Origin of the sequence: Paenibacillus sp. FSL P2-0173 (assembly GCF_038008045.1) — a bacterium.
GTDB classification, from domain to species: Bacteria; Bacillota; Bacilli; order Paenibacillales; family Paenibacillaceae; genus Paenibacillus; species Paenibacillus polymyxa_B.
This window is the reverse complement of record NZ_JBBOYK010000008.1, coordinates 1-57,671: the sequence shown is the minus strand read 5'-3', so window position 1 is coordinate 57,671 and position 57,671 is coordinate 1. Positions and strand designations below refer to the sequence as shown.

Here is a 57,671-nt window from a genome sequence, read left to right as displayed (position 1 = left end):
CGATTCTTTTGAATTCAGGGGACAAATCACAGGTACAGGCAGATGAAGCCAATAACCGGGCTATACGAATCCACATCGAGGTTGAAGGCCGACAAATGTACTCCTTTGATTTTGCATGTACTTATGTAGACTCCCGGGAAGTACAGGTTAGCTTAGTCGATGTAGAGCGGGACGGACAGTCTGTGGATGAACGAACAGATATCATTCAGCAGTTAGTGTCCGATTATACTCGGCATATTCACCAATGTGCCCAAACATTACAGTCGTTGACGCATTCGTAGGTCATGAAGGAATGAGGAGGAAGGCTACATGACAAAAGCCAAAAACGGACTGGATAAAAACCTGTCTAACATTGTTGATGATTTGGAGCAACGTCCAGTTAATAGTCATCAGGCACAGCAAGTGCAGCAGGATCGTAATGATCGCCGTCATCAGGATTCACTAAATCACGATAAAACGGAAGATCTACACCATCTATAGTCCTATTTTTAATGGTAATAAACGGATTCGTTGATGTACCAAAAATATAGACTGAGAATGGAGGATGCATAAATGAGCAAGCCTAAAGCCATTCCTGTTCCCGAAGCACAGGATTCTGGTGGAAGTAACGAAAAGCGTGAGCGTAGTCATCAGCAGGAGCCGTTATCCGGTTCCAAGAAGGTGAAACAGCGGAATCACGTAGATCACCATAATAGAGAAGGCTCATAAGCAGGCAGACCTTTCTCCTAAAATATATTGCATAGTGTAAGACACCCTGGTTAGAGAGCCAGGGTGTCTTTGTGCTTATTGTAAGAAAATTTTCCAATAAGTGTTTCGCCGTTTGAGAATATGAGTTAAAATAGAAGGTGTGTATTTTTTTTGTTAGCATAAAAAAGGGGTTAATTACGAGAGGAGAGAATCTACACAATGAGTAAAAAGTTATCCGTCTTGGTACTCACTATGGTGTTGCTTTTGACGGTAGCCCTGGTAGGTTGTAGCAAGAAGTTAGAACCGAAGGAAGCTGTTACGACCGGTACAGCTAATGCAATGAAGTTGAACTCTTATGAATCCAAAAGTCAATTCACGATTAAGGAACTGACCATTACATCCGCTTCTGTTCCAAGTGAGCAAAGTGCAATGGTAACTAGCATGCTGAAAAATGCTGATATTACGCTGGATGGTGTATACCAAAAAGAACCTTTCCAATCTGAAATGACGCTCGGCATTCATTTGAAAGGTGATCTTTCCACCAGCTTCACGATTCCAATGGTAATGACTAAAGATAAACTGTACGTTAAAATTCCTAATATTCCATTTTACCCGCTTCCACAGGATGTTGTAGGTAAATTCCTGATCATTGATCCACAAGAACTGGCTAAACAATCAGGACAAGAATTTAACCCTGCAGCCATGGATCAGGAAAAATCGCAGAAATTTGCGAATGAAGTGATTGCTGCGATTATGAACGAGTATGATCAAGCTACGTACTTCTTTGATATTGATCCTAAAGACGCTAAATTGCCACAAGGCGTTGAAGCTAAACAAGTAGTTCAGTTCAAAATAACGAACGACAATGTGAAGCAAGCGACCAATACATTTATCACTAAGGCGCTTCCTAAAGTCCTTGATGTGATGTCTAAAGATGAATATGCTGGCATGCTTCAAGTGAAGAAGGAAGAGTTGGCTGAAGCGAAGAAAGAACTGCAATCCAACACCAGCGAAGTTAGCAAAAAGCTGGACGAGTTGAAAAACTATTTGACGGTGAAACAATTTGACATTAACACAGCTTTGAACAAGGATAACATTCCTGTGTATCAAGACCTGAATGCGAATGTAGAGATGAATGATCCGGCTACAAAAGACAATGTGAAATTGTCCGTAACAGGCTACACGCAATACAGCAAAATCAATGCTAAAGCAGCATTTAAAGTGGGTATTCCAACAGGTGATCAAGTCCTGACTATGGAACAACTGCAACAAAAAATGCAAACTGTTGCTCCTTAATTATGGGATGACATGATTGCAAAACATCATTTTTTTCGTATATGATGTAAGAAAACCGCTCGGCATAAGCCGGGCGGTTTTTTGTTTACTGTTAATGTTGTCCCTGTGCAGTCATTTAGCTCTGCCACACGTCATCCTCAGCCAAAAGTCCAAACATCTGGTGATCCTGCCATGCGCCCTGAATCTGTATAAGCTTGCGAGCAATGCCTTCTGGCTGGAAGCCGCATTTTTTTAATACACGTTGTGAGGGATCATTATGCAAAAGGGTACCCGCTTGGAGACGATGTAGAGATAAGGCACGAAAGGCATATTGTATGATCAACTTTAAGGCAGCGGTCATATGCCCTTTACCCTGTTCATGATGATCCATCATGTAGCCGATATCAGCGAATTGTCCAACTCCACGTACTAGATTGGAAATAGAGATATAACCGATGAGCCGTTCTTCCTTTAAGAGAAAGATACCGAACACGTAACCTCGATCCTCTTCGGCCTGATGCAATTTCTGACGGATATAATCCTGCTGTTTCTCTAATGTGAAAAATGAATCCTCGTAAAGCGGCTCATAAGGCGCATGGGAATCCCTATTTCGGTGCCTAAGGGCGAGAAGGGCTTCGCTATCCGCTAAGCTAAATGGCCGTAAAAAGATACCTTGAGGCGTATTATACAAGCTCATAGGCATGAGGTGATCTCCTTCCATGGGGAATTAGCAATGAGATGAAGTGTTTTGGAATTTTCCCCCTCAGGATGAAGATAGGGGAGGAGACAATTTGGCGGCCGCTCTTTTTTGCCGGAGATGCCGAAAAAAGCTCGTTAGCAACGAGGCACATTCCTCCTGAAGTACACCACTGGTTACCTCTGTGCAATGATTGAACCGAGGCTCCTGTAATAAATTCATCAGCGTGCCTGCACAGCCTGCTTTGGGATCTGTGGTGCCGTATATCAGATGAGGGACTCGTGATTGAACAATGGCTCCGGCGCACATCGGGCACGGCTCCAGGGTGACATACAGCCTGCAATCCAGCAGGCGCCAAGCACCCAAATGCTCACTGGCCTGACGAATGGCAACCATCTCTGCATGTGCAGTTGGGTCAGCATCCGTCTCGCGCAAATTGTAACCGCGGCCGATGATTTCATTATCTTTTACGATGACAGCTCCGATGGGGACTTCACCTAACGTTTCTGCCTTATACGCTTCCTGAATGGCTTCTTTCATCCAATAGGCGTGATCCATAGTGGTCACTGGGAAAATGCTCCTTTCAAACGCGGAATTATCCAACGAACAAATATTCCGTTGTTAACATGATGTGAATAAAATTGTGGATAACACGGCACTTGTCCACAGGTTTATCCACAGTTTATAATAAAATCTGTGTATTTGTGGACTACCTGTGGATGATTATCTTCTTATATTGTAGGCAAACGCCCGTCTATTGACAATACTGTACACAAGGTGTGTATTTATGTATATCCGGTAAATGTAAATGCTGGTATCAGAGGCGCTATTACGGTATCATTGAGTTAGCAATTGCCAGTAATCGCCAGCATACGGCAAGAGGTGAGAAATCAGTGTGTCGATAAAAATCAGAATAACGATCATTTTGTCGGGGTCCGTCCTGTTCATCCTGTTGTTAAACATCGCACTCAATTATTACACGACCCACGAAAATCTAAGAAGTGACAGTGAAACTAAAATGGTTCTGACCGCTAAAATTATCGGAGGAGCTATCGAACAAACCCAACATAGCTGGGAGGCCGTTGACAAACAGCTCGGATATAATCTGTGGCTTTCTGCCACGTTGGCTGCCAATCAGCTCGATCCTGACATCCGAAATATTCAGCAGGAACAGCTTCAACAGATAGCCACACTCCACAGGGATATTAATATTTCTTTGATGATTCGAGACGGGCAGGGGTATAAGGTTGTCAAATCCTCCGATCCTAAAGAAGTAACGCCATCCGATCCATTGACCGGGCATTGGAAAAATGCAGTTGACCAATTATATGAGCATGGACAGGCTGCAATGGCGCAAGGTCAGAAACTGGATCATTTTTGGACCGGATCATTTGACTACACGGGTTCAGACTCCTCACATATTAATAAATGGGGATTTTATTATGACCAAAAACGTAACTACTTAATTCGAATTTCCTTTCAGGATACTTCAGTACAAAATTTCATAACCATCCTGAGTCCCGATGAGATCGTAAAGCAAACCCAACAAGTGGATTATCGCATCATGGAGATTACAGGAATTAACCCTGCAACCTTTGGTGGCGCTACGATGGACAAGAACGGGAACGACTGGAAATACTATTACATGTACAACAAACCGATCCAATTCGGCACGTATCAACTAACGAGAGTGCAGGAGGATCGTTTGGCCGTGTCCAGGGCTATCATCTCGGGGGAGAGTATTGTACAAGACTGCTATATTAAAGGCGAACGGGTTCTCGTCAGTTACATACCTTTTTATCCGGCTAACCGTGATGCCTATGTTATCCGTATTGTTATGAATTATGATACGATCACTTCTGTTATTTCCAAGCAATTGATTAGTTTAATTGCCATTTCTATTGTCCTTTTAGAGGTTGTGATCATTGGAAGCTATGTGCTTGCCAGTCTGTTTGTCCGTCCAATTCAGTCGATTCTGGGCAAAGTGAACGAGATGGCTGATGGTCATTTTGATACACGGCTAGAAATCAAGGGTGGTCATGAGCTTGCACAGTTGGGTGAGCGCATCAATGCGATGGCCTACAATTTGGGGGTGTATACGAGAAGACTCGAACAAATGTATGAAGAGAACCGTTCTGTAAAGGAGCATCTGGAATCGGTTATTAATCAGACAGCAGATGCGATTCATGTGACTGATGAGGAGGATCGTGTCGTTCGGGTCAATCATGCCTTCGAAGCTTTGTACGGCTGGACCAAGAAAGAGTTGGTTGGTCGTAAGCTGGAGTTTGTACCTCCGCAGCAACAGGAGGAGTATGAATTTCAGAAGAAGAGTCTGCTTCAGGGAGAGAGCATCGTATCAAGTGAGTCCCTTAGAATGCGTAAGGATGGAAGTACGGTAGAGATTAGTATGAGCACGTCTCCTATTCTGGATGAAGAAGGCCAGATTTTGGGGTTTATCTGCGTGTCCCGTGATATCACGGGTCGCAACCGGATGGAGGAGCTGTTGCGCAGATCAGAGAAACTGACAACCGTCGGACAACTAGCGGCAGGTGTAGCGCATGAGATTCGTAATCCGCTAACCACGCTACGTGGCTTTCTCCAACTACAGCAGCAAAATCAAGTGTTGAATATGAAACACAACGATATTATGATGTCTGAGCTGGATCGCATTAATTTGATCGTAAGCGAGTTTTTAATTCTGGCGAAGCCACAGGCGGTGCATTTTCAGAAAAAAGATGTTCGCTATATTGTGAGCGATGTGATTTCTTTACTAGATAGTCAGGCGCATCTGCTGGGCATTGTATTCAATCTTCAGGTCACGGACGAGCCTGCCCTGGTATACGCCGAAGAAAATCAGTTAAAACAGGTATTCATTAATTTACTTAAAAATAGCATGGAGGCTATGAGTAAAGGTGGTATCATCACGATTCATTTGTTCTTGGAGGGAGAAAGCGTTAAAATCTTCATACGGGACCAGGGAACGGGTATTCCTGCAGAAATGCTGTCCAAGCTAGGAGAACCTTTTTTCACAAACAAAGAAACAGGGACAGGACTAGGACTTATGGTCAGCCAGCGTATTATACAGAGTCATAAAGGCACACTGGATATTGAAAGCACAGAGGGAGAGGGAACGACAGCCCTGGTGCAGCTTCCGATTGCCAAGCCGGAGTAACGGGCAGGGGCGCAGGAGGAAGTGTGTTAGTAGAAATGGAGGGTACACAGGTTGCGCATTAACAAGTTTATCAGCGAAACCGGTTTTTGCTCGCGCCGGGAGGCGGACAAGCTGGTAGAGAGCGGCAGCGTGACGATTAACGGCGAAGTGGCCGTGCTGGGTAGTCAAGCGGAGGAAGGCGATGATGTTCGCGTGAACGGCAAGCCGCTGCGCGAGAAGTCCGATCACGTCTATATTGCATTGAACAAGCCGGTGGGCATTACAAGTACAACGGAGAGCCACATTAGAGGCAATGTTGTTGATTTTGTGGGGCACCCGCAGCGGATATTCCCGATTGGACGCCTGGATAAGGATTCGGAAGGTCTCATTTTACTTACCAATGATGGAGACATTGTGAATAAGATTTTACGGGCAGAAGGCAAGCATGAGAAAGAATATATCGTAACAGTGGATCGCCCTGTCATACCATCTTTTGTGCAGGGCATGTCCAGTGGTGTGAAAATACTCGGTCAGCGGACGCTACCTTGTGAGGTGACGCGTGTATCTGAGTATGTATTCCGTATTATCCTGACTGAAGGGAAAAATCGTCAGATCCGGCGTATGTGTGCTGCCTTCGGTTATGAAGTAAAAAAACTGCAACGGCTGCGAATCATGAATATTCGGTTGGGGTCCCTTCAGAAAGGTGCCTGGCGTGATCTGACAGAGGCTGAGAAGCAGGAGCTTGGCCAGATGCTCGATTATACGCTTAGCTAATGCCAGAGGGGCTTTGTATAGCCTACAGCGTATGATCCTCTTATCAGATAAGGCCAGAGTACAGGAAGCATAAACAAAGAGGCACCAGCTGCATAAAAATGCGGCGGTGCCTTTGTTCATATAACATATGCATAATCAACCTTCACTCGAGCTTGAGGTAGGACTGATGACTTGTGTCCCGTTCTGATATTTGCGGAGAACAGATATTTCAACACGACGGTTTTTGGAGCGTCCTTGACCATCTTGATTGCTTGCCAATGGACGATACTCGCCATAACCGATGGATACAAACTTGGTTGGATCGAGATCTGGATTGAGCAACAAGATACGCAAGAAATTCAGAGAGCGCTTGGCGCTCAAATCAAAGTTGGACGGGAACTGGCTGTTGGAGATCGGTACATTATCCGTGTGACCCGATACGATAACATCATAGCCAGGGAACTGCTGAAGCATACTAGAAATAGACTTGGCCAGCTTTCTTGCTTCCGGCTTTACTTCGGCCTGCCCGGATGAAAACAAGGCATTATCACTAATGGTGATCATCAGCTGTGATTGGTTCAGCTTGGTATTCAGCAACGGGGTCAGGCCGTTATTTTGAATGTATTGATCCATTTGTTTTTTAAGTTTTTTTAAATCTTCTTCTTCCCGCTGGGCCAACTGTTTTTGCAGTTCAGAGGTAGAAGTAGCCTTCGATTTTAAGGGTTGTGATACTTGTTCTTTATTTTTGCCCATATCCATGGATTGTGACGACGGATTCGCGGCCGAGTGATCCAGCACGCCAGTGCCGCCACTAAAAGCTGCACTCAGGGATTGAGCCATAGTTTCAAATTTTTTGGCGTCGAGCGAGCTCATACCGAATAAGACAATGAAAAGAGCCAACAGAAGGGTCATTAAGTCGGAATATGGCAACAGCCAGCTTTCGTCAGCATGCTCTTCATGCGGTTCATGTCTCTTTTTACTCACTGGAATCGCCATCCTTCTGGGTCAACGTAGCCCGTTCGGTCGGAGTCAGGAAGATCGTCAGTTTCTGACTGATGGCAATCGTCGATATCCCCGATTGAATGGAAAGCAGACCTTCGACCATCATTAATTTAAGCTCCACTTCTTTTTTGGATAACCGTTTGAGCTTGTTGGACATCGGATGCCACAGGACATAACCTGTAAAAATACCGAGCAACGTCGCAATGAAGGCTGCTGCAATGGCATGAGAGAGCTTTTCCATGTCACTAAGGTCGGCCAGAGCGGCGATCAGACCTACAACCGCACCGAGTACCCCGAGCGTTGGAGCGTACATACCAGCTTGAGAGAAGATCAGCGCGCCAGAGCGATGTCGGTCCTCGGTAGCATTGATATCCTCCATCAGAACGTCCCGTACGAATTCCTGATCATTTCCGTCAATAATCATTCGCATGCCGCCACGCATAAAGGGATCGTCGATTTCCTCTACCTTAGATTCCAAGGCGAGCAGACCTTCACGACGGGTAATGGATGCCCACTCGGTAAACGTACCGATGAGCTCTTTGCGGTCTAACAGTTTTTGTTCGGTGAAAATAACCTTGAACAGCTTCGGAATCCGTTTGATTTCTGCCATCGGGAAGGCCATAAATATACTCGCTGCCGTTCCGACGAAAATAATCATGTAAGCAGCGGGATTATTGACCAGATTGACGACCGGAGCGCCTTTTAAGATCATCCCGACGACCAGTGACATAATCCCGAGCACAAGTCCGATAATGGTTGAAATTTGCATGATACACCTCATCCATGAGAATAGATTTTGAATCCTTTCATGCCGCCGGGGTCGTCCTTGCCCCAAGCGCGTCATTACAAGACGGATTATAGTATTTATCGACAAAACTCTCTTTTTTGTTAAGTGCGAATTTCCGGTATAATAAGGTGATTATGTATTGAATGGCGGAACCATTGGAGGAAATGGCATGGGAGTAAAGCATGGGCGTGAGTATGAACAAATTTTGAACGATTTGACAGAGGCTGTGGGACGCATCCCAGACAGCTACGAATTTTTCGAGATGGAAGCAGAAGATTGGGACAGGCTGGACCCGGCGGGACGCCAGGAAGTCAATGAAGCTTTGGCAGAAGACTTATTTTATGCACTGGGTACAGAGCCCATAATCACTGTAGGCAGTGGCGTTGTGATCTATGAGCCGGAGCAGCATCGTATCTATGTACTCATTGGAGACGAGGAGCTGACGTCAGTCCCATTGATTTGAGGTCCGTCTTATGGATTTATCAACGGGGCCGTGGTAATATGTACACCAATATATCGTAGTTTTGGCCGTATTTAAGCGGTCGAAAGGCTTCCGTATAAACGGGGAGGAGTTCGTAACATGCCTTTTACACAAGAAGAGATTGAAGCACATCTGGAGAAACTGGAGGGCTGGGAACTGGAGGAAGGACGTTGGATCGTTCGGAAATATAATTTTTCCAGTTTTATGAAAGGGATTGCATTCGTGGATGAAGTTGCCGCTATATCTGAAGCATTCAATCATCATCCATTTATTACGATTGATTACAAGACCGTGACTCTGCGTTTGACCTCTTGGGACGACGGCGGTATTATGGCCGTGGATATTAAGGAAGCCCAACAATATAATGAAGCTTTTGAAAAAATGCGCAGCAGTCATTGAGCTTGTAATGATCTGTCGTATGATGATAAAAGCGCCTTCGCTATACAACATCGCGGTTGTATGCCGAAGGCGCTTTTATCATAGAACCTGGGTTTGGTGTTCGGGACGATATACCATACAAAAAAACGGTTTTTTGCCATCGGGAGTCTGGCGTTCATAGGTATCTGTAAGCTCAAATCCAGCCGCCTTGTAAGCCCGGATAGCGCGCCCATTCCAAGTGAGTACCTCTAGATCAATTTCATTCTTCGGGTTGCGTCGTTGTGCTTCCTCTGCAATGGCACGGACAAAATCAGCGCCTTTGCCATGTCCGCATCTTTCAGGATGCATTCCAAGACCTAGCCGGGTCACACCGATCATAGGAAAATATTGAGCAAATCCCGTCAGCTTATTCTCTTCATCCAGTACGGCAACATATTGCTCTTGGCGAAGCGTGGGACTTCCAAATTCGACTTCAAGCGCCTTCATTTGTTCCCAGGGGAGCCAACCGTATATATTATAAGGTGGATCATAGCGCCACTCACAGATTGCAGCCGCTTGATGCTCGTCCATCGGTACGATCCGATAGTTGGATATTGAGGCCGGCATGTGTTCCATCCTCCTTTTACAGGTACTTCAATCATTAACAACAGATTGTAGACAAGTTGCAGGGGAATGGCAAGCGTGTTTATTTCATACTCAAGTCGGGTATACATTCAATAAGAAGGATTTACTGCTCATATGCTCCCCCAGCGCTGACGGTAAAACCGACGATGTTCGCTAAAATTGAAACCTTTTGAGGCTTCAGTTCGTCAGTAATGATAATAATTGCTGATGTTGTGGACATAAAAAACCGCAATTCGATTCCGGCCAGAATCAAATTGCGGCTAGGGTTAGCTTGCTGTGCGTTAGTTATTCTACGTTGTCGTCATCAGGAATTTCTGAAGCTACAGAATGGTAAGCGTCTGTGCTCATAATTCTTTTTGCACCGACATAGCGGTTAGCGTAATAATTTTCGTTCAGTGAGCTAACTACTACACCACGTGAAGTCGAGGAGTGGGCAAATTTCCCTTCACCTACGAAGATACCTACATGGGAAATGCCTCTTCCTGTGGTGTTGAAGAACACCAGGTCTCCAGGTCTCATTTCGTCGCGGGATACAGAAGATCCCATTTTGAATTGTGATCCGGATTGATGCGGAAGTTTAATTCCCAGTTTGTTGAATACATACATTGTGAAGCCGGAGCAATCGAATCCCTCGAGTGTAGTGCCTCCGCTTCTGTAGCTCGTTCCTTTGGCATCTTGAATGACCTGGTCCATCTTAGAGTCTGCATATGCACTGCCGCCACCGAATGTAAAAGATGTAAAGGCAATGGCAAGACCCATAGCTGCGATCGTTAGCTTCTTCTTCAAAAAAAATATACCCCTTCCAATGCCTGCGAGGTTAGCTTAAGGATTCGGTAGAAGGTTCCCCTATGACCACTCTGTTGCGAGATCAATTCACCCAAACTGGTTCCCCCGCTTCCTAGGTGCCAGGAATTAGGCTTAACTTAAGATGTGCACCTTGGAGAGCAGTATTCACAATAACGTTATTTTTGAGATAAAGGTTACAATAAAGATTACAAAGTTGTTACTATCAGTTCACTGCGATTATTGTAACAAAGACGGCTGGCTTTGGCAAATGTTTCATTGCAAAAAGTTACAAAAAAAATCTGCTCCTAATGTCCAAGGAACAGATGTTGTTAACAGTATTCAGTTATGTGTCGTTTGCGCGGATATGAATCAAGATTTTTCGACAGACGGAAATGAAGTAAAAAACATAAAGGCAGGGCTTAACTTCTACTGGAGATATCGGTATGCCATAGTCTGTACTGCGAACTGATATGCCACAGCCTGACCAGACTAGTAACAAAATGATACGATTGCTGGAGAATGAGCGCCAGCATACCAGTCCAAATCATCGCCACGGTGCCAAATAGACCGAAGACCAGCAGCACACAAGCACCGAGCAAAAGAGATATACCGACAGCTGGGAGGAGCTGGCGAAAGAAGGCGAGCAGGGACGATAGTATGGCGTGACCACCGACAGTCCCCAGTTGCATATACAGGATGCACTGCCGAATGAACCATCCGTATGCCATCCACCCCATGGCATAGGGCAACAAATGAAGCAGGTAAGAGGGAGATTGAAGTGCTCCTGCTACAATAGGGTAGAGTCTCGGTACTACCCAAAAGGCGGGAAGCAGCAGCAGTCCCAACTCGATGGTGTAATACAACAGCGACGACATGCCATGGCGTTTCATACCCTTGAAAAAGGACAGGCTTTGCGGTTCAGTAGCATCGGTATGCAGGCTTTGATATATTCCGGCTCTAATGAAGGGAGTGATCAGTATGCGTAGTACAGTCGCCCCTAGTAGTATCCACAAATAAACATGTACTTCCCGGCTGTCCATCAGAGCAATCTGGCTCTCCATCCAAAACAAGGTCTGTCCCAGCTCGTTTTGACCCTGATCAGGATAACGGAGCAGTAGCGGGATAACGGCAGACTGCACCAGCCGATAGAGAAACACCCCCCACAGTAGTCGATACAGAAATAAAATGATAACGATATAGAATCGTATGCGCACCAGCGCCCAGCCCTCTTTTATAACAGTCCGCATCTATAGACACCTCACCATGACAGACTTCCAAGCAGTGTTTCTAACAGCTTGGTTACACTTACATTCCAACGGGTTTGTTGCTTTTCGTCCAATTCGGCTTTTAGGCTATTGTTAATGTGCTTGTTCTCCAGTGCAATGGTATATAGAGGATCAAGGGTTACATAGGAAACGGGAGAAGTACTTTTGATCCGAAAAGTTGTGCTTTTGCCCGCGCCGTCCCAAGCCTTGAATATCGTGGTACCATCCTTGAAGGTAAATTGGACAGGGATCTTGGGATAATCCGCCCCTTTTTTGCTGACCGTCACGACTGCTTCATATCCATTCTCCAGCTTGTGGTTCGTGATATGATCCACCGAAAAGTCCGCCATCTGGCCGTCATATACATACTGTTCAAAATAGTGGCTCCATGAGCGTCCGGTGGCTCTCTCCACGATACGTTGAAAATCCTGGGAGGATGGATGCTTGAATCGGTACGTCTGGACGTAGGTCCGCATAATCCGATCCATTTTTTTCATACCCACCTGACGTTCAATGCCCCGTAGTACCAGCTTGCCTCGAGAGTAGGCGTTTTGCGCGTACTCAGCAGCCGAGCCGTACTTCCATGACTCGCGGTTTAGCGGCTGTGGGGAGGCTATCTGTCCCGATTGTAATGGCAAGTTGGGGGTAAGCCCATATTCTTGCTCCATAAGCCGCTCCTCTGCATAGGAGGTGAAGCCTTCATCCAGCCACGGCTCCTCAAATTCGTTATTGGCTACCATTCCGTAGAAATATTGATGTCCAATCTCATGAACTAATGTTCGTTCCAGACTATAGCCAGGATTTAGATTACCCGCAGCAGCGGCTGTGATGAGTGTCGGATACTCCATACCGCCGGCTCCATTGCCTGATTTGGGTGGAACCACGATGGATAGGGTGGAATATGGATAAGGCCCGTACCATTTGCTGTAGTACGAAAGAGCGGCCTTCGCTGCGCTCATATAGCGCCCTTTGAGCTCCTTGTGCGACGGGTCAAGGTAGAGCTTGATTTTGACACCAGGGACTTCAGCAGAAGAAAAGGGTTCTTCTACGGTTACAAAGTTGGGTGAAGCGGACCAGGCAAAATCGTGTACATCATCGGCATAAAATTGATATATTTTTTGGCCGTTCTGTCGGACGGCACCACGGGTGGGAAATCCGGTCGCTGCTACGATATGAGTTTCAGGCACCCGAATCCGTACGCTGTAAATTCCAAAATCGGCATAAAACTCGGAGTTACCATGATACTGGTGGAGGTTCCAGCCCTCCTCGGCGCGTCCACGTTGTCCTGCAGTCTCGTAGACGCTGAGCTTCGGGAACCACTGTCCTGCCATTACAAAATCATCTGTCGCACCCATACGAGCGAAGATGGCGGGCAGTTTTACCTCAAACTTCATATATAATGTGATTTCTTCGCCACCTCGTACCGGCTTGGGTAGACGCACCTTCATGAGCGAACGGTCGCCTGCGTTACCGTCATCTGGCTGCACATATTGGATGCGGTGCATGAGAGATAAACCGTCTTCTGTTTTTAGTTCAGTCAGCGTCATGGAGCCAAAGCCGTCTTTGGGCATGGTGTCTCCGCGCAGCTTTCCACCGGATTCCTTCATAAAGGTGGTTTCCATGGAAGAGAAGGCATTCGGGTATAGATGAAGATACAGATCATTCACGGTTTTCTTGCCCGGATGCCTCCAGGTCAGTGTCTCAGTGCCTCGCAAAACCTGTCCTTTTTCCAGAGACACATCAATGTGGTACTCTACCACCCGTTTGCTGAGGATTTCTGTAGCGGGCTGTGGAGGGTTCTTGGGCAGGTCAGGCAGGATGTTTGCCCCTAGAGGCTTGCCCATATTTGGGGCAAGCGCAGACTCAGACAGGGAGCCGTATAGTGGTTGGCCTATGGACTGCGGGTCTGATTGCGATTGGGGCTGCCAGGCAAACCATAACGTCCCTGCGAGGAGACCGAGGGCTAGTGTAGACAATAAAACGATTTTAGTGCGTGCTGGGGTCATACAATGGATACCTCCCGTTGACAAGCATCTACAGCATGTATATGTTTGCTTTCAGGAGATTATTAGTTAAAATATTTATAGTGTAGAATGAGTGTGAAGACGGAAAATGGAGGTCTAGTGACGCATGAGTGAAAATCAGCCGGACGGCAAAAAACAGATTGCACTGAACATTGTCAGTGGCAAGAGTAAACATAAGGGTTTCGGCGCAGGCTCAATCGACCTGAACAGCATGTCCCCGGTCATCATTGACCGAGGAGAAGCGAAAATTGATATCGGTGCCATGCATGCCAAAAGTAAAGTAGAACGTGGTATCAAGTTCTCTACGAATAAAGAGGATGTACCGAATGGACGGCAGGTATGGCTCGTATGGGTAGCCGTGGATCGTACGCCCGAAGGACGTATGTACGGCGGCGCCACCGCCTGCGAGATGCTGATTGACGACGAAGCCAAACGCGGCTGGAAAATCCTCGCCGATCACGTCAACCGTATGGATTACGCGCTCAAGCGTCGTTTCATGCTGGATGATCTCGGCAGCGAAGATAGAGCAGCGCTTAAAAGCCTGCTAATTTCGCATAACGAGGAATGGTGGGACGCTTCGCCTGAGGAATTGAAGCAGGCGCTGGAAGGATAGGCCCAGCGTTAACGCAGTAAAAAAAGCAGCCACTTCTGTGGGCTGCTTTTTTTATTTATCTGAGTTGACACTAACCTTTTAGTAAGTAGTTGTCCTGAAAGTGCATACTTACATATTTGTAGCGCTCACTTTATACTCAAAAATAAATAATACTTAAGGAGGACAATTCTTTGAAAACTCTTGTTATCGTTACACATCCAAGCATCGAGGCATCTGTCATAAATAGGCGATGGGTAGAAGAACTCAAAAAATATCCAGAAAAGTATACTATCCACGAATTGCATAAGGTTTACCCTGACGGGAACATTGATGTGGAAAAAGAGCAGCACTTCATTGAATCACATAGCAATCTCATTTTACAGTTCCCAGTTTATTGGTTTAACAGTCCGCCTCTCCTTAAAAAATGGCTTGACGATGTTTTTGTTTATGGCTGGGCTCATGGTTCAAATGGAGGTGACAAATTAAAGAATCGTAAGGTTGCTTTAGCAGTATCTGCCGGAAGTAAAAAAGAAGATTATAGTGAAGAAGGAAGATATCGCCATACACTTGAGCAGCTATTATCTCCTTTTGAAACAACCTTCCTATATTGCGATGCAGATTATCGTTCGTTCTTTGCGTTTTATGGTACAGAAAAAGAGTCTGGCGAAAATGAGATTGGTACGTCCGAAAGCGAATTGGAGAAAAGCGCACGAGATTATTTGAATTTTATTGACAGCCTGTAATAGGAATGTCTATTGCTGTCCGTCCTCCAGAGCTGGCAAACCATTTTCCTCTCCCCACTCGCACATCATATTTAATAATGGAATGAGAGAAAGGCCACGTTTAGATAGTGAATATTCAACTTTTGGAGGGATCTGGGGAAATTCCTTGCGTATGATAAGGCCATCTGCCTCTAGCTCTTTTAACATGATGCTTAGTGTTTTGAAGGAAATGGTACCGATACTTCGCTTCAGCTCGTTATGTCGCATAACCTTATTTTCAAAAAGCCAATATATAATGATCATTTTATATTTACCGCTTATTAAGGACAACGTATATCCAAAGCCAGTGTCTTTTAGGACCACGCCAGACGGAACACAGGGTTCACTCATAAATTACACTCTCCTTTAGGTAAGTATATAATATGAATGTGCATACTTTACAACTGATCATTATGCAATTTTAGTGAAAGGATGTAAAGTATGCTCGCTATAAAATGTTTCTGTATCTTTAAATGGAGTGATTCTAGAAACGGAGAGGAGCATCTTGACATCCTGGAAAGGCATTCACTATAATTCAGATAGAAATCGCTTCCACTCCTCTTTTTATTCATTTTGTGGAACCGGTTCCTTGAAAGATGTAGTTAAGTCCTATTCACTGTTTATGAATGTAATCTCTAAATAAGGTGGCATCGTTATGTTTAAATGGTTGAAAAAGAAGGCGGCTCCTCGTATTGAAGAATTCGACATGGTAGCACCAATCAAAGGAAAAGTGGTTTCCCTTGAAGAGGTTCCAGATCCTGCGTTCTCTACGAAGGCTATGGGGGAAGGCATCGCTATTCATCCGACTGAAGGTAAAGTGACTGCTCCTTTTACGGGTAAAGTCGTCCACGTGATGGAGAAAAGTAAGCATGCTCTGATCATTGAGCATGAATCTGGTGTACAAATTTTGATACATGTTGGGATTAATACAGTTTCCCTCAAAGGACAAGGGTTTAACCCTCACGTTCAAACAGGAGATAACATTAAAGCAGGGCAATTACTGATGGAGTTTGATCTAGACGCGATTCAACAGGGGGGATTGCCTGTAATTACTCCGGTAATCGTTCCAGACGGGCAAGAGATGATCAGTCATGTGGAGATCTTGGAAGGAACATCTGCCTCTTCAGAAGTACCCGTATTAAGAGTCCACTTAAAAGCCTAGTTCTCATTCAGAAAAGACTAACCAGGAATTCCTGGTTAGTCTTTTCTTTAGATGATTCTCTGATCGGTCAAGGATCGGGCATGACCATGTGATCAAAAGCTAGGATTCACATATTTCAGATATCCGCTGATTACAATTGCCTTCGTACAGCCCTCCATGAAAGCAGATCACTTTTTTAATATCATAAGGCAGCAGGTTTTTAAGAGATTCTTTGGCCATATTGAAATCACAGCAGTATTGCGGGTCTGGAGCCAATAATTTGCTGCTTACTACGCGTAGGGCATCTCCTGCAATCAGGGTTTGACTGGATTTATGATAGAAACTTAGGTGTCCTGGTGTATGACCAGCAGTATCTATAACTACGATCCCCCCACAGAAGGACAATTCCTCTCCGGCAACGATGATGGAGTTTACAATAGCCTTTGGGGGATTTTCAAGTGTACGCCGGAATGCATGTCTCCATTCTACCGGAACGGATTCGGGCATGGAGCTTACAGCTTGATCTATTGCTTCTGGAGTCAGCTTTATAAGCTGTTTTTCTCCTTGTATATAAGGCCTTTCGATAGAACTGGCTAATACTTGAACTGGGGATGAGGAAGCCCGGATTATATCTGTTAAACTGCCGATATGATCAAGATCCTGGTGTGTTATTAATATGGAGGTAAGTTTATGGATTGCTAATCCGGTGTCTAGAATAGCCTCATGTAAAAGTGAGAGTTGCCCGGGGTAAGTCGTATCGACTAAAATCATGTTATCTTCGTCCCACATTAAAGTGGGGTGAATACTCTCTATACTTCCCATGATGTTAGCAGAAACCTGGAGTATGTGTATTCCCTTGTCTAATTGCATCGAATCCCTCCCATAAGAGTTGATGTAATACAAAGGAATCGTATCATGAAATCCAAATATGTAAACCAATATTATAACATAAAAATAATTATTTGTAAATATGCAGAATTTTAAATTTGTGTGACAGTTAAGGAGTGATGACGTGAAGAAAATTTATTTTGTCAGACATGCCCAAGCAACCGGACAGGAACCAGATGCCCGACTCACCGATGAAGGTACCCGGCAAGCTGAGCAGTTGGCTGATTTTATGGAGAATGTAGGTGTGGAATATATTGTGTCCAGTCCATGGAAACGGGCCGTGCGAACCATTCAGCCCTTGGCTGAGCGTAGACAGTTGCAGGTATATACTGATCTACGTCTTCAGGAACGTGTATTAAGCGGTGAGCATCTGGATCATTGGCTGGACGTGCTGGAGCAGACGTATTTGGACGAGGACTTGAAGCTGGAGGGAGGAGAATCATCTCGTGAAGCAGCAGATCGAGGAATCCAGCTTGTCCAGGAGCTTATAGAGCGGGCGGAAAAAACGGTTATCATTGTAACTCATGGAGCTTTACTATCTCTTCTCATTCGACATTACGATCCGCAGTTTGGTTTTGAGGAGTGGAAAAAACTTTCGAATCCAGACATATATTTGCTAGAACTGAAAGAAGCAGAAGCCAAGATTCATAGAGTGTGGAATACGGGTTGAAATAAATAAAGCACGTTCACCATAAGTGCAGAATGGAATCGAAGAGGGAGGCGCATGTTGAATGCAAACCGTTTTTTTAGAATTAGAAAAGGCGTTGTTTCAAGCTTGGTCTTTGGAGTCTAGCTCTAAATGGATAGCAAATAATCCTGCGGCTGGACAATGTGGTGTCACAGCGCTTGTCGTTCAGGACAGGCTTGGCGGCGATATTTTGAGGACATGGCTGGATAGTGGTTGGCACTATTACAACCGCATTGGTGAGGACATTATAGATTTTACGAGGTCGCAATTTTCAATCCCTCCACAGTATCAGGATGTATACTCCAACCGGGAGGAGGCTTTTTCGGACACCAATGCAGAGCAGTATACAGCTTTAAGTCGGAGATTAAAGGAATTTCTGAACGAAGAAGAATAAGGGGATTTTGGTGCATCTTCTGTAGCCTTGATTTATATTAAAATGTTTCCGTAGCCAAATAGGCTTTGGGAGTAGGGAGAGAGTATGATTAACAAATATATAGCAGTTGCGGTTATCGTTCTTGCGATTGTTTGTGGCTTGGTACTGAATGCTTCTAAACAAAATCCAATAACATTAGATCAACAGGAAACAGCCCCAGAAAGTAAAAAATATTCAGGTGAGAAGTACATAACGAAATATACTTATAAAAAAATTAATGATCAAAAGGCTTCATTGATGACATCCAATATTCTTCATGCTACATCGCTGGAAGAGGAGACTGTTGCTCAGTTTAGAGGAGCGCTAATTACTTTATTTGGAGAACCTCAAAGGACATCAGAAAATTTTGAAGAAGCATATGAGTACATAATTAAGGCAACAGATCCAAATGGGCAAAGCTGGATATTGACTGCATACGAGGGACCAGGAGGCCCAGCTATAGGAGGGGACACCGAGAAAGAGTCTATAGAAGAAGTCGCGCAGGATTTGCTGAATCTAATTGAAGCCACAAGGCCCGCTAATTTCGAAGATGTGGGCTATTATGAGGATACTGGATCTACTATTCGTTATGGATGTAAGGAACAAGTCTGTTTTCATCAGGAAAGCACTACAGAGCAATATGCACCGGATAAGTGAAAGTACGGAGTGAACAGTAAAATTTTTGAAGATAAAAGCTGTATTTACGTTATAAAATGAGCTATACTGAGGTAAGAATAGTAAAGGAGTCGTGCGCTAACACGACTCCAGTATACAACCACTGCTTAAAGAGCAGTCGGCAGTAGGGTCCAACAATAGACCGTTACCTTTGTGGGGGGCGGTCTATTTCTTTTTCATGTAGGTAAGCAATGTTTCTTTAGAAAAAAACTAATGCAGCCAATGGCCGGGAATGCTTAGAGAGGGGGGCAGTTTGGTTTTACAATTGCCCTTAGCCGAATTTAATTGCGCTTGTGTAAGGAAAATACTTCCTTCCAGATTAGCTCCACTTAAATCAGCGTCTCTAAAATCCGCACCGATAAGGTCGGTCATTCTCATATCGGCTTCTCGGAGGTCAGCAGCAATAAGTAAAACTCCTCTCAAATTGGCACCCCTAAGATTGGCGCCTCTCAAATTTGCCCCGATAAGGTCTCTACTCCTGATTTTTTTATTATATTTATTGCGCTCTAAGTTTTTCTTACCTTTTTCTCGTACTAACTCACTTGTTTGTAAAAGTAAATCATTGACTAACGCCCTATGGGTTGGTACATGAAGATTTATGAGGGATTTTGGATCTTGATCCGTAAGCTGCTCGGTTTTCGCCATAGCTTTTTGTAAGTCTGTATAGATGGGGTGAGTTTCTTTTAAGTTAAGGGCTTCATTTAGGTAATAAAGCATTTCATGAAGCTGTTGCATGATGGGAAATATACTGAACATTTCCTCAGCTATTGCCGGGTGGTCTCGCCAGCTTTTTCCGTTGTATGTAACTTGGGAAATTTTTTGACCTGCTCCAAAGCAATCATATACCGTACAGCCTCGCAAGCCGTTGTTTCTTAGATTCTTATGAATATCACAACGATAATCCGCATTTAGGTTTTGACAAGGAGTTCCTCCATCCTTATTAAAAGCAAAATCAGCTGATTTTGCATAAGGCAAGGCTACACAGCATAAACCAAAACATTGTTCACAATTTGCACTATACAATAAACACACATCCTTTTACTGGCACCTATTAAATATAATATTACCAAAAAAAGATGGAGCATGGTCTATTGTTTTTTCATAGACTTCTAGAGTCTGCTGGATCGTTTAGAGAAGAAATTTAGTCTTTTGCCAGGTTCAATTGCCATGAGACTCCGTATTTATCTTCAACCCACCCAAATTGTTGGCTTACGGGAGAGGCTTCAAGGGGCATTAGAACTCGGCCTTCCTGAGATAGCTGGTCAAACACGCTATGGATTTCTTCTTCCGAATCACAAGTGACGAGTAGCGATAGAGCTGGGGTAAAAGGGTGTTTGTTGTGATGATTTTGGTCAATAGCCATAAAAGTCTGCCCTTTGAGGTTGAATACGGCATGTAACACGGTTCCATCTTCCTGATGAAAAATGCTCATAATACCAGACGGCTTAAATACAGAGGTATAATATTGCATGGCTTCTTCTGCTTGACCTGAGAACATGAAAAATGTTGTAATTTTTGGACTGGAATCTTGCATGAGATCAACTCCCTAGACTGGATCGTAGATGATAACATCTTTCCTCTTTTTTAATAGAAATATTCAACAGTGGAGAAGTGCTTCATAAAGAAAAGGTATGCAAACATGGGAAAGGGGAAAACAGGATGATGGACGCGACAGCAGGGCTTATTGATATGTTCGGCTCAGGCAAGAAGCTGGACGCCAGCATCATTTCCGCTTATACGGATGTGGTTGCCCAATATGGGACCATGGAGGATGCTTGGGAGTTATACAGGCTTTTTGTAGAAGATCCCCATCATTATATCCGGGGGTTACTCCTCCAGCCGATCATGAGATGCGGGGATGTTACTTTGGCGCAGGATATGTACGAGCGTTACGTTCAAAATCAGGCATCCCCAGAACATATACCTGACGGTGTGCTGTATGTGCTAGGTTATTTGGGTTATGTGGAGGCTGCTGCTGATCTTGTCGCTTTGGTGAATGGGCCATATGGAGTTGCGTCTGTGGATGCCTGTTTGGGACTGGTACATCTTCCATGCGAACCGTATCGTGAACAACTAGCGGCTGAATTGGAAAAAGTGTTGGATCAGAATTTGTTTAATGAATTCTTACCTCTGTTAAGCTTTAAATGCACTACTGAAGATATGATTCCGCGATTGGTACATTGGGGAGAGCAACATGCTTCCGTAGACTGTAATGCAGGAATTATTGCTGGAATAGCATTGTTTGGAGAAGGGCAGAAGGATACGATTCGCTCTATCCTGTGGAATCCGTTTTGGGAGGCTCATGGAACGGCTACAGGCAGTTGTGTGTGGTCTTATTTTGCTATGCAGCATGTAGGGCTAACCTTTAGGGAGCTCGTTCAGGATATAAAAAGCTACGATGCATCCAAAGAAGATGTACAGGCATTGGAATATCGTTTGGACGTGCTATATGAGATGTTGGAACTCAAGCTAAGCTATACAGCCCGACCGATCCGGTTCGCTCGCAGCAATGAGGAATCATTTGGTCAGCTATATAGCGATTTGTTTAGCTGGTCTAACGAACATCACGATGACTCTATTATAGGCTGGATGAATGAACAGTTGGGGGTTGAGCACCGACTGCTGGAACGGTATTATGAGCTAAGGAAACGAGTCGAGATTAAAATGGTGCATGAAATTGAGCTGGAGCATGTTCAGAAAGGGAGTTAATCGTAACAGGAAATAAGAATTTTTGATGTAAAAGGACGAAATAGCGGAGTTTGGCGGCGATATGGGGATTCGCCCAGTCCGCGGGCTGATGTCCCGCATAGGATACATCAGCCTAGAACACAAGGAGTGAAACACATGTCTTTACTGCCACAAGTTCCTTTCGGAACGCAACCGGGTACTCCGGGTCCATTCACGCCGTCAGGTCCTTCGATTCCACAATTTCCTGATATGCAGGATTCCTTCCCATCTCCGATAGGTCCGCCACCAGGCCCAGGGCCATTTTCGCCACAGCCGTTCTCACCGCCGCCGCAGGGGCCATTCGGTCCGCAAGGTGGGCAGCAAACTCAAGCACCAACTTCCCCACCACCGCAATTTACGCCACCGAAGCCGCTGGTTTCGGCGTATGCGGTTGACCCTGGAGCCATTTTCGGTTGTTTGTTCCGCAACACGTTTGTATGGCTGACGAACGGGGAGCGTTTCTGGATGTACCCTGTCTTTGTAGGCAGGACATCCGTAGCGGGTTTCCGGTGGAGTGGTCGTTTTTGGTTTTATTACGGTGTAGACACTAACCGTATTGAGTCGTTTAGCTGTTATTGGTAATCGCGCAGCTTTAGGGAAGAGCGGGGCTTAACGGGATGATGGCTGATGGCACTGGCAAGAGAGGTAAATGGGTAAATGAGGTAAGTGAAGCGAAAATAAAAAGACTGAGAGAGCGCTCATCGCGTTCTCCCAGTCTTTTTTTGCTATTAATCCATCCACCAACGCTTAAAATTGCCCCACCACGATTTCTTTTCGGCTTGTCGCTCCGCTTGGTCAGTTGGCGTTGCTGCCGGTGGGTTATCTTGCCCCGACAGCGTATCCTTTGGCTCCGTGCCGCTGACGAATACCTCCAGCCGCTTGTCCGGGCTGTCCGATGCAGCCAGCTTGCCGCTGGCCGGATCAATATAAGCGCTGACTACGCCGTCAGGGATAGGGAAGATTTTGGGCGGCACATTCTCCAGCGCTTTCTCCGTATATTGCGCAAAAATCGGAGCCGCCCGTCGGGCATCCTGTGTGCTGATGGCCTTGCCCTTGTCGTAGCCGACCCAGACAGCGGTGGACAGCTCGGGGGTAAAGCCGACCATCCACGCATCGGTGTTGGTCGTGCCGCTCTTGCCGGCGACCGGGCGCTTGATCAGCTTCGCGACCCGGTTGCCGGTGCCGCCTTCTTCAAACACGCCTTCCATGAGGCGTGTGAGGACGTAGGCGGAGGCGGGCTTCACCACCTGCACGGGCGCGGCTTGGGGCGCTTCGTACAGCGACCGCCCGGCCGCATCGGTGATGCGCAGCACTGCCACCGGAGCCACCTTTTGCCCGCCGCTGCCGATGACCGAGAAGGCCGAGGCCATCTCGAACGGGCTGACGGGCGACACGCCCAGCGCCAGCGAAGGTACGGGCTTGAGCTCGCTTGTAATGCCCATTTTGCTGGCGAGGTCCATGACCTTATCCGTTCCCACCTTCAAAATGGTGCTAACGGCATAGATATTATCGGACGCCGCAATTGCGCGCCGAAGATCTATTTCACCCAAATATTTGTCTCCAAAATTTTTGGGCTTATAGGTCTTGCGATTGTTATCGTAGTGGAACAACGTCGGTCGGCTTTCGAACTTGGACGTACTCGTTAATTCGCCGGAATCCAGCGCGCTCAGATACATAATCGGCTTGAAAGCGGAGCCTGGCTGCCGGGTTGTGGCCAGCGCATGATTATATTGATTCCCGACATAGTTCGTTCCGCCGACCATGGCCTTGACATGTCCGTTGCGCGGGTCCATGGAGATTAACGCGGTTTCCAGTCCGTTGCTGCTCTTCATGCCCTCGTTTACAGCCGCCTCGGCTGCTTGCTGCATGTGCATATCCAGCGTGGTATAAATGCTCAGGCCACCATGCTCAAGCACCCCTTCGCTAATCCCAAGCTGATGAGTCGCCAGTTGGCGGACGTAATCGCGGAACCAGGGAGCGGCTTCCACTGTCCGGCGCTGGCTCTCGGGCCGCAGGGCCAGCATTTCCTCATAGGCCTTGGTGGCTTCGGCCGGAGTAATTTTGCCGGTGAGCGCCATGGAGTCCAGTACAATTTTCTGCCGATCCTTTGCATTTTTCATATGATTATACGGTGAATAGTAGGTCGGTCCTTTCGGAATACCTGCTAACAGGGCGCTTTCGGCCAAATCCAGATCCTTTGCGGATTTACCGAAATACATTTGCGAAGCTGCTTCAATGCCATAGGCGCCATGACCATAGTAAATTTCGTTCAAATACATTTGCAGCAGCTCATTCTTGGTGTACTTCATTTCAAGCTGTGCGGTATAGATGGCCTCCTTGGCCTTGCGAGTCCACGTTTTCTCATGAGATAAGTACAGATTGCGTGCAAGCTGCTGAGTCAGCGTGCTGGCCCCTTGCGACATATCCCAGCGGGTCAGATTTACGATTACCGCCCGGCCCAGACCTTTGAAATCAAAGCCGAAATGATCGTAAAATTTCCGATCTTCCACAGCCAGGGTAGCTGCAATCAAATCGGGTGAAATGTGATCAAGCTGGACCGGAATGGATTCTTTGCCTCCAGCAGAGAAAGTGGCGATGACTTGCCCTTGACTATCGAGCAGACGTGAATTCCGATCCGTATCCGCGAGCGGAAGGCTGGTCGTGTACAAATAGGCGAGCAGGATGCAGGCGGCGATGACCGTCAGAATAGTGAGAGACATCAGTCCTTGAAAGCATCGAAGCCAAAGCGGTTTACGCTTGGGGGATCGCCCGGTCGTATCGGTCATCATGCCACCTCCTTCCATAGTTGATGTTCTCAGTATAGTCAATCCGAAAGCGTCTATTCATCAGATACACACACGTGTCTATTTTAAACAAGATTAAATCTCCAAATTGCTTTTGCAGTCCATTCAGGTATCACTTATAATGCAAAAAGTGTGAAATTCCAATGCGTTTGGTACAATAAATATAGCAAACTCGGCGTTTGCGTGTTGCTGATATAAGGAAAGTCAACGTTTATGCTACCGGATTGCCGGACACATACTTTGATCAGAAAGAAGGTTGGAATGATGGACTTGTGGTTTACGGAGAAGCAGACTCCCTCTTTCGGCATTACAGCAAAAATCAAACAAACCTACGTCTCTGAGAAAACAGATTTTCAGGATCTGGCTATGATCGAGACTGAGGAATTCGGCAATATGCTTGTTCTGGATGGCATGGTGATGACAACGGTTAAGGATGAATTTGTGTATCACGAAATGGTAGCACATCCGGCCTTGAATACACATCCGAATCCGAAAAAAGTTTTGGTTGTGGGCGGTGGCGATGGCGGCGTTATTCGTGAGGTTATCAAGCACCCTGAAGTGGAGAAGGCTGTATTGGTTGAGATCGACGGTAAGGTGATTGAATATTCCAAAAAATATTTGCCTGAAATCGCAGGAAAGCTGGACGAGCCTAATGTAGAAGTGCTGGTCAATGACGGATACATGCACATTATTGAACACAAAAATGAATACGACGTCATTATGGTCGATTCGACGGAGCCGGTAGGTCCGGCAGCCCCGCTGTTTGAGCGCGGGTTTTACCAAGGTATTTTTGAAGCGTTGAAGGAAGACGGCATTTTCGTTGCGCAAACGGATAATCCTTGGTTCAAGGCAGACCTGATTCAGAAGGTCAACAAAGATGTGAAGGAAATTTTCCCGATTGTGCGTGTGTATGGTGCGAACATTCCGACCTATCCGAGCGGTCTTTGGACATTCACGTTGGGTAGTAAGAAGTATGATCCGCTCGAAGTAGACGAGACCCGAATTCCAGAGATGGACACCCGATATTACAGTCCGCGTCTACACAAAGCGGCGTTTGTATTACCTAAATTTGTGGAAGATTTAACGAAGTAAACATTTTAAGAAGCGCCTTAGTGGTCTTTATTGCCTGTTTTTGGGTGAGAAAGAGCGCTATAGGCGCTTTTTTGTGTTGGATAAGATTTGGAAAAGGCTATGAAAGCATACTGGACACCGGATTTCCTTTTAAGATAAAAGAAGGAAATTTAAGGGTGTGTGTAGAATATACAAAAAACCAGACAATTAACAGATTTGTAATATCAACAAGGGAGGTTTGGTTATGGAAATACATAAATTGGCGATGTACCAAAGAGGGGGAAACTTTTTTGATCAGACGCTCTTTTTATTACCTGTGGGGGTCTCAGACGATCTCCAACGTAGCAGATATCATCTACATGTTGAGTGTAGTGGTATTGGTGTTCAGTTCAAGTAATTCCTTAATGACGACTATTTTAATCCCGTTGTTCCGATTGTCTGCCCAAGTGCTTAGTGGGCTCGTTGCACCGATCGTCCTCGGCCGATTTCGGCTGACGCGCGTGTTGCTATTTTCCCAGTTTGGGCAGTTTGTCATTTTTACGCTGCTGCTGCTTTATTTGTGGATCGTACCGGAGCAGAGGTCGTTTCTATTTATTTTTGTGATGGTGTTTGGTATGTCTTTTCTGGATGGCTGGACAAATCCTGCGCGTAATGCGCTTGTACCCCGTTTGGCTACGGGTGAAGGGCTAATGCGGGCCAACGGCATGGTAGCGGTCAGTGATCAGGTGGTCAGGTGTGCAGGCTGGGCGTTGAGCGGAATTATTGTGGCTTGGCTGGGTTCCCTGAATACGCTTGTGATCGCATCCGGTTGTTATCTCGTAGCTGTAACTGTCACGTCCTTCGTCCGCGATCCACTGGATCAGAAGGAATTAAGTCTTGAAGCTTCGGATTCCTCAACAAATCTAGTAGAACCTGCAAAGGGAAAGGAAAAAGGCTCCCATTGGAAAGAGCTTGGGGAAGGCTGGAAAATCATTTGGCACAACCGTCGTATTCGTTCTCTGATGATCGTCGATAGTGTGGATAGTATTGGGGGAGTCTCCTGGCTCGGCGTATTTATTTTGGCGTACGTCAGTCAAGTGCTGCATCGGGATGCAAGCTGGTGGGGCTTTATGAATGCGTCCTTTTTCTCGGGCACGATCTTGGGTGGATTGATTGTCGTTGGCTTGGTCAAGCGATTGCAAAAGAACAGCTTTTTGTACATGCTCGGAGCGTTGCTGGTGTATGTACTGATTACAATTGTATTTGCGCTGAATACAATCCCCGTTGCTGCGCTTATTCTTTTTGCTGTATCAGGCTTACCTGTTCAAATGGCTGGGATTATTCGCCGCACCTTGCTGCAAACCAGTGCACCGGCAGCCCAGCTGCCCAAAGTGATGGCGGGAATTGATGTGCTTACAAATCTCGCTTTCGGTCTGTCCTTGTTATTTATGGGCTGGTATGCAGACCGTTTCGGTATGGTACAGGTGTATTTGTTGGCCGCGGCTATGACGACCATTGCTATCTTGATCGGCTGGTTGTATCGCAGGGATTTTCAGGAAAGTGAGCAAATGGACCATCCAACCGCTACGGGCGCTGGGATTTAAAATTGGGGTTCTCGTTAGGCGTGACATCATTCATTGGATGACTACATAATTAAATGCAGTTGTAAAAGTGAACGTGACGATTGGGGAGAATAAAAGCCTGCAATTCTCCTCAATTTTACAGGAACACCACTGGAATAACGTTGACGGTGGTGTTCCTTTTATAACTATTAAATTAATTGGTATATCTGTTGAGCAGTATGTGCCATTTCTAATGTCAGGTCCGTTTGCTTTTGAGATATGTTTTGACGGCAGGAGGAGTGTAATTTGTAAATTGCCGTAGGATTCCTTGCGGAGTGGTATCCGTAATTACCATCGCACGATATTTTTCCTGCATAAATTGTTCCTCAGCCATACGATCGAACAAGGTAATAAGAGGATCGTAATAATGGTTAATGTTTAAAAGACCGCATGGCTTTTCATGCAAGCCTAATTGCGCCCATGTGAAGATTTCAAAGTATTCTTCCATTGTACCTGGGCCACCTGGTAAAACAATGAATCCATCCGCAATCTCTGCCATTTTAGATTTTCGTTCGTGCATGGAATCAACAATGATTAATTCGCTCAGGCCATTATGTGCAATTTCACGGCTTTGCAAAAAGTGAGGGAGCACACCGATGACGCGACCTCCTGCATGAAGTGCAGCGTCAGCCACTGCACCCATTAAACCAACACTTGCTCCTCCATAAACCAGGCTTATTTCCTGTTCGGCAAGTGTCTTGCCCAGAGCAACAGCATGCTCTCGATAAATCTCAGACGCTCCATTACTGGAACCGCAAAAAACAGCAATGCTTTTCATATGAGATTCTCCTTTATGTATATCTTTTTGCAAGTTTTTGCTGGTGTGTTCGAAATATATCCTCCAAGGTGATGTCATACTTGTTGGCGATCACGATGAGATTACCCAGTACGTCTCCAAGTTCTTCAGTTAAATGGTCCTTGTTCTCCTCGAATGAACCATCGATCTCATCAGGCCGGTCTCTGCCGATCTCCAGGGCGCGAATAGCTCTCGCAACCTCCCCGGTTTCCTCTGCCAAGAAACCAATTCGGACAAAGATATCCAAATCAGACCAGTTTCTCTCCTGATAATATTGCTTGACCCACTTTTGAAATTCATTAATATCCATATTCAGCCTCCCAACTGGAACCCATGCATAGGTGTTGGCTATACACAAACCATAAGGTTTAGATGAAACAGAAACATTTGTTCGTGTTTTATTATATAATATAAGAGGCGAATTTATCAAAGAAAAATTTAAAAAGCCGTTTGCTTAAAAAGCAACCGACTTTTTAAAAGAACGTTGACCTTAATGATGCGACCGTATCCGGTCAGTCTTTTAAGCCGTAGTGAACTGGCTGTTATAGAGCGAGGCATAATGGCCGCCGCTGGCAAGAAGTCCCTCATGGGTACCACTTTCGACGACATCGCCGTTTTTCATGTATAAAATTAAATCCGCTTCGCGGATGGTCGATAGTCTGTGGGCGATCACAAAGCTGGTGCGTCCGGCAATCATTTTCATAAATGCTTTTTGGATACGCGCTTCTGTCAGGGTGTCTATGCTGCTGGTCGCTTCATCCAGAATCAGCATAGGTGGATCGACCAGGATCACCCTCGCGATAGTGAGCAGCTGCTTTTGGCCTTGCGACAGGCTATCGCCCGATCCGCTGATGACCGTATCGTAGCCATGAGGCAGTCGTTTGATGAAGCTATGCGCATTGGCAGCTGTTGCAGCCGCGATGACTTCTTCGTCTGTAGCCTCCGGCTTCCCGTAAGCGATATTGTCCCGAATGGTCCCGCTGAACAGCCAAGTATCTTGAAGTACCATACCAAAGTTAGTCCGCAGGCTGTCCCGGCTCATGTCGTTGATATTCATTCCGTCGATGGATATCGAGCCGCTGTCCACATCGTAAAACCGCATGAGCAGATTGACGAGTGTGGTTTTACCAGCTCCGGTCTGCCCGACAATGGCCACACGAGTGCCTGGCTTAACCTCCAGACTAAAGTTCGTAATGAGCGTACGTTCAGGATTATAGGAGAATTTGACATGATCAAAAAGAATCGTGCCTTTGCTGCGCTCCAGCTGTACGGCGTTCGATTTTTCCGACTGCTCTGGCGGTGAGTCTAAAATCGAAAATATGCGTTGAGCAGAAGCCGTAGCTGCCTGGAACTGGGTCAGCACACCCGTAATTTCATTAAAGGGCTTGGCGAACAAATTGGTATAAATTAGAAAGCTCGACAATCCGCCTACCGAGATCACGCCCAAAATGATGGAGATACAGCCAATCATGGCGGTGACTGAAAAAGTCATGTTGTTCACCAATCGGGTGGAGGGGTTGGACAATGATCCGTAAAACTGCGATTTCACCCCGGCTTGATACAATTGTTCGTTTCTGGCGGAAAATTCCTCAAGCGAGCGGTTTTCATAATGAAAAGCGGTAACTACCCGTTGTCCGCCGATCATTTCTTCGACGTAACCGTTCAGGCTTCCTAAAATTTTGGCCTGTTCGCGGAACATACGCTGCGACCTTGTAGTAATGAACCGTGCCACGCCATATGTGATCGGGGCAGACACCAATACGACCAACGTCATGATCGGACTGATATACAGCATGAGTACAATGGAGCCTATAATTGTAATAATCCCGGTAATCAATGTGGAAAATCCTTGTAGCAATCCATCCGACACAGCATCCATATCGTTCACAAAACGGCTAATGCTGTCTCCTTGTGGATGAGTGTCATGAAAGCTTAACGGAAGGATATTAAAATGATCAAATAATTCCCGCCGCATATCATTTACAGTCTGAAAAGCAATCCGGTTCGTCAAATACGTGAGCAGCCAGCTAAATAGACTTCCTACTACATATACAAGGCCTAATCCAGCTAGAATCTGCGCAATACCTTTAAAATCCACTGCTCCCTTATCCACCATGTGGTCGATAGCTTGACCAATCATGTAGGGTCCGATCAGACTGGCAAGCACGCTGAGAAACGCACTGACGATGACCCAAAATGTTGTTGTTTTATATTGACCCACATAGGTTAACAATCTTCTCCAGGTTTCCTTGCCACTCATTGGTCTACCTCCTGCGTTGAGAGCTGGGAATGATTAATTTCCTGATACACATCTGAGCTGCTCATCAACTGTTCATGTGTGCCGATACCGACAATCCGCCCCTCATCAAACACAATTATTTTATCAGCATGCTGTACGCTGCTTACTCGTTGCGAGACCAACAGGACGGTCATACTGGTGCTATTTTCCCGTAGCGATTTACGGAGGGCGGCATCGGTAGCAAAATCAAGTGCGCTTGAGGAGTCATCCAAAATGAGAATTTGTGGATTGCCGACAATAGCTCTGGCAATGGTAAGTCGCTGCTTTTGTCCTCCCGACAGATTAAGCCCCCCTCGGGTGATCGGAGCATCGAATTTCTCCGGCAAGTTGGAAATGAACTCATCTGCTTGCGCGATTGCTGCAGCTTGAGCGACTTCCTCATCGGTGGCGTGTTCATGCCCCCAACGGATATTATCCGCTATAGTTCCAGTGAACAGCAGCGCCTTCTGAGGAACAATACCGATTTTCTGCCGCAATTGCTCAAGCTTATACTGCCGTACGTCAATGCCATCAACCTCTATACGACCTTCTACTACATCATAGAAGCGGGGAATGAGATTCACAAAGGTGGATTTCCCCGAACCTGTTCCTCCGATGATGCCGACCGTTTCACCGGGATAGATGTTTACCACTACATCGCTAAGCGCCAGTTGCCCTGTCGTATTGTATCCAAAGGAAACATGATCAAAAGAGATGGCTGGTACAGCGCCATGCTCAGTTGTTCCCTCCCTGTCTATAGGTGTAGAAGTAGCAGCAGTGTCGGAAATCGAAGCTTGCGTGTCTAGGACCTCCTGAATCCGCGCTGCTGAAGTGGCAGCCTTGGTGAACAAAATAATTAAATTGGTCACCACAATCAGAGCCAGTAAAATTTGCGTAATGTAATTAATAAAGGCAATAATCTCCCCTTGTGTAAGAGATCCATATTGGATATGGATGCCGCCGATCCACAGGATTGCAATAATAGCTCCGTTCACCACCAGCAAGGTGGCAGGGCTTAGCAAAGCAGAAATACGTCCGACACGAATAGCGGTCTGAGTCAGGTCATCTGAAGCAGTGTTGAATTTAACTCGTTCAGCTCCTCTTTTGGCAAATGCGCGTATGACCCGTACGCCTGTAAGATTTTCGCTTAGCACCAGGGCGATTTTATCCAATTTTTTCTGATACCGACGATACAGTGGTGAAGCCTTCGTAATGACCACATATAGGATCAAAGCCAGAACTGGTGTAGCCGCCAACAGCACCAAAGCCAGGCGGAAATCCAGAATCATTGACATGATAATAGCCCCGATACAAATAAAAGGGGCACGAATGACCAGACGAATCAGCATTGCTACAGCCGTTTGGAGCTGATTGACATCATTCGTAATCCGGTTAATGAGCGAGGGCGTACCGAACTTATCGAGATCAGCATAAGAAAACGATGAAATATGCTTAAACATCGTATTGCGCAGCGTAGTTCCGAATCCTTGAGAGGCACGGGCTGCGTAAAACTGACACACTAATGAACTGCCAAAGCCCAGTATAGTCATGAGTAACATCAAAAGACCCATCTGCCAAACATAATGGGTGTCTCCTTTACCTACGCCATGATTGATCATTAAAGCAACCATAGTAGGCAGCAATAGTTCCAAGATGGCCTCAATCAATTTAAACAGAGGTCCAAGAATCGTTTCCTTTTTATAAGGTTTCAAAAAAACAGCAAATTTCAGCAAATAAACCATCACCTAACCTAAATAATGTATATAGCCTCATGCCGCAATAGCATAACTGAATTTGATTATGGCACATCCCCAACCATATGAATAATATTTAATATATATTAGAGGTATAGGTTTTACATATATCAGTACCGGAGGTCCATAAGGATGGAATTGAGACATCTCAAGTATTTTTTGGCGATCGCAGAGGCCGGACAGATTACAGCGGCAGCCAAAAAGCTGCAAATCGCGCAGCCTCCTTTAAGTCAGCAGCTCATGCAGCTAGAGGAAGAGCTTGGTGTAAAGCTCGTGCATCGAGGCTCACGAAGTATCCAGTTGACGGAGGCCGGCATCATTTTACAGAACAGGGCCAAGCAGATCTTGGAGCTGACAGATGCCACAACGAGAGAAATAAACGATTTTGCCTTGGGGATGAAGGGGACGCTCACCATTGGAACGGTCTCCTCTTCCGGCGCAGCCCTGATGAAAGACAGGCTTTCCGAATTTCATAAAACCTATGCGGGTGTAAAATTCGAAATTCATGAGGGAAATACCTTCATGATTCTTGATCTTTTGAACAAAGGAATTGTAGAGGTCGGTATCGTCAGAACCCCTTTTAATACCACCGATTTAGGGTGCAGATATGCGTCCTCCGAGCCGATGATAGCAGTGATGACAGAAGAACATGACTGGAACCCCGAACAGAAGACCATCCCGTTGTCTGATTTGAAAAACAGGCCGCTCATCGTATATCGCCGCTTTGAACAATTGATCCACGATACCTGTATGAAGCATGGCTTTGAGCCAAATTTCTTTTGCAAAAACGATGATGCCCGCACCACGCTTCACTGGGCTAATGAAGGACTGGGGATCGGTATGATTTCGCGGTCTGCGTTGTCACTCGGAAGCAATAACCAGTTAATCATTAAGGAAATTATGTGTGAAGAATTGCATACGCGTGTGGCAGCTGTCTGGCTGAAGGATAAATACATGTCTTCTCTAGCCTCTCGATTCATTGAAAGTTTTAGCCAAGCATCCGATGAAGCTGACTTAAGGTAGCTAAATTTTTTGGATGAAAGCATCTTTTTGTAAAAACTCATTTGAATTGCAATCGGGAACTGGATATAGTAGTACAGTAGGATAGCAATAGAATGGAGTTTGAATACATGCCACATAATGCAAAGGTCCGAATCCGTCTTCATAGTCATCATGACGGAGAAGATGTGGTACAGGAACTTCCCGGAGAAGCGATCGTGCGTGGGAAGCATCTATATATAAGGTACGATGAGCCGCAAGAAAGTCCTGAGGGCGGTACGACACGGAACACAGTCAAAATCGGACCGGATGAGCTAAAGCTGATTCGTCATGGTGAGGTACAATCAGAGCAGTCGTTTGCGCTGGGACGCAGGTTGCCTGGATTTTACCGCTCGCCTTATTTAAACCTGAACATGTCTGCGCATACGCAGAAGCTCGATATTCGGATGGATGGATTCACCGGACATGTGAGCTGGACCTATGATCTGTACGTATTTGAGGATTTCTCGGGGCATTTTGCCATCAGTTTGCATATACAGGAGGAGCAATAATCATGACAAGCAATCCACTGGAACTTATTAATCAAAAGGTGACCTCAGCAATTGAGGCGGCGGTGCTGGCTACCGGAATCGTGAGCCGCGAAGAGTTGCCGACCATTACGCTGGAGGTACCGAAGGACAAGTCACACGGTGATTTGGCCACCAACGCCGCGATGCAGCTCACTCGCATTGCGAAGAAGAACCCACGGCAAATTGCTGAAGATTTGATCGCGAATATGGATTTAGCTTCTGCTTCTATTGAAAGTGCGGAAATCGCTGGACCGGGCTTTATTAACTTCCGCCTGAACAAGAGCTACCTTTATGCTGTTATTGGACAGGTGCAGGAGCAGGGGGCAGATTACGGGCGTATACAGGAAGGTGCGGGCAAAAAGGTGCAAATCGAGTTTGTCAGCGCCAATCCGACGGGTAGCCTTCACTTAGGTCATGCACGTGGTGCAGCCGTAGGGGATGCTCTTTGCAACGTGCTTGATTTTGCTGGATACAAAGTAACTCGTGAATACTACATTAATGATGCGGGTAACCAGATTTACAACATGAGCCGTTCTATTGAAGCGCGTTATTTGCAGGAGCTGGGACAGCCTGCGGAGATGCCCGAGGATGGTTACCATGGTGAGGATATCATCGGGTTTGCCAAGGAACTGGTGGCCGAAAAGGGAGATTCTCTGTTGTCTATGGAACCGGGAGATCGCGCTGCTTATTTCCGTGACTACGGTCTGGAAAAGGAACTGAACAAGATCAAGCGCGATCTGGAACTGTTCCGTGTACCTTTTGACTCCTGGTTTAGCGAAACGTCGTTGTATGAAAACGGTGAAGTGCTTAAAGCGCTGAATGAGCTGCGTGACCGTGAGGAGATCTACGAGAAGGACGGAGCTACATGGCTGAATACGACCAAGTACGGCGACGATAAAGACCGCGTCTTGATCAAAAATGACGGTACATACACGTACCTGACCCCGGATATTGCTTACCATCGCGATAAATATGCTCGTGGGTATGACACGATCATCAACATTTGGGGAGCGGATCACCACGGCTACATTCCACGGATGAAGGCAGCAATGGAAGCACTGGGCAATGACCCGGATAAGCTTAAAGTGCTGATTGCCCAAATGGTCAGCTTGTTCCAAAATGGGGAAAAAGTAAAAATGTCCAAACGTACCGGCAAGGCCGTGACGATGGAAGATCTGATGGAAGAAGTGGGTGTAGACGCGATCCGTTACTTCTTCACTATGCGCAGCATGGATTCGCACCTGGATTTTGACATGGATTTGGCGATTTCTACCTCCAATGAGAATCCAGTATTCTACGTGCAATATGCGCACGCACGTGCATGCAGCGTATATCGTCAAGCCGAAGAGCAAGGTATTGCTGTGCTGCCGTTGGCAGAAGTTGACTTGTCCAAGCTGACGGCTGAGCATGAATACGATCTGTTACGCAAAATCGGCGAGCTGCCGGAAGAAGTATCGGTGGCGGCTGCAAACTTTGCACCACACCGTATGATTCGCTATGTCTACGAGCTGGCTTCATTGTTCCACAGCTACTACAAGGCAGAGCGCGTCATCACAGAGGATGCCGCTCAAACGCAGGCACGCTTGGCGTTGTTTGGTGCGGTGCGTACTACCATTGCCAACGTACTGAAGCTGGTGGGCGTGTCTGCACCGGAACGTATGTAAGCAAGCAACTTTGACATCATGACTTCGTAGTCATATAAATAATAATAAAAGGAACCGTTCGTATCACCCTCAACAGGGTGGCGCCTCGGTTCCTTTTTATGTTGGATTAGCTTAGTAGCGTTCCAGTACCAAATTCGTTTTCAGGGAATCGGCGGGAACCAGCCATCCTTTGGATTGCAGCAGGTTCATCAGCTTGGTGCGGTTGCTGGCGGCAACACTGTAATCCGAGGTTTTGAAGGAGATTTCGATAATATTTTCTGTACCTGATCCGTTTGCGCTGCGAATAGGCCATATTTCAACGTCGGTATCCAATCCCTGAAAGCTACCCTCGTATTTACTGACCTGTACAGGACCGCGTACTCTGGAGTTTGCTAAGGTTTGTTTACCCCAATTGCTGTTTTTCCAGTTTTGCAGCTTGCCCGGAAGATTATCCTGCAATTGCTTTAATGCTTGATCTGGGGAAGGCAGAGCCAATCCTTTGGAGGCGTTTGTCTTCTTATCATTGGAAAAGCTTAGTGTTTGCTTGCTGTATCCCCAATCCACCTCAGCCTCATAATTATCATCAGATGCACTGAACCCATCTTTATTCGCTTGGGTGAGCGCCGCGTCGATATTTCCATTTGTGACCGTATAGCGCTTTTTGTAGGTTAATTCATAATTCTTTTTGTCCTCTTTTTTACGAAATCTCACGTTCCAGCCCTCGTCATTCAATTGCAATGAATTTGTATCAAAATACTCGACGCTCAATCGTTGTGCATCTTCGCTAATTTGAAACTCGTTCACGATGCCACTTTTTAATGAGCCATCCGCATTGAGGACCTGAGCCGTATCCAGTAGCAGCTTCACCTCATAGCTTGGTGTGGCATTGGCGGCAGCTTGTACCGGCTCTGCTCCTTTCCATCCTGTTACGAGCAGCACTGCACTTAGAGTTACTACCGACATCAATTTGGTGATACGAAGGCCTGTTTTCATTTCATCCTCTCCTGTTCGTCCGAATAGGTTACACGCTACACTTTACGGGTGTATTGTCAGTCGTATGTCAAAGCAAGAGGGTACTCCGGTTAAAAAATTACATAATTTCTATATGACAGGTAAGATTTAATCTTGGTTCCATGAACAATATTCGGTGAATCTGTGAATGAGCGCCGAGCGATGGCGGTCTTTGTTGCTGACCATATAGATGTACCGCTCAACAGACTGCCCCGGAATAGGTCTTACAACCAGTAAGCCCCGCTCAACCTCTGACTGAACGGCAATGCGAGAGACAAAGGAGATGTGTTCTCCCAGCATAACCGCCTGTTTGATGGCTTCCAGTGAATCCAGCTCCAGATAGGAAGGAAGTCGCCGACTCCCACGCTCCAGCCATTTGTCGGTCACGTGGCGTGTGCTGGATTCCTTGCCATGTAATACGAAGGAGGAAGAAGCGATAAGCTCGGGTGTCAAATCGGTTTCGTTGGCGAGCGGATGAGTGGGTGAGCAGATGAGCATCAATTCATCTTCGCCCAAGGATTCGGAGAGTAGCGTTGGGGATTGAAACGGCTCTGCCGAAATGATGCCAAGGTCAATTTCGTGGCGAGCGAGCATGTCCTTGATCACGGGCGCTGTTTTCACGGACAAGGCGATGTGAATGCCCGGATGCTCACGGGCAAAGCGGTGCAGCACAGCAGGAAGCAGGTAGGTAGCGGGTACATAGCTTGCGCCAATACGTATACTTCCCCGCTGGAGCGTATCGAACTCGCGGACGACTCGCTCAGCTTCAGCAGCCAGTGCATTAATTTTAGTGGCATAGTGCAGCAGCGCATTTCCAGCATCCGTCAGGATGATTTTACCCATACGTGTGTCAAACAGCTTCACTCCGAATTCACGCTCCAGATTTTTCATATGAAAAGTAACGGTGGGTTGCTTTAGGCCAAGAAGCTCGGCGACCGTGGTAATTTTATGGTGCTTATTCAGCAGCTCTACAATATGTAACTTTAAAAGACTTAAGTTCACTTAGAATGCCTCGCTTTCAGGTTAATCGAACAATCATGCCTATTTCTTTGGGGAGCAGCGTCAATCCCATCTATATAGATTAAATCTATGAGTGTTAACACAATTCATTGAAATAATTAATTTTGTTTTAACTTTCCAATAACACAGGTTGCGAATTCAAGTTTTACACTGGGGTCAGTCAGAAGAACAGGCAGGTAATGCGATGAATCAGGATCTATATATTCACGGATTAAGTAAAACCTTCAGCCAAATAACAGCGCTGTATGAGACGAATCTGGTAGTACGACGGGGCAAATTCACAACACTGCTCGGACCGTCCGGCTGTGGGAAAACAACGCTCTTGCGCTTGATTGCTGGTCTGGAGATACCGGATACTGGCACAATCACGATGGGAGAGGAAATTCTTTTTTCGGCAGAACGCAAAAAGGATATTCCCGCCCATCTCCGCCACTTTGGCATGGTCTTTCAGGATTTCGCGTTGTGGCCGCATATGACGGTGTTTGAAAATGTGGCCTTCGGCCTGCGTGCGGGCAAGCGTGGGAAAGGGTTCGCCAGCGCTCGAGACAAGGAACTGCGGACAGTGGTGCTGGAGGCGCTCGACATGGTCAGATTGTCAGGGATGGAGGATCGGTATCCTCATCAGCTGTCCGGTGGTCAGCAGCAGCGGGTTGCCTTTGCAAGAGCGGTTGCTATCCGGCCTCGACTTGTTTTGTTCGACGAGCCGCTCAGTGCGCTGGATGCGGTGCTACGGGAGGAGATGCGCATTGAGATGCTATCGCTTGTGCGCGATCTGGGGCTGACCGCCCTATATGTTACCCATGATCAGATCGAGGCCATGTCAATGTCTGATGAAGTGGTTGTTATGAAAAGTGGGCATATTTTGCAGACCGGAACACCAGAGGTGATCTACAGTTGCCCAGCTCATACAGAGGTAGCGAGGTTTATTGGCAAATCCAACTGGCTGGAGTCGGAACGAACACTATTTCGTCCTGAACATGTCCGTTGGGAACAGGAGCAAGCGGATCAGCACGCTTTTACAGTAAAGATCCTGCATGTCAGCTATGTCGGCGATCGTTATGAAATTCGTATACTAGCCGAGAACGGCGAACAATGGACTGCATATCACTCCATCCGCTTGCCCATAGGTCAACAAATGCACATTTGGGTATCACCGCAACACATCCACCAACTTGAAGCATAGGGAAAAGGGGTAAATATAAGATGATGAATAGGCATGTTTTTCGTACAGGATGGAAAAAAGGGACGATGCTCGCATTAACATTGACTTTTGGACTCGCTGTGGCGGGTTGCGGAACAGCAACGCCATCCAAGGATGGGGCGCCAGCTAATGGATCAGCAGGACAAGCTGAGGCGGCATCCACCGATCAGAAGCTGGTGGTCTACAGCGCAGGCCCGGATGGACTGGCGAAAAAGCTGGTAGCAGGGTATGAGGCGCAGAGCGGAGTTAAGGTAGAGTTGTTCCAGGGAACGACAGGAAAAATTTTGGCCCGCATGGAAGCTGAGAAGACGAATCCGGTAGCGGACGTGGTTGTGCTGGCATCGCTTCCATCTGTACAAGGCTTGAAAAAGGAAGGACTTACGCTGCCTTACCTGGATGCCAAGAACGCAGACAAGCTAAACCCAGACTGGTCCGATAAGGAGGGCAACTACTTCAGTACCAGTGCTTCTGCTCTGGGCATTGCGTATAACACGAAGCTGGTGAAAACACCACCAACTTCATGGGCTGATTTGGCGAAGCCTGAGTACAAGGATCAGGTTAATATTCCCGATCCATCCCTGTCCGGCTCTGCGTTGGATTTTATGACAGGCTATCTGAGCGCCAAGGGCGATGGAGGCTGGACGTTGTTCGAGCAGTACAAGGCTAACGGTGTTGCTATGGCTGGTGCCAATCAGGAAGCGCTGGACCCCGTGATTACCGGAGCTAAAGGTATAGTCGTCGCTGCGGTCGATTACATGACCTACAAGGCAAAAGCCAAAGGCGAGCCGATTGACATCGTCTATCCGACAGAGGGGACGGTCATCAGCCCACGTCCTGCCGCAATTCTCAAGTCAACGCAGCATGAGCAGAATGCGAAGGCATTCATTGACTATCTGTTGTCGGACGAGGCACAGAAACTAGTAGCAGATGCCTCCTTACTCCCGGGCCGCACGGATGTCAAAGCCGACAAGCGTGCCAACCTGGACGAGATTCCATTGTTGAAAACCAATTGGGAGTGGATGGGTGAGCACGGATCACACGTGACGGAGAAGTTCACGCAAATGTTCAAGTAAGCCGATGGGAGGCTTATCCGTTAAACACATCAGAGCGTGGTGTCTGACGCTGGCTCTGATCGCGCTTCTTTTCCTGATTGTGATGCCGTTGCTGCAAATCTTTATCCAAAGTGTGTATGTTGATGAAAAATTTCAATGGGATGCGCCTTTTCGAACATTAGCTGCTTCACCATTTGCCGGAGTGCTATTCAGCTCGATTTGGCTAGGTATCTGTGTGATTGCAGGAACGACGGTGCTTGCACTTCCGCTAGCCTGGATCATGTCCAACACTCGTCTTGCACACTGGCGCTGGTTGGATGTCGTGTTGCTGATTCCGTTTATGACCCCGCCCTATATCGGTTCCATGGGCTGGATTCTGTTCATGCAAAAAAACGGATATCTGGAGCAGTTGTTCCCGGACCTGCATTTCTTAACGCCGTCCTTCTTCAGCCTTGGTGGCATGGTGATGATCATGAGCCTGCATCTGTTTCCATTCCTGTACCTGCTGCTGCGCGGGGCGCTGGTGAGGATTGGCGGGAGCCTGGAAGAGGCGGGTGCCGTAATGGGCGGCGGCTTTCTGTACAGATTCCGTCGAATCATTTTACCGCTGCTGCTTTCAGCTTACGGAATGGGCGCGTTGCTCATTTTCGTTAAAACGATTGCCGAGTTTGGCACCCCTGCTACCTTTGGGCGACGTATCGGGTATGAGGTCATGACTTCGGAAATTCACAAATATATTTCCAGCTGGCCCATAGATTTTGGCAAAGCGACGTCAATGGCCTCGGTGCTGTTAACCGCCTGCCTGCTCATGTGGTATGCGCAATCGGTGATCAACCGAAAGTTTACGTACAGGCTGGTAGGTGGTAAAGGTTCGCGTCCGTCCCGTCTTCGTATATCCGGCTGGACTACGGGGCTAAGTGTTGCATACATTCTATTGTTGCTCATTGCGTCCATTGGCATTCCTTATTTTTCAATTCTTTCAGCCTCGACGATGAAGCTGAGGGGAATTGGGCTCGCCTGGGATAATTTGACGCTCGACTCTTACAAGGAACTGCTGTCTTGGGGATCAGAGAGCATGGAGGCGCTCCTGAACAGTGTATTTCTCTCTTTGGGTGCTTCGACGCTTGCTGTGGTGCTGGGCACTTGGTTTGCGCTTGTCATTGGCGGCTCACGCACAAGAATCCAACGGACGGTTGATGCATTTAGCTTGCTTCCGAATACGGTGCCGGGAATTGTTATGGTGGTCGGCCTGATTTTGTGGTGGAACTCACCATGGATGCCGATCCCTTTGTATAACACATACGGCATGGTCATTCTGACGTATGTTATCTTGTTTGTTCCTTATACGGTGCAGTATGTCAAAAGCGCCTTTACGCAGGTGGACACTGGTCTTTTTCAGGCGGGACAGGTATTTGGCGGGCGACCGTCTTACATATTCCGCCGGATTGTGCTGCCGCTGATTGTACCGGGAATGCTCGCTGGTTGGATGATGACATTTACCATTGCTTCACGCGAGCTGGTAGGATCGTTGCTGATTTTGCCGCCATCCGTTCAGACGTCTGCAACCTACATATTTGCACAATTTGAGCAGGGACAGGTGTCACTTGGGATGGCGATGGCCGTCATATCGGTCGGAATGACCACACTGCTGCTGATCTTAATGGAAAGCTTAAACTCGCAAAGAAAGTGGAAATGATCATGACCAAGCTTAGGATTTGGGGAGGAGCGGGCGAACATGGCCGCTCCTGCTATGTTTTTGAAGGAACGCAGCATCGCGTCATGCTGGATTGTGGCGTGAAGAAGGAAGGAACCGGACAATATCCGATTTTTCCGCCGCAAAAGGCGGAGGGACTGACCACTGTATTGCTGTCTCATGCACATGAGGATCATTCCATGGCGCTCCCCTTACTGTACAAGTATGGATACCAGGGGGAGGTCTGGACGACCAAGGCCACCGCTGAGCAGCTAGGCTCCTATTTTCGCTCCTGGCATACTTATGTTGAATCGAGAGGAGCCGAATTGCCATACGACGTACAGGATATCCAATCCATTGCTTATCGCTATCTAGAAGATGAAGCGCCAGCAGGAGAATGGCTTGAGGCTTGTCCGGGTGTGAGAATCATGTGGGGACGCAGTGGACATTTGGCTGGTGCAGTGTGGTATGCGGTAGAAATGGAAGGGAAGCGGTTGTTTTTTTCTGGAGATTACAGCCGCGAATCTGAGCTTCTTGCTGCCGATGCGCCAGACTTGGGTGTTGGGGAGGGGCTGCATGACCTGCCTGAATGGAAGTCAGAGCCCAATCTAGCGGACATATCCATTATGGACAATGCCTATGGCATGGATATAGACCCGCAGCCTGTTAAGCTGGAGCGGCTGAGGGTCGAGATGGAGCGGATATTATTGTCTGGTGGTCATGTGTTGTTGCCGGTGCCTGCCTTTGGCAGAGGACAGGACATGATCGTATGGGCTAGCGAGCAATTCCCTACACAGGCAATGATTGTAGAGCACGATATATGGCAGGGATTGAAACAGTTAGACCGCTGGAAAGAATGGCTGCGTCCAGAAGCTCCAGCGCGAATAAAACATGTGCTAAACAGTGACAGGGTCTTCGTGCCTCGTGGTGCTGCTGAACGAGTGAGTCTGCTGGAACAGAACCCAACGGCTATTATCATAACAAGAGACGGCATGATGGATTCCCCACAGGCGCGCTGGTACTATCAGTTTCTATCGGATAACCGCAACATGGGGGAGGGTGAAGATAGCGGAGAAAGCATTAGCAACATTGTTATATTGACCGGGCATGCTCCACATGGTTCTTTTGGCAAACATCTGTTGGAACGTGCAGATCAAAATGACAGCTGTGTAGCTCGGCATTTGATTTACAAGGTGCATCAGGGATTATCAGATGTGCGGCAAATGTTGAAGGAGCTGCCTAGCAAACAGGTTGTACTCGTTCATGCGCCAAAGCTGCAGACTGACCTGGTACGAGATGAGTTGATAAGAGCAGGAAATCGTGGGTGTGAAGGTCCTGCCAGAAAAGTTCATTCTTTGGAGCCGGGCGCTACACTAGAGGTTTAGCATCACATCATCATTTACTTCGTGCCCTCCTGCATCAATCGGAAGGCATCGACTTCGCCAAGTTTAGTGGAGATAGAGCTGCGTCCAGCGCTTTTACGCAGGCGTAGCGGTGTGGCGGTACGCTTAAGCAGCGCTTTGATTTCTCCAGGCTCCAGTTCCGGTCTCAGTGAAAGGAGAAGTGCGATGCTTCCGGTCACATGGGAAGTAGCCATAGAGGTACCACTCATTTCGTGATGCTTGCCATGGATCCAGGAGGAGGTGATCTTTTCGCCCGGTGCGTACACATCTACAAATTGCCCTCGGTTGCTGAAAGGTGCGATGCGTCTGTATTTGTCAGTAGCACCCACTGAAATCGTCTGGGAATAGCGGGCTGGATAGTCAATACTTCGGCGCTTGCCCTCATTTCCCGAGGACGCTACAATCACGATGCCGTTATGATATGCTTTATTCACCATATCAAGTAGTGCCTTGCTGCGCGACTTCATACCAAAGCTCATATTGATGATATCGACACGATTTAATACACACCAGTCGATACCAAGAATGATATCGGAGACGTAGGCAGCTCCATTATGATCAAATGCTTTTACGGGATGAATTAAAGCCCGTGGTGCTACGCCGACCATACCTTCGTCATAGTTGGACGCCGCGATAGTTCCAGCAATATGAGTACCATGGCCGTTATCGTCATAGGGTAGCATGGTTCGGTTAAGCAAATTAATACCTCTGGCGAGAGAATGACGAAGATCAGGATGTTGAAAATCCGCTCCTGTGTCAATCACACCGATTCTGACCCGATTCCCTGTCGAGGAAGGCCAAGCCTTGTATGCACGTACCTGTTTGACTCCCCATGGCATGGAAAGGTTCTTTTCTGCTTTTGGTATATGAGCAGTTTCAGCGTGGACCTTCATGCGGGTATCTTCTTCAACGGTAACACCGTTGTGATATTTGCCTAGCCTGTCTCCCCCTGAAAGCGGAGCGATTAAAGCGCGGATTAGTCGGGCCGGTTGTACTTGCCGTAATCCCGCAAGCTCGGGTTTCAGCTTCCTGAGATAGGACAGGCATTCCCGGTATTGGTGAGGCTTATCGAACGTGATGATCTGTTTGTTCCGTCCACTGCCGGACGGCTCCGAAATACCCTCATGCAAACGCTGCAAAAAATCCGGATAGTCCATTTGAGACGGTCCCCCTCCGATGAGCCATGCTGAGGTATTGTATGAGCAAGCGTCAGCTGCGGCATGGGAAACCTGCCCCTTTTTTATGGAAATAGGCCTGCTTGTCGTGTCAAAGTGGCTGTGGACACATACGATACATGGAGGGCATAAGCTCTTGTGCAACAACTTTGGGGGGTTCTCCCGGAGCGGGTACAGTCGAAGACGGGGGGGACCCCGTCTTTTTATGTGTGCCGTCTTGTTTAGAGGGATATTACTGGAAATTATGACGATACCCATCTTTAACTTGCAATTTGCTTCCAAATAGGTTTTACTTAGTTTTGATAATGGATATGTTAGTATTGCATGTATCGTGTATGCTCTGAAACATGTTCTTGTGAATTACGTGTGAGAGGAAGTGTCCCTAGGTGAGTACCCCACTCAACTTGAAGATTGACCCGGAGAAAGTCCACGAGACTCCAATGGTGGACTTGGCATTTATGGTATTGAAAGCAGCCAATACTCCGTATTATTACCGTGACCTGATGAAGGAAGTCGCCAAATTGCGTGGCTTTTCCGACGAAGAAATTAATGACGTTATTGCTCAGCTATATACTGAAATCAACATTGACGGGCGTTTTGCCTGTGTCGGTACGAATCTGTGGGGCTTGAAACGTTGGTATCCGGTAGATAAATCCGAAGATGCCCTGACAGGCGCCAAGCGTCCTCGCATTATTAACGACGAAGACGATGACGATGAAGATGACTATCATGAGGAAGAAGAAACATACAACTCTGATGACGACTTCGATGCAGATAGCGAAGACGAGGATGGCGAAGATGAGCTGTTCGACGGAGAAGAAGATGATGATGATAGTGATGAAGACGTGGTTATAGACGATGAAGACCTCAGTGATGAGGAAGATTCAGAAGATGAAAATGACGATGAGTCGACGGAAGACGACGATTCGCTTCGTTAGGAAACAGGCTGTAAGGGGAGATGCGTTCTCCCCTTTTTCATGACCGTTTTCTTGAAAACCTCTTCTGATTTAAAGCTTTCAGGTGGATTCTCTCCAATCTGGTTCAATGGACAAATTAACACAGATAACTTCCTTGACAGCGGATTGGACACGGGGTAAACTATTGCTTGGGCTTATGATTGATTCACTTATATGTTTGCTTTTTGTATAAAAGTGCCCCGTACTACGGGAGTGCTTTTTTGTTTTTTATAGGGGTGTTTTCACTCATGAAAGAGGGCTAAGGGCGGCGGACATGGAAAATGATTCCGCTGCCTTCTTCATGGATGATAATCCGTGCAAACGGGTTACGATAACATCATAATGTCGCCTGAATTTTGCATCTTATCTAGGAGGGTTTTGAACAGTGACAAAGTATATTTTTGTGACAGGCGGGGTTGTGTCTTCCTTGGGCAAAGGGATTACGGCAGCTTCACTGGGGAGGCTTTTGAAGAACAGGGGACTGAAGGTAACGATTCAAAAATTTGATCCTTACCTGAATGTCGATCCGGGTACGATGAGTCCTTACCAGCACGGTGAAGTGTTTGTAACGGATGATGGTGCGGAAACGGACCTTGACTTGGGACACTATGAGCGCTTTATTGATATTAATCTGTCCAAGAACAGCAATGTCACAACAGGCAAGGTATATTCCAGCGTAATCAGCAAAGAACGTCGCGGAGAATATTTGGGCGGTACGGTGCAGGTTATCCCTCATATTACGAACGAAATCAAGGAGCGCGTGTACCGTGCAGGCCGTGAAGCAGGTTCGGACGTAATTATTACAGAAATCGGCGGTACTGTGGGCGATATTGAAAGCTTGCCATTTTTGGAAGCTATTCGTCAGCTCAAAAGCGAAGTTGGGCGCGAGAATGTAATGTACATTCACGTAACGCTCATTCCTTATATTAAAGCTGCTGGTGAGGTTAAAACCAAACCAACTCAGCACAGTGTAAAAGAATTGCGCAGCATCGGCATCCAACCGAATGTCATTGTTTGCCGTACAGAGCATGAACTGTCCTCCGATATGAAGGCAAAAATTGCATTATTCTGCGATATTGATGCGAATGCAGTGGTAGAATGCCGCGATGCATCAACCCTCTACGAGGTTCCGTTGAACCTGCGTGAAGAAGGCTTGGATGAAATCGTAGTTAACCACCTCAAGCTGACAACACCTGCACCAGATATGACCGAATGGGAAGGGTTAGTTGATCGAATCAGCAAGCTGGATAAAACGGTTGAGATTGCTATTGTTGGTAAATATGTTGCATTACATGATGCGTATTTAAGTGTGGTTGAATCACTTTCCCACGCTGGATTTGATGCGAATGCAGACGTAAAAATCCGTTGGGTGAACGCTGAAGAAGTGACGGACGAGAACGTAGCTGACATGCTGGGCGGCATTGGCGGCATTCTCGTACCGGGTGGCTTCGGCGATCGCGGAATTGAAGGCAAAATCAGTACCATTCGTTATGCACGGGAGCAAAAAATTCCGTTCTTCGGCATTTGTCTGGGTATGCAGGTATCTGTCATTGAGGTTGCCCGTTCCCTGGCTGGTCTCGAAGGAGCTAACAGCTCGGAAATTAACCCAGCTACGGATTATCCTGTCATTGACTTGCTTCCTGACCAAAAAGACATCGAAGATTTGGGCGGTACGATGCGTCTTGGCTTGTATCCATGCAAACTGGCGGAAGGTTCCTTGGCTTCGGCTTGTTACAACGACGAGCTGGTGTACGAAAGACACCGTCATCGGTACGAATTCAATAACGAATATCGTGAAGTTATTGAAAAAGCAGGTCTTCGTATTTCCGGTACTTCACCGGATGGACGCTTGGTGGAAATTGTGGAGCTCCCTGAGCATCCGTGGTTTCTGGCGGTACAGTTCCACCCAGAATTTACTTCCCGTCCGAATCGTCCGCAGCCTTTGTTCCGTGAATTTGTAAAGGCAGCATTGCAGCTTCAAGGTTAATGTTTGGGCTTGTAAGACCTCCTCAGGGAGGTCTTTTTTTATCCCATGCTTCCTGATTATGAAAGAATATTCCACAATTATGTATAAGAGCAGGATTTTCTTTTTGCAGGAGCGAATATAGTTTTAAGTATGGGACGGATATTGTACGTCATCGGACGCTGTTATGGCAATAGCTGCATGATCCTCGTTTTAAGATCTTAGGAGGTTAAAACATTGGAAAAGAAGAAAGTATTAATCGTCGATGACCAGAATGGAATACGGATTTTATTGATGGAAGTGTTCGGAAGTGAGGGTTATGAGACCTTTCAGGCGGCGAACGGAAAAATTGCACTTGAAATTGTTGAGAAGGAACCACCTGATCTGGTTCTGCTCGATATGAAAATTCCAGGTATGGACGGACTCGAAATTCTGAAGCATCTAAAAACCATGAATCCTGATATCAAGGTTATTATGATGACAGCATATGGAGAACTGGACATGATTAAAGAGGCGACGGAGCTAGGTGCGCTAATGCATTTTACCAAGCCCTTTGATATTGACGAAATGCGGATCGCTGTGAACAAACAACTCAGAGGTGATTAGGTGAGTCACTATGGTTGAGAACTCTGTTAACACAACAGGGTTTTTTGTTTGTGATTATGGGAAATACTGAAAGTAAATCCTCTCCTTATACAATTCTATGGAAAAACGGCGTCCTGGGCGTGATTTTTGTATGTGTTGATATGCAAAAGCTTGTTTAGTATTTAACATGGGTTGTGGTATAATAAGCCCGTATGTGATGTCGGCTAAAATATAGACAAACCCAAACACCTTTAGGAGGACTGTAACCATGCCATTGGTATCTATGAAAGACATGTTGAACAAAGCACTCGAAGGAAAATATGCAGTAGGTCAATACAACATTAATAACCTGGAGTGGACTCAAGCTATTTTGGGCGCTGCTGAAGAAGAAAAATCCCCAGTAATCTTGGGTGTTTCTGAAGGCGCAGCACGTCACATGGGCGGATTCTACACTGTTGTTAAAATGGTAGAAGGTCTTATTCATGACATGAAAATCACCGTTCCAGTTGCGATCCATTTGGACCACGGTTCCAGCTTTGAAAAATGTAAAGAAGCTATCGACGCTGGTTTCACATCCGTTATGATTGACGATTCCCACAGCCCGATCGACACAAACATTGCTACAACGAAAAAAGTGGTAGAATATGCTCATTCCAAAGGCGTTTCCGTTGAAGCTGAAGTTGGAATGGTTGGCGGTCAAGAGGATGATGTTGTCGGCGACGTAATGTACGCTAAGTTGGACGACTGTCTGCGTATCGTTAACGAAACAGGTATCGATACACTGGCACCTGCACTGGGTTCCGTACACGGACCTTACAAAGGCGAGCCAAACCTCGGATTCAAAGAAATGGAAGAGATCTGCAATGCAATCAAACTTCCACTCGTTCTGCACGGTGGTACTGGTATCCCAACACATGACATTAAAAAAGCAATCTCCCTGGGAACTTCCAAAATCAATGTAAACACTGAGAACCAAATCGTATTTGCGAAAGTGGTTCGTGAAGTGCTTGCTGAGAAACCGGATGCTTATGACCCACGTACATTCATCGCTCCAGGTCGTGAAGCGATTAAACAAACCGTTATCGGTAAAATTCGTGAGTTCGGTTCCAACAACAAAGCGTAATAATGAATTAAACTGGTCGTGCGTCTGCACAGGCTAGATGTATTTCTTAGTTGTAGCTGTAGTTCTGCTGCACAAAATATTTAAATCTGTACAGTTGAATAGTTTGGTATGGAAAGCACACCGCTTAGCCGGTGTCTTTCCATTTTCACCACTAAAAAAGTTAAAAGTTTATGATTTGAGATTATTGTTTGAGATTATTGTTTGACCGACTGCAAAACACGTAGGGGGACCCTCAAGCTTATGGAAAAATTGATGATCACCGGTGGACGGCCGCTTCAAGGTACAGTTTCCATCAGCGGTGCCAAAAACAGTGCCATCGCCTTGATTCCCGCAGCCATTCTGGCAGAGTCGGAAGTCATTTTGGACAATTTGCCACTGTTGAGTGATGTGGCGGTGTATTCCGAAATACTGGAGGAACTTGGTGCAACGGTTACCTGGGAAGGTAGCCAGATGAAAATAGATCCTTCCTCTATTAAATCCATTCCTATGCCGAATGGGCCTGTTAAGAAATTACGAGCCTCTTATTATATGATGGGAGCCATGCTGGGCAGATTCAAGGAAGCGATCATCGGTTTGCCAGGAGGGTGCAATTTCGAACCCCGGCCCATTGATCAGCATATTAAAGGTTTTGAAGCGCTGGGTGCCACGGTTACGAACGAGCACGGTGCTATTCATTTGCACGCCAAAGAACTGCGCGGAACCAAAATTTATTTGGATGTTAGCAGCGTAGGCGCTACCATTAATATTATGCTGGCGGCAGCACGTGCCAAAGGCGCCACAATTATTGAAAATGCGGCTAAAGAGCCTGAGATTATAGATGTAGCAACCCTTTTAAACTCCATGGGGGCCATTATTAAAGGCGCCGGTACGGAAACGATTCGAATTGAAGGTGTGTCGGAGCTGCATGGTTGCCGTCATTCGATCATACCTGACCGTATACAAGCGGGCACATATATGATTGCCGCTGCGGCAACCCGTGGAAATGTATTGATTGACAACGTAATCCCCAAACATATGGAGGCTCTCACTGCAAAAATGCAGGAAATGGGCATCGGCATCGAGGAATATGATGAAAGTATTCGCGTACTGGGTGCACCTTCCTATGAACATGTCGACGTTAAAGCCTTGATATACCCCGGATTCGCCACAGATTTACAATCTCCCATGACCAGCTTGCTTACCCAAGCACAGGGTGTCAGTGTATTGAGCGATTTTGTGTACAGCAATCGTTTTAAGCACGTCCCTGAGCTGGTGCGAATGGGGGCTAAAATTCGCGTAGAGGGTCGGTCCGCCATTATAGAGGGTGGTCAACTGAATGCAGCTAAAGTAAAAGCAGCAGATCTGCGCGCCGGAGCGGCCCTTGTCATTGCTGGACTTACAGTAAGCGAAGGCGTAACCGAGGTGACGGGTGTCGAGTACATTGACCGTGGTTATGATCACCTTGTCTCCAACCTGCGTCTTTTGGGCGCGGATGTATGGCGGCAAACTGAATAATTAAACCATGCAGTTTTTTCGAACTCCCGGACGAAAGCAATAGAACGGGCAACATCTATGCAGCCGCTGCTTGATAAAAGATTGTGGTTCATACCTAACAATCTTTTATCGGAAAACCGGAATAATTCGGTATAATCCAGGCAGATGGCTGCATAACTTTATTTGTTTTGGTTAAAATTATGTTAATGGTGTTTATGATATCATTGTCTATCATTTAGATGTATGAATGGACTTAATAATTGAATAGGTGGTTATTATATGGATCTGCAAATTTCCGATCTGGAAGAAATGAAGCTGACCGACCTGTACAAGCTGGCCAAGCAATACCAGATCCCGTACTACGGAACGCTCAAAAAGAAAGAATTAATTTTCGCCATCCTGCGCGCACAAGCTGAGAAGAGCGGATTGATGTTTATGCAGGGGGTTCTGGAAATCCTTCCCGAAGGTTACGGCTTTCTGAGGCCGATCAATTATCTCCCGAGTACCGAAGATATTTACATCTCTGCTTCACAAATCCGCAAGTTTGACTTGAGGACAGGCGATCTTGTTTCCGGTAAATGCCGAACGCCAAAAGAGAATGAACGATATTTTGGATTGCTTCAAGTTAACGCCGTCAATGGAAGAAGTCCTGAGCAAGCTGCTGAGCGGCTACATTTTCCTGCACTGACTCCACTGTATCCGCAAACCAAATTAGTCCTTGAAACTTCCCCCAACCATTTGTCTACGAGAATTATGGATGTACTGGCCCCTGTCGGACTTGGACAGCGCGGACTCATTGTAGCACCTCCCAAAGCTGGGAAGACGCTTCTCCTCAAAGAAATTGCCAATAGCATTTCTACCAACAATCCCGAGATCGAGCTTTTTGTCTTGTTGATTGATGAACGCCCCGAAGAAGTGACCGACATGCAGCGTTCTGTTAAAGGTGAAGTTGTGGCCTCTACATTTGACGAACTTCCTGAAAATCACATCAAAGTGGCAGAACTCGTGTTGGAGCGTGCACTGCGTCTCGTAGAACATAAAAAGGATGTTGTCATCCTGCTGGATAGCATCACACGTTTGGCTCGTGCGTACAATCTCGTTATCCCTCCTTCTGGTCGTACTTTGAGCGGGGGTATTGATCCGGCGGCATTTCACCGTCCAAAGCGCTTTTTTGGTGCGGCTCGGAATGTGGAGGAAGGCGGTAGCTTGACGATTCTTGCTACAGCGCTGATTGATACAGGATCACGCATGGACGATATCATCTATGAGGAGTTTAAAGGTACAGGCAACATGGAGCTGCATTTGGACCGCAAGCTGGCAGAACGTCGTATCTTTCCTGCGATTGATATTCGTCGTTCCGGCACACGCCGTGAGGAAGTGTTGTTGAATAAGGAAGAATTGGATACCATCTGGGCCATTCGTAAAAATATGACGGAAAGCCATGATTTTGTGGAAGGCTTCCTCAAAAAGCTGCGTAATAGCAAAACTAATGCTGAGTTTTTGGCTTCGTTTGATTTGACGGCACCTTCTTCCAGTGGCTCGCAAAGCAGTTCTGGTGGGCAACAACGGAGAACGGCGCGTTCTACCACAGCGTCAGTCCCGGCCACAACCAACTAAAACCCATCATGTATTTTATCTGTTCCGTAAGTACACAGTCGTTACCATTCATTTTGTTAATGGCGCAGGCTTAACGGAGCGAAAGGAGCTCCATAATGTATTTGGTGTATGCCGACGAAAAAGGCAATGTATATGATCATGCTTCTTTGTATGGGCTTGCCCGTAGTGCAGACATGATTGTTGAAATCATGGAGGATGAGCTTATTCCGTTACCGGAAGGAGCTACATTGGTAAGCCTACCCAGCACTCGCCCGGTCGGTATGAACCCTGAAACAGGGGAAATGGTTTCTCTTCCCGGAGATATGCAAGCAGTAGGGGCTTTATTGCCGCAAGGTTTTACACGCTTGTGCCTGCCGGGATATGTGAAGACCGATAAGGAGTACAAACTTCCCTTGTTCGGTTATTCGGCTGTAGTCTGGAAAGACGGGGCATTTTATGTAACGGCAGAGCAGAGTGACAGTCCATCCAAGTGGAATCCGGAAAACTGTGACCGTCATCAAGTTAAATTGGGTGTGCAGCGGATGACGGAGCAATATCCCGAAAATCGGCTGTACCAACATTTGTCTAACTGTGCGCTGGGCTACGAATGTCTTACTTCCTCGAACACATTCCTGAATCGCTGGGAAGGAGGAGTTCCGGTATCTTATTCTTGTAATGCGGGTTGCTTTGGGTGTATATCTGAACAGCCGGATGACAGTGGTTTCGTATCTCCGCAGACAAGAATGAACTTCCGTCCTCGCGTCGAAGAAATTGTAGAAGTTATGCTGGAACATTTGAAGACACCGGAGTCCATCATCAGTTTTGGCCAAGGTTGCGAAGGTGAGCCTTCCACACAAGCCAAACTGATTATTGATTCGATCAAAGAGGTGCGTTCCATTACCGATATGGGATACATCAATATCAATACGAATGCGGGATTGAGCGATCATATCCGGGGAATCGTGGATGCGGGTCTTGATCTGATGCGCGTCAGTACCATTAGTGCACTGGACGATCACTACAATGCGTATTACAAGCCGCGCGGTTACACGTTGGCTAATGTGGAAAAATCACTTCGTTATGCTTCCGAACAGGGAGTATATACGTCGATTAACTATTTAATTTTTCCGGGTGTAACTGACCGAGAGGAAGAAATTGAGGCAATGATTGAATTTGCCAAACGTACTAAGCTCAAGCTGATTCAAATGCGTAACTTGAATATCGATCCTGAAAGCTATCTGGAGTTGATTCCACCTGCTCAAGGTGAGATTCTTGGTATGAAGCAAATGCTTGAGATTTATCGTGAGGAGCTGCCTGATGTAGTCATCGGTTCTTACACTCATGTACCGCCACAAGGGCTGGCACGTCCCAAATTTGCCAAGGCCTAAAATGGTCGATGTAACTTGAAACACACCTATTTTATGCCATCTTTGAATGCAGAAAAGAGTTGTTGAAACGCTCATATTCAAGTGCTATAATGTGAACATGTGTTCATACAACTCTGGACTGATAGGACGTTCAGGGCGGAAAGAGGTGAAAGTTCAATGCAACAAGCTATTCAACCAAATTTTAACGTAACTAATGTCACTTGTGCTTGCGGAAATTCGTTTGAAACTGGTTCTGTGAAAGGATCTCTGCGTGTGGAGATTTGCTCCGCCTGCCACCCATTCTTCACAGGCAAGCAGAAATTTATTGATGCTGGTGGACGCGTGGATCGTTTCAAAAAGAAATACGGTATCTAATGGATTACCGCAGGTTATAAAGTTATTAGAGCCTTCTGCAACTGCAGAGGGCTCTTTTTGTAATAATGTGTATTTGCTTTTTATGCGGCCTTAAGATATACTTATTTTCACCGTGCTAGATGGGGAGGTAGCGGTGCCCTGTAACTCGCAATCCGCTATAGCGAGGTTGAATTCCTGTTAGAGGTGTTGTTGATGTGAGGCTGGTCCCTGCGCACAATGTTGACGGCTGGGTCCTCCGCAATGAGTACTTGTGAACCTGGTCAGGTCCGGAAGGAAGCAGCCATAAGCAGGTCCACTCTTGTGCCGGAGGGTTGCCTAGCCCGAGTTGTTGTTCAGGATTGCCGCTCGGATCACAACGATCAATAACAGGTGCACGGTATATATTGGTAATTAGAACATCTTGGCAATCATTGCGAAGATGTTTTTTTGTGTTTTATAAATTGGAAGGTGTCTGGTTTAGATTCGGACGGGAGTATAGTATAATGAAGTGACCATGAATGGTCATGAAAGTGAATGGGAAAGAGGGTAACGCGCATTGGAACATATAGCGTTGTACCGTGCTTGGCGGCCGCAGGCTTTCAAGGACATGGTAGGACAACAGCATATTATCCAGACATTGCAGAATGCCATCCGCGAAAATCGCACGTCCCATGCCTACCTGTTCAGCGGTCCACGAGGAACAGGTAAGACGAGTGCGGCCAAAATTTTGGCCAAGGCAATCAACTGTGAGCATGGACCTGCGCCGGAACCTTGCAACGAATGCGAAGCCTGTAAACGGATCACGGCCGGAGCGGTCATGGATGTACAGGAGATTGATGCAGCCTCCAACCGGGGCGTTGAAGAGATTCGTGATTTGCGCGATAAAGTCAAATATGCGCCCACAGAAGTGCGGCACAAGGTTTATATCATTGATGAAGTGCACATGCTGACGACGGAAGCGTTCAATGCGCTGCTCAAGACGCTGGAAGAGCCGCCGCCACACGTGATGTTCATATTGGCTACGACTGAACCACATCGGATTCCGGCAACAATTATTTCACGTTGCCAGCGGTTTGACTTCCGGCGGGTATCGCTGGAAGAACAGACAGAGCGGCTTGACCTGATATGTCAACAGGAGAACATACAGGCTGATTCGGATGCACTGCAGTACATTGCGCGTCTTTCAGATGGTGGGATGCGAGATGCGGTTAGCGTTTTAGATCAGATATCCTCGTTTACAGATGGTCGGGTTACTTATCAGCAGGTGCTGGATATGACGGGAGGTATTGCGTCCGAGCAATTCGGTAAGCTTGCCTTGGCATTACTGAAAGAAGATGTGGGCACGGTGCTCCAAATGATCGAGAACTTTATGCAGGAAGGTAAAAGTGCGGATAAGTGCATGGAGAATCTTCTGTACTATTTCCGAGATCTGCTAATGATCAAGATGGTGCCTCAGGCGACCAAAATGACGGAGCGAGTGCTGGATCCAGAGCGATTTAAGGAAGTGGCAGATGCTTTTACCAAGGAGCAACTCTTTGCGATGATTGACACCCTTAATCGTTATCAGAGCGAGATGAAATATGCCGTACAGCCACAAACCTTGTTTGAGGTAGCTCTATTGAAGCTGTGCAGTATTCCGGGGGAAGCAGGAACTGTTGCTCAGCCGACCGCACAACGCTCTGGCGCTGCAGCTGATCAGGAAGATGTGGTAATGTTGAAGCGTCAGCTTGCTGAGCTGGAAAAGAAACTGGAGCGCGCGCTGCAAGGTGGATTGGGCGCTGGAGCGGGACAGGAAGCATCGTCGGGTGGTCGTCAGGCTTCCGGGGGGCGTGCCCCTGCTCCGCGGATTTCAGCGCCAGCCAAGCTTCCTTCTCAGTTGGATCGCTATATCGCTGAGAAGTCGAGCGAAGCATTCGCAGCAGCAGGACGTAAGTGGAGCCAGATTTTGCAAGGGGTAAAAGAGGCAAAAGTTACGGTTCATGCTTGGTTTATGGATGGTGAGCCAGTTTCTGTGTTAGAGGACAGTGTGCTGGTTGCATTTAAGAACAATATTCATCGTGAAACTACCGAAAAGCCTGCCAATAAGCAGGTCATCGAGAAGGTATTGCATGAGCAGTTGGGTCATCCTTATCGTTTAGTAACGATGATGCAAAAGGATTGGAATGCTGCGATTGAAGGAGTTTCCGACCAGCCTGCCGAAGAATTGCAACTGGAGCCGGAGCATGATGCGCCGGGAAAGTCCAAGGAGCCCTGGATTGATGAAGCTATTCAACTTTTCGGGGAAGACCTAGTAGTCATTAAAGATTGAATCAAGTTTCTAGATGTATACTTCATTAAAGGAGATGATTGAAATGAACAATATGAACCAAATGATGAAGCAAGTGAAAAAAATGCAGGAACAAATGCTGAAAGCCCAAGAGGAGCTTGGCGGAAAAGTAATCGAAGGAACTTCTGGCGGCGGTGTTGTGACGGTGGAGGTAAATGGACATAAAAAAGTGTTGTCCATCACGATCAAACCGGAAGCTGTAGATCCTGATGATGTAGAAATGCTGCAAGATCTTGTGCTGACTGCTGTCAATGATGCTTTGTCCAAAGCAGATGAACTGGCTAATGATGATATGGGTAAATTTACAGGCGGCATGAAAATTCCGGGCTTGTTCTAGCCTGCTGCATAAAGGAGAAACACGCTATTGTATTATCCGGAGCCGATTGCAAAGCTAATTGATGCTTTTACGCGCCTGCCGGGAGTAGGGCCGAAGACGGCTGCCCGGTTGGCTTTTCACGTACTGAAAATGAAGGAAGATGATGTGATTGACTTTGCCAAAGCGCTGGTCAATGTAAAACGCAATCTTCACTTCTGTTCAGTCTGCGGCAACATTACGGACACAGATCCTTGTCGGATCTGTCAGGATAAGACGAGGGATACCTCGGTCATTTGTGTTGTTCAGGATTCCAAGGATTTGGTGGCTATGGAGCGTACCAAAGAGTTTAATGGTTTTTACCATGTGCTTCATGGGGCGATATCTCCTATGGAGGGAATTGGTCCTGAGGATATCAAACTCAAGGAATTGCTGAACAGACTCAGTGATGAACGCGTCAAGGAGCTGATTTTAGCTACGAACCCGAACATTGAAGGAGAGGCCACGGCCATGTACATTTCTCGGCTAGTGCGTCCTTTTGAAATCAAGGTTACTCGTATTGCTCATGGATTGCCAGTGGGTGGAGATTTGGAGTATGCCGACGAGGTTACCCTGTCCAAAGCGTTGGAAGGCCGTAGAGAGCTCAATTAATAGGTGTATTTATACGTTATAAATAGGGAGTCTGAAATGTCCTTTGGGCATTCTCGACTTACTTGGGGGAGCCGCTACGGCTCCTTTTTTATTTGCCGTGATAGATGGCAGTATAGATCGTTCCTGGTTCTAAGTTTGTCCTTAGTTCAATAAGTATGAATAAGGTAGTCTTGCAGACTGTGCACATAATTCAGCTTGTGAGGAGGATGAACGGATGTGGGAACGGATGAAACAAAATTTCCGTCGTCAGGAGAATGGCAAATCAGAAGCGGAGTATCGGCAGGAGTTGTTTGCCCAGATTCGGGCTTCGCATGCGGAATGGCTAAGAGCGCATCGTTTATTTCATGAAGCTACGGGTAAAGATGAGATCGACTACGCTATATTTGTTCTAGAAGCTGCAGAACGTAAATATCAGATACATTTAAAAAGCGCGAAACAGCAAGGCCTGCATCGTTTCCATCTGCCTGCAGATGAACCTGGGTATGCCAATGATACGGATCGTGTTCACAAGCGGAGAGCTGAATGAAAGGGGCGGTCTGGCTTGTTCTGATTGCCTGTGTCGGGATGCTACTATTTCTAATCTTAAAAAAACGTTTGGGTATCGGCTGGCTTGTAGTATTCGGGGCGCATATGGGCCTGGCAGCCATCGCATTGTATGTTATCAATTATTCAGGGTGGATTACGCAGGTGTACATCCCGATCAATCCAGTGACAATGGGGGCGGTAACGATATTAGGTTTACCTGGGATTGTCCTTTTACTGGGATTGAAAATAGTATTATTCGGACAGGCCATATGAAAACTTAAATGTTATTGTTTCTATTTTTAAAATATAGTTGACGGCGAATTCAAAAATGTGATACATTAATTCTCGGCCCTTAAAGCCCGGGAATTTTTTGTGAGAACAACATTTGAATGAAATTAAAAAAATAATTTTAAAAAAGTGTTGACTTAAATCCTGAATGTGTGTTATATTAATCAAGTCGCCGCTGAGATGCGGTGGTGAAACAAAGTAAGACATAATGCAGGTTTGATCTTTGAAAACTGAACAACGAGTGAGTAAAACGATTTTGTTCGCAAAATCAAACAAGAGATATTTTA

At 46.6% G+C, this 57,671-nt stretch carries 58 protein-coding genes, 1 other RNA gene and 1 riboswitch (1 of these 60 running past the window's edge); of the genes, 39 read left to right on the top strand and 20 right to left on the bottom strand.

The features are described 5' to 3' along the window. From MKX30_RS26340 to MKX30_RS26325, 4 genes are all read left to right on the top strand, one after another. On the top strand, positions 1–281 hold the 3' portion of the coding sequence (locus MKX30_RS26340) for a hypothetical protein (protein WP_013308177.1). 61 nt of this gene lie to the left of the window's left edge; 281 of the gene's 342 nt are visible here — the last part of the coding sequence; its start codon lies off the left edge, out of view; it ends in the stop codon at positions 279–281. Positions 282–309: 28 nt separating this feature from the next. Further along, positions 310–480 carry a hypothetical protein gene (locus MKX30_RS26335; protein WP_007428073.1) on the top strand — a complete coding sequence of 57 codons (171 nt, stop codon included), beginning with the start codon at positions 310–312 and terminating at the stop codon, positions 478–480. A 72-nt stretch (positions 481–552) separates the two neighbouring features. After that, the gene (locus tag MKX30_RS26330) at positions 553–708 is read left to right on the top strand and encodes a small acid-soluble spore protein P (protein ID WP_025720032.1); all 156 of its coding nucleotides are present in this window, start codon (positions 553–555) and stop codon (positions 706–708) included. A gap of 198 nt (positions 709–906) precedes the next feature. Then, complete coding sequence (locus MKX30_RS26325) at positions 907–1,983, top strand: hypothetical protein (RefSeq protein ID WP_028542606.1); 1,077 nt, start codon at positions 907–909, stop codon at positions 1,981–1,983. 115 nt (positions 1,984–2,098) lie between these two features. Here the strand turns inward: MKX30_RS26325 and MKX30_RS26320 are convergent, their stop codons facing one another. Together MKX30_RS26320 and tadA are read right to left on the bottom strand one after the other, a co-directional pair. Further along, entirely contained in the window at positions 2,099–2,665 is a 567-nt protein-coding gene (locus MKX30_RS26320) for a GNAT family N-acetyltransferase (RefSeq protein WP_076161096.1), read from the bottom strand. A 60-nt stretch (positions 2,666–2,725) separates the two neighbouring features. Then, positions 2,726–3,226 carry a tRNA adenosine(34) deaminase TadA gene (gene tadA, locus MKX30_RS26315; protein WP_028542604.1) on the bottom strand — a complete coding sequence of 167 codons (501 nt, stop codon included), beginning with the start codon at positions 3,224–3,226 and terminating at the stop codon, positions 2,726–2,728. Between the two features lie 328 nt (positions 3,227–3,554). On the opposite strand from tadA, the gene MKX30_RS26310 reads away from it, so the two are divergent. Together MKX30_RS26310 and rluF are read left to right on the top strand one after the other, a co-directional pair. After that, complete coding sequence (locus MKX30_RS26310) at positions 3,555–5,831, top strand: PAS domain S-box protein (RefSeq protein WP_028542603.1); 2,277 nt, start codon at positions 3,555–3,557, stop codon at positions 5,829–5,831. A 51-nt stretch (positions 5,832–5,882) separates the two neighbouring features. Further along, entirely contained in the window at positions 5,883–6,584 is a 702-nt protein-coding gene (rluF, locus tag MKX30_RS26305; RefSeq protein WP_028542602.1) for a 23S rRNA pseudouridine(2604) synthase RluF, read from the top strand. A 135-nt stretch (positions 6,585–6,719) separates the two neighbouring features. Here the strand turns inward: rluF and motB are convergent, their stop codons facing one another. Beyond that, a complete protein-coding gene (gene motB, locus MKX30_RS26300) occupies positions 6,720–7,547 on the bottom strand; it encodes a flagellar motor protein MotB (RefSeq protein ID WP_025723781.1) in 828 nt (275 codons plus the stop codon). Next, positions 7,540–8,334, bottom strand: coding sequence for a flagellar motor stator protein MotA (gene motA / locus MKX30_RS26295; protein ID WP_028542601.1), 795 nt, complete (start codon positions 8,332–8,334; stop codon positions 7,540–7,542). The genes motB and motA overlap by 8 nt, the downstream gene beginning before the upstream one ends. Before the next feature lie 187 nt (positions 8,335–8,521). Here motA and MKX30_RS26290 point away from each other — a divergent pair, with 187 nt between their 5' ends. Together MKX30_RS26290 and MKX30_RS26285 are read left to right on the top strand one after the other, a co-directional pair. Further along, the gene (locus tag MKX30_RS26290) at positions 8,522–8,815 is read left to right on the top strand and encodes a hypothetical protein (RefSeq protein ID WP_028542600.1); all 294 of its coding nucleotides are present in this window, start codon (positions 8,522–8,524) and stop codon (positions 8,813–8,815) included. Positions 8,816–8,932: 117 nt separating this feature from the next. Beyond that, complete coding sequence (locus MKX30_RS26285) at positions 8,933–9,232, top strand: 4a-hydroxytetrahydrobiopterin dehydratase (protein WP_007428083.1); 300 nt, start codon at positions 8,933–8,935, stop codon at positions 9,230–9,232. Positions 9,233–9,310: 78 nt separating this feature from the next. On the opposite strand, the gene MKX30_RS26280 is transcribed toward MKX30_RS26285, so the two are convergent. From MKX30_RS26280 to MKX30_RS26265, 4 genes are all read right to left on the bottom strand, one after another. Beyond that, positions 9,311–9,817 (bottom strand): GNAT family N-acetyltransferase, encoded by a 507-nt coding sequence (locus MKX30_RS26280; protein ID WP_028542599.1) that lies wholly within the window; start codon positions 9,815–9,817, stop codon positions 9,311–9,313. Positions 9,818–10,120: 303 nt separating this feature from the next. Next, positions 10,121–10,621 (bottom strand): C40 family peptidase, encoded by a 501-nt coding sequence (locus MKX30_RS26275; RefSeq protein ID WP_025723776.1) that lies wholly within the window; start codon positions 10,619–10,621, stop codon positions 10,121–10,123. A gap of 5 nt (positions 10,622–10,626) precedes the next feature. Next, positions 10,627–10,764, bottom strand: a riboswitch (cyclic di-AMP (ydaO/yuaA leader). 276 nt (positions 10,765–11,040) lie between these two features. Further along, the gene (locus MKX30_RS26270) at positions 11,041–11,868 is read right to left on the bottom strand and encodes a hypothetical protein (RefSeq protein ID WP_341063872.1); all 828 of its coding nucleotides are present in this window, start codon (positions 11,866–11,868) and stop codon (positions 11,041–11,043) included. Positions 11,869–11,879: 11 nt separating this feature from the next. Further along, positions 11,880–13,892 (bottom strand): M1 family metallopeptidase, encoded by a 2,013-nt coding sequence (locus MKX30_RS26265; RefSeq protein ID WP_075153526.1) that lies wholly within the window; start codon positions 13,890–13,892, stop codon positions 11,880–11,882. Between the two features lie 124 nt (positions 13,893–14,016). Here MKX30_RS26265 and MKX30_RS26260 point away from each other — a divergent pair, with 124 nt between their 5' ends. After that, complete coding sequence (locus MKX30_RS26260; protein ID WP_028542596.1) at positions 14,017–14,523, top strand: YwhD family protein; 507 nt, start codon at positions 14,017–14,019, stop codon at positions 14,521–14,523. Positions 14,524–14,693: 170 nt separating this feature from the next. Beyond that, a complete protein-coding gene (locus MKX30_RS26255; RefSeq protein ID WP_341063871.1) occupies positions 14,694–15,245 on the top strand; it encodes an NAD(P)H-dependent oxidoreductase in 552 nt (183 codons plus the stop codon). 9 nt (positions 15,246–15,254) lie between these two features. On the opposite strand, the gene MKX30_RS26250 is transcribed toward MKX30_RS26255, so the two are convergent. After that, positions 15,255–15,614 (bottom strand): winged helix-turn-helix transcriptional regulator, encoded by a 360-nt coding sequence (locus MKX30_RS26250; protein ID WP_025723772.1) that lies wholly within the window; start codon positions 15,612–15,614, stop codon positions 15,255–15,257. 304 nt (positions 15,615–15,918) lie between these two features. Here MKX30_RS26250 and MKX30_RS26245 point away from each other — a divergent pair, with 304 nt between their 5' ends. Continuing rightward, positions 15,919–16,425 (top strand): PTS sugar transporter subunit IIA, encoded by a 507-nt coding sequence (locus MKX30_RS26245; protein ID WP_025723771.1) that lies wholly within the window; start codon positions 15,919–15,921, stop codon positions 16,423–16,425. 99 nt (positions 16,426–16,524) lie between these two features. Here the strand turns inward: MKX30_RS26245 and MKX30_RS26240 are convergent, their stop codons facing one another. Further along, positions 16,525–17,274: an MBL fold metallo-hydrolase gene (locus MKX30_RS26240; protein WP_053324346.1), complete on the bottom strand. Its 750-nt coding sequence runs from the start codon at positions 17,272–17,274 to the stop codon at positions 16,525–16,527. A gap of 142 nt (positions 17,275–17,416) precedes the next feature. On the opposite strand from MKX30_RS26240, the gene MKX30_RS26235 reads away from it, so the two are divergent. The 3 genes from MKX30_RS26235 to MKX30_RS26225 all read left to right on the top strand — a co-directional run bounded on the left by MKX30_RS26235 (position 17,417) and on the right by MKX30_RS26225 (position 19,049). Next, entirely contained in the window at positions 17,417–17,962 is a 546-nt protein-coding gene (locus MKX30_RS26235; RefSeq protein ID WP_028542593.1) for a histidine phosphatase family protein, read from the top strand. A 61-nt stretch (positions 17,963–18,023) separates the two neighbouring features. Then, positions 18,024–18,374 (top strand): YunG family protein, encoded by a 351-nt coding sequence (locus MKX30_RS26230; protein WP_028542592.1) that lies wholly within the window; start codon positions 18,024–18,026, stop codon positions 18,372–18,374. An 84-nt stretch (positions 18,375–18,458) separates the two neighbouring features. Further along, on the top strand, positions 18,459–19,049 hold the full coding sequence (locus tag MKX30_RS26225) for a hypothetical protein (RefSeq protein ID WP_028542591.1): 591 nt from the start codon (positions 18,459–18,461) through the stop codon (positions 19,047–19,049). Between the two features lie 228 nt (positions 19,050–19,277). Here MKX30_RS26225 and MKX30_RS26220 read toward each other — a convergent pair whose 3' ends face one another. Next, positions 19,278–20,090, bottom strand: a complete 813-nt coding sequence (locus tag MKX30_RS26220; RefSeq protein WP_049828494.1) for a pentapeptide repeat-containing protein — start codon at positions 20,088–20,090, stop codon at positions 19,278–19,280. A gap of 118 nt (positions 20,091–20,208) precedes the next feature. Continuing rightward, the gene (locus MKX30_RS26215; RefSeq protein WP_028542589.1) at positions 20,209–20,601 is read right to left on the bottom strand and encodes a VOC family protein; all 393 of its coding nucleotides are present in this window, start codon (positions 20,599–20,601) and stop codon (positions 20,209–20,211) included. A gap of 125 nt (positions 20,602–20,726) precedes the next feature. On the opposite strand from MKX30_RS26215, the gene MKX30_RS26210 reads away from it, so the two are divergent. Further along, the gene (locus tag MKX30_RS26210; RefSeq protein ID WP_028542588.1) at positions 20,727–21,776 is read left to right on the top strand and encodes a hypothetical protein; all 1,050 of its coding nucleotides are present in this window, start codon (positions 20,727–20,729) and stop codon (positions 21,774–21,776) included. Between the two features lie 135 nt (positions 21,777–21,911). Next, the gene (locus MKX30_RS26205; RefSeq protein ID WP_028542587.1) at positions 21,912–22,376 is read left to right on the top strand and encodes a hypothetical protein; all 465 of its coding nucleotides are present in this window, start codon (positions 21,912–21,914) and stop codon (positions 22,374–22,376) included. A 146-nt stretch (positions 22,377–22,522) separates the two neighbouring features. Here the strand turns inward: MKX30_RS26205 and MKX30_RS26200 are convergent, their stop codons facing one another. Then, positions 22,523–24,580, bottom strand: a complete 2,058-nt coding sequence (locus tag MKX30_RS26200) for a transglycosylase domain-containing protein (RefSeq protein ID WP_103744921.1) — start codon at positions 24,578–24,580, stop codon at positions 22,523–22,525. A 282-nt stretch (positions 24,581–24,862) separates the two neighbouring features. Here MKX30_RS26200 and speE point away from each other — a divergent pair, with 282 nt between their 5' ends. Together speE and MKX30_RS26190 are read left to right on the top strand one after the other, a co-directional pair. Continuing rightward, complete coding sequence (speE, locus tag MKX30_RS26195) at positions 24,863–25,690, top strand: polyamine aminopropyltransferase (RefSeq protein ID WP_053324352.1); 828 nt, start codon at positions 24,863–24,865, stop codon at positions 25,688–25,690. Between the two features lie 269 nt (positions 25,691–25,959). Further along, positions 25,960–27,252 carry an MFS transporter gene (locus MKX30_RS26190; RefSeq protein WP_209940751.1) on the top strand — a complete coding sequence of 431 codons (1,293 nt, stop codon included), beginning with the start codon at positions 25,960–25,962 and terminating at the stop codon, positions 27,250–27,252. A gap of 214 nt (positions 27,253–27,466) precedes the next feature. On the opposite strand, the gene MKX30_RS26185 is transcribed toward MKX30_RS26190, so the two are convergent. From MKX30_RS26185 to MKX30_RS26170, 4 genes are all read right to left on the bottom strand, one after another. Then, complete coding sequence (locus tag MKX30_RS26185) at positions 27,467–28,048, bottom strand: LOG family protein (protein WP_254349278.1); 582 nt, start codon at positions 28,046–28,048, stop codon at positions 27,467–27,469. Between the two features lie 13 nt (positions 28,049–28,061). Further along, positions 28,062–28,376: a MazG nucleotide pyrophosphohydrolase domain-containing protein gene (locus MKX30_RS26180; protein ID WP_025718465.1), complete on the bottom strand. Its 315-nt coding sequence runs from the start codon at positions 28,374–28,376 to the stop codon at positions 28,062–28,064. Positions 28,377–28,586: 210 nt separating this feature from the next. Then, positions 28,587–30,326 (bottom strand): ABC transporter ATP-binding protein, encoded by a 1,740-nt coding sequence (locus MKX30_RS26175; RefSeq protein ID WP_076161135.1) that lies wholly within the window; start codon positions 30,324–30,326, stop codon positions 28,587–28,589. After that, on the bottom strand, positions 30,323–32,077 hold the full coding sequence (locus tag MKX30_RS26170) for an ABC transporter ATP-binding protein (protein WP_071559511.1): 1,755 nt from the start codon (positions 32,075–32,077) through the stop codon (positions 30,323–30,325). Before MKX30_RS26170 ends, MKX30_RS26175 begins: the two co-directional genes overlap by 4 nt. Before the next feature lie 153 nt (positions 32,078–32,230). Here MKX30_RS26170 and MKX30_RS26165 point away from each other — a divergent pair, with 153 nt between their 5' ends. The 3 genes from MKX30_RS26165 to argS all read left to right on the top strand — a co-directional run bounded on the left by MKX30_RS26165 (position 32,231) and on the right by argS (position 35,330). Further along, entirely contained in the window at positions 32,231–33,121 is an 891-nt protein-coding gene (locus tag MKX30_RS26165) for a LysR family transcriptional regulator (RefSeq protein ID WP_068939376.1), read from the top strand. A gap of 92 nt (positions 33,122–33,213) precedes the next feature. Beyond that, the gene (locus tag MKX30_RS26160) at positions 33,214–33,648 is read left to right on the top strand and encodes a DUF1934 domain-containing protein (RefSeq protein ID WP_013308207.1); all 435 of its coding nucleotides are present in this window, start codon (positions 33,214–33,216) and stop codon (positions 33,646–33,648) included. 2 nt (positions 33,649–33,650) lie between these two features. Continuing rightward, positions 33,651–35,330 carry an arginine--tRNA ligase gene (argS, locus tag MKX30_RS26155; RefSeq protein ID WP_028542578.1) on the top strand — a complete coding sequence of 560 codons (1,680 nt, stop codon included), beginning with the start codon at positions 33,651–33,653 and terminating at the stop codon, positions 35,328–35,330. A gap of 111 nt (positions 35,331–35,441) precedes the next feature. Here argS and MKX30_RS26150 read toward each other — a convergent pair whose 3' ends face one another. Further along, positions 35,442–36,302, bottom strand: coding sequence for a hypothetical protein (locus MKX30_RS26150; protein WP_339201236.1), 861 nt, complete (start codon positions 36,300–36,302; stop codon positions 35,442–35,444). Between the two features lie 126 nt (positions 36,303–36,428). After that, on the bottom strand, positions 36,429–37,322 hold the full coding sequence (locus MKX30_RS26145; RefSeq protein WP_075153535.1) for a LysR family transcriptional regulator: 894 nt from the start codon (positions 37,320–37,322) through the stop codon (positions 36,429–36,431). 202 nt (positions 37,323–37,524) lie between these two features. On the opposite strand from MKX30_RS26145, the gene MKX30_RS26140 reads away from it, so the two are divergent. From MKX30_RS26140 to MKX30_RS26125, 4 genes are read left to right on the top strand one after another with little or no spacing between them, the layout of a single operon-like run. After that, on the top strand, positions 37,525–38,523 hold the full coding sequence (locus MKX30_RS26140; protein ID WP_340960068.1) for an ABC transporter ATP-binding protein: 999 nt from the start codon (positions 37,525–37,527) through the stop codon (positions 38,521–38,523). Positions 38,524–38,543: 20 nt separating this feature from the next. Further along, complete coding sequence (locus MKX30_RS26135; RefSeq protein ID WP_341063869.1) at positions 38,544–39,614, top strand: ABC transporter substrate-binding protein; 1,071 nt, start codon at positions 38,544–38,546, stop codon at positions 39,612–39,614. Between the two features lie 4 nt (positions 39,615–39,618). Further along, positions 39,619–41,289: an ABC transporter permease gene (locus MKX30_RS26130; protein WP_028542573.1), complete on the top strand. Its 1,671-nt coding sequence runs from the start codon at positions 39,619–39,621 to the stop codon at positions 41,287–41,289. Next, complete coding sequence (locus tag MKX30_RS26125; RefSeq protein WP_053324365.1) at positions 41,286–42,671, top strand: MBL fold metallo-hydrolase; 1,386 nt, start codon at positions 41,286–41,288, stop codon at positions 42,669–42,671. Before MKX30_RS26130 ends, MKX30_RS26125 begins: the two co-directional genes overlap by 4 nt. 14 nt (positions 42,672–42,685) lie before the next feature. On the opposite strand, the gene MKX30_RS26120 is transcribed toward MKX30_RS26125, so the two are convergent. Beyond that, on the bottom strand, positions 42,686–43,846 hold the full coding sequence (locus MKX30_RS26120; protein ID WP_053324366.1) for a S8 family peptidase: 1,161 nt from the start codon (positions 43,844–43,846) through the stop codon (positions 42,686–42,688). 404 nt (positions 43,847–44,250) lie between these two features. Between MKX30_RS26120 and rpoE the strand changes: the two genes are divergently transcribed. The 14 genes from rpoE (at position 44,251) to MKX30_RS26050 (ending at position 57,369) form a co-directional block, all read left to right on the top strand. Then, on the top strand, positions 44,251–44,802 hold the full coding sequence (gene rpoE, locus MKX30_RS26115) for a DNA-directed RNA polymerase subunit delta (protein WP_013308216.1): 552 nt from the start codon (positions 44,251–44,253) through the stop codon (positions 44,800–44,802). Between the two features lie 403 nt (positions 44,803–45,205). After that, entirely contained in the window at positions 45,206–46,807 is a 1,602-nt protein-coding gene (locus tag MKX30_RS26110; RefSeq protein WP_028542570.1) for a CTP synthase, read from the top strand. A gap of 213 nt (positions 46,808–47,020) precedes the next feature. Next, positions 47,021–47,389 carry a response regulator gene (locus MKX30_RS26105; RefSeq protein WP_013308218.1) on the top strand — a complete coding sequence of 123 codons (369 nt, stop codon included), beginning with the start codon at positions 47,021–47,023 and terminating at the stop codon, positions 47,387–47,389. A 247-nt stretch (positions 47,390–47,636) separates the two neighbouring features. Beyond that, on the top strand, positions 47,637–48,491 hold the full coding sequence (gene fba, locus MKX30_RS26100) for a class II fructose-1,6-bisphosphate aldolase (RefSeq protein ID WP_013308219.1): 855 nt from the start codon (positions 47,637–47,639) through the stop codon (positions 48,489–48,491). A gap of 240 nt (positions 48,492–48,731) precedes the next feature. After that, on the top strand, positions 48,732–49,985 hold the full coding sequence (locus tag MKX30_RS26095; protein WP_013308220.1) for a UDP-N-acetylglucosamine 1-carboxyvinyltransferase: 1,254 nt from the start codon (positions 48,732–48,734) through the stop codon (positions 49,983–49,985). A 258-nt stretch (positions 49,986–50,243) separates the two neighbouring features. After that, positions 50,244–51,581 (top strand): transcription termination factor Rho, encoded by a 1,338-nt coding sequence (gene rho, locus MKX30_RS26090; protein WP_069080583.1) that lies wholly within the window; start codon positions 50,244–50,246, stop codon positions 51,579–51,581. 95 nt (positions 51,582–51,676) lie between these two features. After that, a complete protein-coding gene (locus MKX30_RS26085) occupies positions 51,677–52,948 on the top strand; it encodes a radical SAM protein (RefSeq protein ID WP_061831800.1) in 1,272 nt (423 codons plus the stop codon). A 156-nt stretch (positions 52,949–53,104) separates the two neighbouring features. Next, positions 53,105–53,302 carry a 50S ribosomal protein L31 gene (rpmE, locus tag MKX30_RS26080; protein WP_025719104.1) on the top strand — a complete coding sequence of 66 codons (198 nt, stop codon included), beginning with the start codon at positions 53,105–53,107 and terminating at the stop codon, positions 53,300–53,302. A 110-nt stretch (positions 53,303–53,412) separates the two neighbouring features. Further along, positions 53,413–53,679: signal recognition particle sRNA large type (gene ffs, locus MKX30_RS26075), an RNA gene on the top strand. 158 nt (positions 53,680–53,837) lie between these two features. Beyond that, on the top strand, positions 53,838–55,589 hold the full coding sequence (gene dnaX, locus MKX30_RS26070) for a DNA polymerase III subunit gamma/tau (RefSeq protein WP_028542567.1): 1,752 nt from the start codon (positions 53,838–53,840) through the stop codon (positions 55,587–55,589). A 43-nt stretch (positions 55,590–55,632) separates the two neighbouring features. Continuing rightward, on the top strand, positions 55,633–55,944 hold the full coding sequence (locus tag MKX30_RS26065; protein WP_013308226.1) for a YbaB/EbfC family nucleoid-associated protein: 312 nt from the start codon (positions 55,633–55,635) through the stop codon (positions 55,942–55,944). Positions 55,945–55,971: 27 nt separating this feature from the next. Then, positions 55,972–56,571 carry a recombination mediator RecR gene (gene recR / locus MKX30_RS26060; protein WP_013308227.1) on the top strand — a complete coding sequence of 200 codons (600 nt, stop codon included), beginning with the start codon at positions 55,972–55,974 and terminating at the stop codon, positions 56,569–56,571. Between the two features lie 214 nt (positions 56,572–56,785). Next, positions 56,786–57,097 carry a DUF2508 family protein gene (locus MKX30_RS26055; protein WP_025676300.1) on the top strand — a complete coding sequence of 104 codons (312 nt, stop codon included), beginning with the start codon at positions 56,786–56,788 and terminating at the stop codon, positions 57,095–57,097. Then, complete coding sequence (locus MKX30_RS26050) at positions 57,094–57,369, top strand: pro-sigmaK processing inhibitor BofA family protein (protein WP_025719099.1); 276 nt, start codon at positions 57,094–57,096, stop codon at positions 57,367–57,369. Before MKX30_RS26055 ends, MKX30_RS26050 begins: the two co-directional genes overlap by 4 nt. Positions 57,370–57,671 lie beyond the last annotated feature (302 nt).

Excerpts from the sequence above, each read along its gene's own strand:
- MKX30_RS26335 (WP_007428073.1), top strand. The coding sequence starts at position 310 with ATGACAAAAGCCAAAAACGGACTGGATAAAAACCTGTCTAACATTGTT.
- MKX30_RS26330 (WP_025720032.1), top strand. The coding sequence starts at position 553 with ATGAGCAAGCCTAAAGCCATTCCTGTTCCCGAAGCACAGGATTCTGGT.
- MKX30_RS26325 (WP_028542606.1), top strand. The coding sequence starts at position 907 with ATGAGTAAAAAGTTATCCGTCTTGGTACTCACTATGGTGTTGCTTTTG.
- MKX30_RS26320 (WP_076161096.1), bottom strand. The coding sequence starts at position 2,665 with ATGCCTATGAGCTTGTATAATACGCCTCAAGGTATCTTTTTACGGCCA.
- motA (WP_028542601.1), bottom strand. The coding sequence starts at position 8,334 with ATGCAAATTTCAACCATTATCGGACTTGTGCTCGGGATTATGTCACTG.
- MKX30_RS26290 (WP_028542600.1), top strand. The coding sequence starts at position 8,522 with ATGGGAGTAAAGCATGGGCGTGAGTATGAACAAATTTTGAACGATTTG.
- MKX30_RS26285 (WP_007428083.1), top strand. The coding sequence starts at position 8,933 with ATGCCTTTTACACAAGAAGAGATTGAAGCACATCTGGAGAAACTGGAG.
- MKX30_RS26280 (WP_028542599.1), bottom strand. The coding sequence starts at position 9,817 with ATGCCGGCCTCAATATCCAACTATCGGATCGTACCGATGGACGAGCAT.
- MKX30_RS26270 (WP_341063872.1), bottom strand. The coding sequence starts at position 11,868 with ATGCGGACTGTTATAAAAGAGGGCTGGGCGCTGGTGCGCATACGATTC.
- MKX30_RS26265 (WP_075153526.1), bottom strand. The coding sequence starts at position 13,892 with ATGACCCCAGCACGCACTAAAATCGTTTTATTGTCTACACTAGCCCTC.
- MKX30_RS26260 (WP_028542596.1), top strand. The coding sequence starts at position 14,017 with ATGAGTGAAAATCAGCCGGACGGCAAAAAACAGATTGCACTGAACATT.
- MKX30_RS26250 (WP_025723772.1), bottom strand. The coding sequence starts at position 15,614 with ATGAGTGAACCCTGTGTTCCGTCTGGCGTGGTCCTAAAAGACACTGGC.
- MKX30_RS26245 (WP_025723771.1), top strand. The coding sequence starts at position 15,919 with ATGTTTAAATGGTTGAAAAAGAAGGCGGCTCCTCGTATTGAAGAATTC.
- MKX30_RS26240 (WP_053324346.1), bottom strand. The coding sequence starts at position 17,274 with ATGCAATTAGACAAGGGAATACACATACTCCAGGTTTCTGCTAACATC.
- MKX30_RS26230 (WP_028542592.1), top strand. The coding sequence starts at position 18,024 with ATGCAAACCGTTTTTTTAGAATTAGAAAAGGCGTTGTTTCAAGCTTGG.
- MKX30_RS26225 (WP_028542591.1), top strand. The coding sequence starts at position 18,459 with ATGATTAACAAATATATAGCAGTTGCGGTTATCGTTCTTGCGATTGTT.
- MKX30_RS26215 (WP_028542589.1), bottom strand. The coding sequence starts at position 20,601 with ATGCAAGATTCCAGTCCAAAAATTACAACATTTTTCATGTTCTCAGGT.
- MKX30_RS26210 (WP_028542588.1), top strand. The coding sequence starts at position 20,727 with ATGATGGACGCGACAGCAGGGCTTATTGATATGTTCGGCTCAGGCAAG.
- MKX30_RS26205 (WP_028542587.1), top strand. The coding sequence starts at position 21,912 with ATGTCTTTACTGCCACAAGTTCCTTTCGGAACGCAACCGGGTACTCCG.
- MKX30_RS26200 (WP_103744921.1), bottom strand. The coding sequence starts at position 24,580 with ATGACCGATACGACCGGGCGATCCCCCAAGCGTAAACCGCTTTGGCTT.
- speE (WP_053324352.1), top strand. The coding sequence starts at position 24,863 with ATGGACTTGTGGTTTACGGAGAAGCAGACTCCCTCTTTCGGCATTACA.
- MKX30_RS26185 (WP_254349278.1), bottom strand. The coding sequence starts at position 28,048 with ATGAAAAGCATTGCTGTTTTTTGCGGTTCCAGTAATGGAGCGTCTGAG.
- MKX30_RS26180 (WP_025718465.1), bottom strand. The coding sequence starts at position 28,376 with ATGGATATTAATGAATTTCAAAAGTGGGTCAAGCAATATTATCAGGAG.
- MKX30_RS26175 (WP_076161135.1), bottom strand. The coding sequence starts at position 30,326 with ATGAGTGGCAAGGAAACCTGGAGAAGATTGTTAACCTATGTGGGTCAA.
- MKX30_RS26165 (WP_068939376.1), top strand. The coding sequence starts at position 32,231 with ATGGAATTGAGACATCTCAAGTATTTTTTGGCGATCGCAGAGGCCGGA.
- MKX30_RS26160 (WP_013308207.1), top strand. The coding sequence starts at position 33,214 with ATGGAGTTTGAATACATGCCACATAATGCAAAGGTCCGAATCCGTCTT.
- argS (WP_028542578.1), top strand. The coding sequence starts at position 33,651 with ATGACAAGCAATCCACTGGAACTTATTAATCAAAAGGTGACCTCAGCA.
- MKX30_RS26150 (WP_339201236.1), bottom strand. The coding sequence starts at position 36,302 with ATGAAAACAGGCCTTCGTATCACCAAATTGATGTCGGTAGTAACTCTA.
- MKX30_RS26140 (WP_340960068.1), top strand. The coding sequence starts at position 37,525 with ATGAATCAGGATCTATATATTCACGGATTAAGTAAAACCTTCAGCCAA.
- MKX30_RS26135 (WP_341063869.1), top strand. The coding sequence starts at position 38,544 with ATGATGAATAGGCATGTTTTTCGTACAGGATGGAAAAAAGGGACGATG.
- MKX30_RS26130 (WP_028542573.1), top strand. The coding sequence starts at position 39,619 with ATGGGAGGCTTATCCGTTAAACACATCAGAGCGTGGTGTCTGACGCTG.
- MKX30_RS26125 (WP_053324365.1), top strand. The coding sequence starts at position 41,286 with ATGATCATGACCAAGCTTAGGATTTGGGGAGGAGCGGGCGAACATGGC.
- MKX30_RS26120 (WP_053324366.1), bottom strand. The coding sequence starts at position 43,846 with ATGGACTATCCGGATTTTTTGCAGCGTTTGCATGAGGGTATTTCGGAG.
- fba (WP_013308219.1), top strand. The coding sequence starts at position 47,637 with ATGCCATTGGTATCTATGAAAGACATGTTGAACAAAGCACTCGAAGGA.
- MKX30_RS26095 (WP_013308220.1), top strand. The coding sequence starts at position 48,732 with ATGGAAAAATTGATGATCACCGGTGGACGGCCGCTTCAAGGTACAGTT.
- rho (WP_069080583.1), top strand. The coding sequence starts at position 50,244 with ATGGATCTGCAAATTTCCGATCTGGAAGAAATGAAGCTGACCGACCTG.
- MKX30_RS26085 (WP_061831800.1), top strand. The coding sequence starts at position 51,677 with ATGTATTTGGTGTATGCCGACGAAAAAGGCAATGTATATGATCATGCT.
- rpmE (WP_025719104.1), top strand. The coding sequence starts at position 53,105 with ATGCAACAAGCTATTCAACCAAATTTTAACGTAACTAATGTCACTTGT.
- MKX30_RS26065 (WP_013308226.1), top strand. The coding sequence starts at position 55,633 with ATGAACAATATGAACCAAATGATGAAGCAAGTGAAAAAAATGCAGGAA.
- MKX30_RS26055 (WP_025676300.1), top strand. The coding sequence starts at position 56,786 with ATGTGGGAACGGATGAAACAAAATTTCCGTCGTCAGGAGAATGGCAAA.
- MKX30_RS26050 (WP_025719099.1), top strand. The coding sequence starts at position 57,094 with ATGAAAGGGGCGGTCTGGCTTGTTCTGATTGCCTGTGTCGGGATGCTA.